Origin of the sequence: Citrobacter sp. Igbk 16 (assembly GCF_028069755.1) — a bacterium.
Taxonomy (GTDB): Bacteria; Pseudomonadota; Gammaproteobacteria; order Enterobacterales; family Enterobacteriaceae; genus Citrobacter.
Genome location: NZ_JANEWJ010000015.1, coordinates 1 through 57,671, shown reverse-complemented (window position 1 = coordinate 57,671; position 57,671 = coordinate 1). Strand labels below are relative to the sequence as shown.

The window sequence follows — 57,671 nt, the reverse complement described above, 5'->3', positions numbered from 1 at the left end:
GAATGGTGGGTTTCTTTTTTACCGGTAGCGCCGTCATCGGCATTTTGGTAAGTCAGTTTCTGGCCGGACGCTCTGACAAAAAAGGCGATCGTAAAAACCTGATCGTTTTTTGCTGCGTACTTGGCATGCTGGCCTGCGTGCTGTTTGCCTGGAACCGAAACTATTATATTTTGCTGTTTGTCGGTGTATTCCTCAGTAGCTTTGGCTCCACCGCCAACCCGCAAATGTTTGCTCTCGCCCGTGAACATGCCGATCGCACTGGCCGGGAAGCCGTCATGTTCAGCTCTATTTTACGTGCTCAGGTTTCACTGGCCTGGGTGATCGGCCCACCGTTGGCTTACGCGCTGGCCATGGGGTTCAGCTTTACGGTGATGTATCTCAGCGCCGCGGTGGCATTTATTATCTGCGGCGTGATGGTCTGGTTTTTCTTACCGTCAATGAACAAAAGCGTACCTCTCGCGACAGGTGCGGTTGAGGCTCCACGCCGTAATCGTCGTGATACGCTGCTGCTTTTTGCTATCTGCACATTAATGTGGGGCACCAACAGCCTCTATATCATTAATATGCCGCTGTTTATCATCAACGAACTGCATCTACCTGAAAAACTCGCCGGTATCATGATGGGCACCGCAGCAGGGTTGGAAATCCCAACCATGCTGATTGCCGGATATTTTGCGAAACGTCTGGGCAAACGTCTGTTGATGAGAATTGCCGCCATCGCCGGGTTCTTTTTTTATGCGGGCATGCTGTTGGCACATTCGCCGGCGGTTTTGCTCGGCTTACAGTTGCTGAACGCGATTTACATCGGCATCCTCGGCGGGATTGGCATGCTTTATTTTCAGGATTTGATGCCGGGACAGGCGGGATCAGCCACAACGCTGTACACCAATACCATCCGCGTAGGCTGGATCATTGCCGGCTCGTTGGCAGGTATTGCTGCAGAAATCTGGAATTACCACGCCGTATTCTGGTTTGCGCTGGTGATGATCGTCGCGACGGTTGTGTGCCTGGTGCGCATCAAAGACGTTTAAGGTGCAGTCAACGCTTCAAGCTCAATAAGGTACAGCATGGCCTGGTGTGTCGTTTTACCGCACATTTCCGCACTGGGTTGCAAACCGGCACACACTTTTGGGCGCAACGGAGACGCAAAAATCTTACAGCGCAGGGATTCATCTAGCTGAACGCATGGCGTATTGGCGGGCTTGCCATCAGGCATGCCAGGGATAGGGCTGGAGATAGAAGGCGCAGTGCAACATGCGCCACAATCCGGACGGCATTCCATACAGTATTCTCTTTAGGGTAAACCATCGGATTGTTCAGGTAGCGAACAGTATACACAAATTCATTCGGCGTACCTCAAGATGGCATGCACACAGCCAACAACGAGGTAACCAGAAGGACGGAGTGTATACCACCTTTTTTGCACCAGCAAAAGTGTGAATTCCGCTTGCCTGAATGCCCCGGCGCGAGTAGTTTGACGCGATATTTTAGACACTCCTCACTACAGGATTTTTTCGATGCCAAGAGCGAACGAAATTAAAAAAGGTATGGTACTGAATTACAACGGCAAGCTGCTGATTGTAAAAGATATCGATATTCAATCACCGTCCGCACGCGGTGCAGCTACGCTGTACAAAATGCGTTTTTCTGATGTCCGTACCGGTCTGAAAGTTGAAGAGCGCTTCAAAGGCGACGATATCGTGGATACCGTCACCCTGAGCCGCCGCGGGGTTGATTTCTCCTACGTCGATGGCAACGAATATGTCTTTATGGATAAAGAAGACTATACCCCGTATACCTTCACTAAAGACCAGATTGAAGAAGAGCTGCTGTTCATCCCGGAAGGCGGGATGCCGGACATGCAGGTACTGACCTGGGACGGCCAATTGCTGGCGCTTGAACTGCCGCAGACCGTAGATCTGGAAATCGTTGAAACCGCACCGGGTATTAAAGGTGCTTCAGCGAGTGCGCGCAACAAGCCAGCAACCCTGAGCACCGGCCTGGTGATCCAGGTTCCTGAGTATCTGAGTGCAGGTGAAAAAATCCGTATTCATATCGAAGAACGCCGCTATATGGGTCGCGCAGACTAATATCTCTGCCACACATTGACGTTCAGGGACAGCACAGGCTGTCCCTTTGTCATTTTCAGCGTTGACTACTGAGATAAAAATCATCCATTAACAGTGATTCCAGATACTGCTCATCTTCCCGTATAAAACCCACAATTACGCTAACCGCCCGCGCATAAAATCCCGCCTCATCACGCTGCTGGCAGCTATCACGAAACAAGGGTACCCAACACATAATGTGATGATGCAAAAAGTAATATTGTGCAGATAGCGTTTCCTCTTTGGCCACCGTCCTCGCCATCAAAGCCAGCTGTATAGCGATATGATCGGAGGGCTCATTTTCCTGCGCAGCCAGCCCATGTTCAACCAACAGTACATTCATTTGTCGACGTTCTTCGGCCGCTGTTGTGTGCGGATAATGTCCCGCATACGGGGAAACACCGCCAGGCGGCGGCAGCAGGAATAATGTTGCAAAATCTGCGGCCAGCTCCAGTTGTCGGCTTTCACGGCGCAGAACCTGCGTCAGGCTACGCTCCAGTTTTTTGACATCCAACGAAAGCCCGGGAATACCCGCCAGCGACGCCAGCCACTGTCGGGTATCCTCGCTTTCAAGACGAGCGAGTTGTTTCTGGTCCAGCTCACGAAACAGCAATTGTGAAAACCACTGATAGACCGCGGCGCGTTGCTGGAAAATAAGGCTATGCTGCATTGTCCCCCTCCTCTTTCACTATCTCCGGCCCACCAAATCCCGTGACCGGTGGAACATGTTGCTGATAGCGTTCGACATCCACCAGCACGGTATGCGCTGAAGGCCCTTGTGCCAGTTGAGACGTACCAATATCCGCGCTCAGGACATTAGGATCGCCATAGGTACATAGCGTCCCGGCTTTGCCTCCTTCCTGTGGGGAATACCATGCCCCTTCATGAATGCGGATCACGCCTGGGGTAAAATCAGGGCTAATCACCACCCCCGCCAGCACCTGACCGCGCGCGTTAAAGACCCGCGCAATATCCCCGGCTTTTAACCCCCGCGCGGCAGCATCTTGCTCACTGATGTAAAGCGGTTCTCTTCCCGCTACCGCATACGTGCTGCGAAACGCATCGCTTGAGCACAACTGGGAGTGCAGGCGTTTATCCGGGTGACAGGATTGCAGGTGCAGTGGATATTTGTCTTTCCTGCCCTGATGACTACGTTCAAACGGCTCCATCCACACCGGATGCCCAGGGCAATCGTCATACTGAAAACCGGCAATCGTTTTGCTGTAAATTTCAATCAGACCTGATGGTGTGCCCAGGGGATTAAGATCGGGCTGGTCGCGAAATTCGCCATGACGCACCCACGGTTGTCCCGCGGGATATTCAACATACCCTTCACCTTTCCAGAAGGTGTCAAAGTCTGGCAACGTAACACCGAGCGAGGCACCCATTTTGACCCCTTCGTCATAGAGCGCTTGTACCCACTGCATTTCATCGCGGTTTTCCCGGTATACCGACTCCTTGTCAAAACGTTTACAGAGTCCGGCAAACACGTCGAAATCATGCCGCGCTTCATATTGCGGTTTGACGACCTGATGCAGCGCCATCAGTCCCTTATTTGAATGGGTACCAAACTGCTCAATATCGTTGCGTTCAAAGCGTGTAGTAACAGGCAGGACAATATCGGCAAAACGACAGGATGCGGTCCATTGGTGATCTAACACCACCACGGTCTCCAGTTTCTTCCACGCCTCGATCATTCGGTTGCGATCCTGCTGGGCGTGGAACGGGTTAGCCGCGCTGAAGATCGCCATTTTGATGTCAGGGTAGATTAACGTCTCACCGTTAAAGGCGATCTTTTTGCCCGGTTCCAGCAGACAATCAACAATACGTGAGGTAGGGATATGCTCAGATACACCGCGAAAATCCGGTTTATACTTCGCTTCTGGCGGATTGTTAATGCTCCCCAGACCAGAAAGTACCGGTCCGGCTGACGTCACCGTCCCTCCGCCGTTATAGTGCCAGCCGAACCCCACACCACCGCCCGGTAACCCAATTTGACCGACCATACTGGCCAGCACCACCAGCATCCAGGGATACTGCTCGCCGTGGTGCATACGCTGTACGCACCAGCCGCCCATAAACTGCGTCCGGCCTTTCACCAGCAGCCGGGCAAAATCACGGATCTGATCCGCCGTCAGCCCACAGATTTCCGCAGCCCACTCGGCGTTTTTCGGTTGCTTGTCTGTTTCTCCCATCAGATAGGGTAAAAACTGCTCGAAGCCGACGGTGTAGTCGTTAATGAATGCCGTGTCGTACAGTTTTTCTTCATACAGGGTATGTGCGAGCGCCAGCAGTAACGCAACATCGGTTTGTGGTCGTAATGCCAGCTGTTCACACCCCAGAAAATTTTGCGATTTGCTACGTACCGGATCAACGCTGATGACGCGCATTTTGCCCTGGGCGACGGCCTCTTTGATCTGCTGCCAGTAGCCAAACGCATCGTGATCGGGAACCAAAAATTCAATCTGCAAGTTCTTAATGGGATCACAGCCCCACAGTACGATGGTATTGCTGTTCTCGATAACCAGCGGCAGCGAGGTTTGCTGCTCATAGACTTCAAGCGAACCAATAACATGCGGCAAAATCACCTGGGCTGCAGCCGCTGAATAGTCGCCTACGGTCGTCACATAGCTACCATGCAGGCCGAGTCCTCTGTCCATTGCACCGCCAGCCTTGTGGTATTTACCCACCATTTGCCAATCTGCGAGCCCGGTAAAGACGCCGGATGAACCGTAGGTTTTTTGCACCCGCTCAAGCTCTTCATAAAACAGGTCCAGCGCCTGATCCCAGCTAACCCGCACAAAACGATTATCTCCCCGCTGGCTACGATCCGACTTCTCACGCTTGCGTAACCAGTCCAGTCGAACCATCGGATAGCGAACCCGTGAAGGGTTGTAGACGATTTCACGTACCGCATTGAGCATATCGCACGGGTATTTATCATGTTTGAACGGACGCGTTTCCGTCCACTCGCCGTTAACCACTTTGGCTTCAAAAGCACCATAATGTGAGCCGGACTGGATCCATTGTTCGGGGTTTTCCCCCGCCGCCCATACTTTTGAGATCAGCGGATTAGGCGCCAGCGCACTGGCCGCGCCAACCGCCAGCATTCCGGTCAGGAAACGGCGGCGGGACGGATTAAAGTCATGAATATCCATATCTTATCCTTATTATTTGTTGGGTTCAGACACATCGCTGGCGTGGGTCTGGAGGTATTTCAGCAACGTACGTTCTTCCACCGGATTGAGTCGATAATACGTCGACATCGCTTTCAGTCCGGCAATCCAGCCGTTGGCGGTGTATCGGGTAGCTGGCGGCGTGCTGTGACAGGCGCTACACGTCGATTGCAGCATCTGATCCGAGTACTCCCACACCGGAGTAATGCTATCGATGAGTCCCTGCGCGGAGGTCCATGCGGTCACGCTCACCTGCTGCCATTCCTGATGTGAACCTGGGTCAGTCTGGGTTTGCAGGACTTTCACATTTTCCATCAGTGAAGCATCAAGGACCGCGGAGAATACGCGTTTGCCCATATACTGGGTGATCACCCGCCCACGCCCCTTGCTTTCACGCCAGCCCGTCACTTCCAACTGGACGTTGCTCCCCTCTTTTTGCAGCACCTTGACCTGGGTCGCCGGAAATAACAGCGCTTTCCCTGCTGGCGCCCCCGCCGTGGCTGTCAGTGTTTTTTCGCTTAACGAAAACAGCGTCGTCGCAGTTGATGGTTTTTCTCCCTGCTGTTGTAGCTGCTTGTAGCGATCGCGAAAGCCACTGCTCATGTCCGGTTTGTGGTGCGCGATCCCTTTGTGGCAGTCAATGCAGTTGCTGTCCTTCGCCGCTGCCGCCGTCATCTGTGCTGCGGCATTGGCGGATTGTTTTCCATGATCCATCGCTTCATAGCTGTGACACGATTTACAGGCTGCCGAATTGTTGGCACTCATCCGTGCCCACTCTCGCTGGGCGAGCTCAGCCCGTTTGGCATTGAACTTTTCCGGGGTATCAATCGAAGGTGAGATAAAGGTGTGGTAGAGATCGTTTAAGGCTTCGGTTTTGCGCACAAGCGTCGGGACGACTCCCGGGGGAATGTGGCAATCCTTACACTCCGCTCGCACACCAGAGGCATTACGAAAATGCACACTGGTCTTATACTCCTCTCCTGGTGTGCGCATCGAGTGGCACGATAAACAAAACTCCGTAGTGCTGGTGTAATGGACTCCTTGCCATGTTCCCCAAATTACAATGGCCATTACGACTGCGCCACCTAACGCACACCAAAGCGCGTTCTTTTTTATCCACGACATACCTGCCTCCATTTTTTTAATAGCGTCACGCTAAGGGATATTAAAAATCAAAAATAGAGACAGCGATTTCAGATTATAGGAACAGCCTTAACTCTATGAGGCGTGTCAAAATAGCAATATGCTGAAACGTGTAATATGGCGTTATTGTTTAAACAAGGAATTTCCTCATGCTGACACTGTCTCTCAATAGGGAAAGTCGCACCCCGCTACAATTGCAGATCTTTCAATTTTACTTTCAGGCAATTCAGCAAGGCGATTTGCTTTGCGGGGATAAACTGCCCTCTATCCGCGAGCAGGCGCAGACGCTAAACGTGGCCAAAATCACGGTGGTGATGGCGTATGAAAAACTGATGGCGGCCGGTTTTATTAAGAGCAGGCAGGGTATCGGCTATGAAGTCACATTTACGGCACCTATGCGTAGTCCCCCGGTACACGTGCCATCTGCGGAAGGCTCACCGCCGATAAAGCCGAAGCCTGCCGGTGTTTCTACCGATGTTTACGCTGAAATGGGGCGTGAGTGCTATTGCCGGATGGGTGTCCCTGACCCCAATGCGTTTCCCTGGTCAAGCTGGCGTAAATGGAATAATGCCCCCAGCGTGCTTAAAGAGCAGCTACTGACCCGATATCATTCACCAAACGGATTATTTTCATTACGTGAGCAAATTGTCAGATACCTTAATTTATCCCGTGGCATTAATACCAGTGCACAAAACATCATCATTACTGATGGAATTCAGGAAGGGTTATCACTGCTCAGTCAAATATTTATTATTCATCATACACTAAGCCAGAATAAAAAATGTCACGTGGTCGCCGAATCACCTTGTTATTCTGGTGCATGGCATCTGTTTAATTATTATGGTGCCGATATTACGTCTATTGCCGTGGATAATCACGGGCTGTGCACCGATAATTTACCCGAGGTTGAAACCCAGCTTTGTTATGTGACACCCGCTCATCAGTATCCAATGGGCAGTGTTCTGTCACTTGAACGACGTAAGTCATTACTCACGTGGGCACAGCGAGTGGGCGCCTGGATTATTGAAGACGATTACGACGCCGTATTTACGTATGGTGAGAATCCCCTTCCGGCACTGAAAGCCATGGATTACCACAACCGGGTTATCTACATGGGGACCTTCTCAAAAACGCTGGGACCGGGGGCACGTCTCGGTTACCTCGTTTGCCCTGATGAACTGCTGCCCGCCGTTCAAAATATGAAAGCGCTGAACAACAATGGTAGCCAGTGGTTATTGCAGCAGTTTTTAGCCGAGTTAATGCAAAACCAGGTGTTTTATACTCATCTCGGCAAGCTAGCCAGCAACTACGCAGCACGCCTCGCATTACTGCGTGATGGCTTATCAGCCCTGTTCCCTGAAGGAAAGATCGATGGTGCCTCGGCAGGGTTACATCTCTCATTACGCATTAACTGGTCGCCTGACGTCATCGCAAAACTACGCCAACGCTGCCTGCAGGCAGGGGTACGCTTTGATACATTACAGGAAATTGAAAACGGTTCAGAAACAGCCTGGAGGCAAAAAAATTCCGATGCGGTGATGTTCTTTGGTTTTGGCGGGTTGCAGGTGCCGCACCTCAGAAAGGTATTAAATGTACTGGAGCAGGAGATGTGTGCGTTATTACAGCAATAACAACGCACCTGAGTATTGCCGGGGGGCGGTACAAGCGCCATCCGGCAATTTATGGTCTCGTGTTGAACGAATTACAGCAGATCGCGAAACTGCGTTTTTTTCAGCGCCAGCTCCACGCCGCGAACTTCTGCCAGCCCTTTCAGGCGACCAATCGCGGAGTAGCCCGGATTCGTTTTCTTGTGCAGATCGTCAAGCATCTGATGTCCATGATCCGGGCGCATTGGGATCGGACGCAAATCACCCGCTTTCTTACGGCGTTGCTCTTCGCTCAAAATGGCTGCCACCACCGATACCATATCCACGTCGCCCTGCAAGTGTGCGCCTTCGTGGAAGGTTTTCGGGTTTTCTTCACGGCAGGTTGAACGCAAGTGTGTGAAGTGAATACGATCGCCAAAGGTCTCAATCATTTTTACCAGATCGTTATCGGCGCGAACGCCGTACGAGCCGGTACACATGGTGAAACCATTATTGATGCTATCTACCGTTTCTTTCAGCCATTGCATATCTTCAATGGTCGACACGATACGTGGCAGACCGAGGATTGGCCGTGGCGGATCATCAGGATGCACTGCCAGACGTACGCCAACTTCCTCAGCAACAGGCACAATCGCCCGCAGGAATACAGCCATGTTATTGCGCAGATCGTCTTTGCTGATCCCATCATATTCCGCCAGGCGCGCGCGGAATTGATCCAGCGTATAGCCTTCTTCGGCACCCGGCAGACCAGCAATAATGTTGCGGGTCAGCTTTTCAATGTCGGCAGCGGTCATTGCATTGAAATAATCCAGCGCCTGACGCTGCTCTTCAGCGGTGTAATCGGCTTCAGCCCCCGGACGTTGCAGAATGTGCAATTCAAAAGCCGCAAACGCAATCTGGTCGAAACGCAGCGCTTTGGACCCATCCGGTAGCTGATATTCAAGGTCGGTACGCGTCCAGTCCAGGATCGGCATGAAGTTGTAGCACACGGTATCAATGCCGCAGGTCGCCAGGTTTCGAATACTTTGCTGGTAGTTTGCAATCCACGTCTGATATTGGCCGGACTGTGTTTTGATGTCTTCGTGGACAGGGATACTTTCCACCACCGACCAGGTCAGCCCTTTTTCGGCCAGAATCGCCTGGCGCTTTTGAATTTCTTTTACGGGCCACACTTCACCGTTTGGAATGTGGTGCAAGGCGGTCACAACACCCGTTGCGCCAGCCTGACGCACATCATCAAGCGATACTGGATCGTTTGGTCCGTACCAACGCCAGGTTTGTTCCATTGCTTTACCTCACAAGTTGTTATACCAAATTAAACGACTTTTATGACGACTACCATACAGGCATCCGGTACATGATCAACACATCGCCCATCATTGATTGATCCAGCTCACATTACCCGGATAAATGAGGCACACCAATTCAATTTGTTGTCATATAACTTTATACTGCCATTGTTAATTAATGGTTAATCAGGTGTATTTAATGAAGACTATTGCCTCAGCATCTCTTGCGGAAAATGTCGTAATGCCTCAGTACGATCGCCAACAGCTAAAAACGCGGATCGTACATTTTGGTTTCGGTGCATTTCATCGTGCCCATCAGGCGTTATTGACCGACCGGGTGCTAAATTCGCAGGGCGGAGACTGGGGGATTTGTGAGATCAGCCTGTTCAGCGGCGACCAACTGATGAGTCAGCTACGCGAGCAGGATCATTTATTTACCGTGCTGGAAAAAGGTGCGGCCGGTAACCAGCCAATTATCGTCGGGGCCGTCAACGAGTGCCTGAATGCAAAACTGGATTCGCTGGCTGCTATTATTGAGAAATTCTGCGAGCCTCAGGTCGCAATTGTCTCGTTAACCATTACGGAAAAAGGCTACTGTATTGATCCTGCCACCGGGTCACTCGATATCACTAACCCGCGTATTATTCACGATCTGCAAGTACCGGATGAACCCCACTCTGCACCGGGTATTATTGTTGAGGCACTGCACCGCCGACGTCAACGTGGGCTGCAACCGTTTACTGTCCTCTCCTGTGATAACATCCCGGACAATGGTCATGTGGTAAAAAACGCCGTACTGGGAATGGCGGAGAAACGCTCGCCTGAGTTGGCTAACTGGATACAGGAGCACGTCAGTTTCCCGGGAACCATGGTAGACCGGATTGTCCCGGCAGCGACTGAAGAATCACTGGATGAAATTGCCCGCGAATTAGGCGTGGCAGACCCTTGCGCAATCAGCTGCGAGCCGTTTATCCAGTGGGTCATTGAAGACCATTTTGTCAGCGGCCGTCCGCAATGGGAAACGGCCGGTGTACAGATGGTTGATGATGTTTTGCCGTGGGAGCAAATGAAACTACGGATGCTGAACGGTAGCCATTCGTTTCTCGCTTACCTCGGCTATCTGGCGGGATTCCAGCATATCAGCGACTGTATGCAGGACCCCGCATTTCGCGAAGCGGCTCACCGCCTGATGCTCAGCGAACAAGCCCCGACGCTGCGCATCACCAATGTCGATTTAGACCAGTATGCCGACAGCCTGCTGGAACGCTTTGCCAATCCGGCGCTAAAACATAAAACCTGGCAAATCGCGATGGATGGCAGCCAAAAATTACCCCAACGAATGCTGGACGGAATTCGCGTTCATTTAGCACGTCAAAGCGAGTGGCCGCTGCTGGCACTCGGCATTGCGGGCTGGATGCGCTACGTAAGCGGAATTGATGATTCAGGTGCAATTATTGATATTCGTGACCCGATGAGTGACAAAATCCGCACTATCGTCGAACAGAGTACGGAATCAGAACGCGTCAGCGCGCTGCTTTCACTGCATGAAATCTTCGCCGCTGACCTCGCACAGAACCCACACTTCGTCGATACCGTGGAACGCGCCTGGCAACGTATCGCCCAATACGGTGCACATCAGGCTGTCATCGAGACGTTAAAAAGTTAACGATTTCTGCCATTAAACAGGACGAAGTTCGTCTTCGTCCTCTCTGCCCTTCTCTTTTCCCCCGTTTTTCGCCAGGATTGTTAAAAGCCATTACGGTAATTTATGATTCTGGAGTAAACGTGACTAAAACCAATCTCATCACGGGTTTTCTCGGCAGTGGCAAAACCACCTCTATTCTTCATCTATTGGCCAACAAAGACCCCGCAGAGAAGTGGGCCGTTCTGGTCAATGAGTTTGGCGAAGTGGGTATCGACGGCGCACTGCTTGCCGACAGCGGCGCATTGCTCAAAGAGATCCCCGGTGGCTGTATGTGCTGCGTTAATGGTTTGCCCATGCAGGTTGGCCTCAATACGCTGTTACGTCAGGGAAAACCGGATCGGCTGCTGATTGAGCCCACCGGTCTCGGGCATCCCAAACAGATTCTGGATTTACTGACCGCGCCGGTTTACGAACCGTGGATCGACTTGCGCGCAACCCTTTGTATCCTGGATCCGCGCCTGTTGCTGGATGAAAAAAGCGTAGCGAATGAGAATTTCCGCGATCAGCTGGCCTCTGCCGATATCATCGTTGCCAATAAATCCGATCGTGCCACGACAGAAAGCGAAACTGCGCTGCAAACCTGGTGGCAGCACTGCGGCGGTAACCGCCAGTTAGTTCATGCCGATCATGGACAAATCGACGGACAATTACTGGATTTTCCCCGGCTGAATCTGACGGAGCTTCCTTCCAGCGCGGCACATACTCACCAGCATGCTGATAAAAAAGGGCTGGCAGCCCTAAGCCTGCCTGCGCAGCAACGCTGGCGTCGCAGTCTGAACAGCGGTCAGGGACATCAGGCCTGCGGCTGGATTTTTGACGCTGATACGGTGTTCGATACCATCGGCCTGTTGGAATGGTCACGTCTCGCCCCTGTTGGGCGTGTGAAGGGAGTGATGCGTATTAAAGAGGGGCTGGTGCGTATCAATCGTCAGGGTGAGGACTGGCATATTGAGACGCAAAACGTCGCTCCTCCTGATAGCCGTATTGAACTCATCTCCGATACCGAGACCGACTGGAATGCATTACAGAGTGCATTGTTGAGGCTTCGTTTAGACGTTGGCGCGTAAGGTTGCCTCCGTTTTATGGCAATGGTAAACGACGATGAAAACCCGATACCCACAAATACTCCTGCTTAATATTGCTGGTCTGGCGCTATTTCTGTCCTGGTACCTTCCACACGGGCATGGGTTCTGGTTTTCTCTTGATTCGGGCATCTTCCACTTCTTCAATCATAAGCTGGTTGAGAGCCCGCTCTTTCTGTGGATTGTCGCTGTCACCAATAACCGGGCATTTGACGGCTGTTCATTATTGGCGATGGGTACATTAATGCTGAGTTTTTGGCTAAAAGAAACGCAGGAAGGTCGTCGCCGTATTGTGGCAATTGGGCTGGTGATGCTGCTAACTGCGGTGATATTAAACCAGTTGGGCCAGGCGCTTATTCCGGTTAAGCGCGCCAGCCCCACTCTCACATTCGATAATATTAATCGCGTCAGCGAGCTGCTGCATATTTCAACAAAAGATGCGTCCAGAGACAGTTTTCCTGGCGATCACGGTATGATGCTGCTTATTTTTTCCGCATTTATGCTGCGTTATTTCGGAAAAGTCGCAGGAATAATCGGCCTTATTATCACTGTGGTTTTTGCCTTTCCACGCGTAATGATCGGCGCGCATTGGCTCACAGATATCGTGGTAGGTTCAATGACCGTCGTATTGATTGGCTTGCCCTGGTGGTTAATGACGCCATTAAGCGATCGCCTGGTTATGCTGTTTGCCCATTATCTTCCCGGTAAAAATAAACAATTTTTAAACAAATAACGCAGAGTAATTAACATCATCAGGGATACTTCTGATTTCCTGATGATATCTGCCGGGAATTTATCATTCTGACTGTCATTCTCCTGTCATATTATTCCTGTTTAAAATGAATGAATTGCGTGTTTTTTACTCTATCTGTTCTTAATTTAGCCAATGCAGTTTATTCACTTTCTGTATCACTTTTTCTTATAAGAAATCACATAAAATCACTCGCAATGACCGGAGCGATCGGGTAACCTCAGACTCGTTTTGCCTCGCGGGATAATTATTCACTATAAGAATAAATTTGTGCGTTCTGCCACAGATTTGACCTTAAAGAATTGTCTCATCATGCGTTGGTAATTAGTCTCGTCACGTTTGGCATTTTTTATAACGATATTTATCGTTAAGGACTTCAAGGGAAAACAAACAAAATGGTCAAATCTCAACCGATTTTGAGATATATCTTGCGGGGGATTCCCGCGATAGCAGTTGCGGTTCTGCTTTCTGCATGTAGCACAACGAACACCGCGAAGAATATGCATTCTGAGACGCATGCTGTGGGTAATGGAGATAACTCTTCACTGCAAGCCTCTCAGGATGAATTTGAAAGTATGGTACGTAATATCGATGTTAAATCACGTATTATGGATCAATACGCTGACTGGAAAGGCGTGCGTTACCGCCTTGGCGGCAGCACTAAAAAAGGTATTGATTGTTCAAGCTTCGTACAGCGTACGTTCCGCGAGCAATTTGGTTTAGAGCTTCCGCGCTCAACCTACGAGCAACAGGAAACGGGCAAATCCGTTTCGCGCACTAATCTGCGCACAGGCGATCTGGTTCTGTTCCGTGCGGGTTCCACCGGCCGTCACGTCGGTATCTATATCGGCAATAACCAGTTTGTACATGCCTCGACCAGCAGTGGCGTTATCATTTCCAGCATGAACGAGCCTTACTGGAAAAAACGTTACAACGAAGCTCGCCGGGTCCTGAGCCGCAGTTAATTTCGTTTGGCAGCTATCCCTTGGCTATCCTGATGAGACTTATCAAAAGCACTGCTTCGGCAGTGCTTTTTGCGTTGCGCTATGTTTAAGAAAAATCTCACTATACGAATCAATCCAGGTTATAGTTTTACAGATCAAGCCGTTTAATAATAAGCAGATACCCCAGGTAAACATAAGGAACTATGTTCAGACGTCCTTCATCTTCCAGTCGAAATGTCCTTTTTACCTGTATTTTTACGGGGGTAGCCGTCGCGGTACTTGTCAGCACCCTGCAGTTTTTTGCCACCTGGCACAAACGAGATGTTAAGTACGAAACGCTTCTTTCCGATATCGAATATTACATCAGCAGTTACCTCTCAGACCTCAAAAGCACAACAGATGCCCTGCAACCGCTGGTCTCATACAATTGCCAACAAGTTGCCGCCAAGCTGACCGCCAGCGCAGCGTTTAACCTCAATGTACGCGCTTTTTTGTTGGTAAAAGAGGGTATTGCTTTCTGCTCCTCCGCAACTGGCGCGATGGATTCGCCTATTCTGTCGCTGATTCCGAAGCTGGATATCCACAAAGATGTCGATGTGGAATTGCTGTCCGGTACCCCGATGATGCCTGACAAACCGGCGATCATGATTTGGCAGCGGAATCCTTCATTTAAGAATAGCGGCGTGTTTTCCTCACTGAATATCAATCTGGCGCCTTACCTGCTCTATACCGCCCGAGAAGATGATTTTGACGGTATTGCGATTATTGTCGGTGATACCGCTATCACGACATTTTCATCCCAACTGATAGACGTCTCCGCACTTCCGGATACCACCTGGCGTCAGACGACGCTGAAAGGGATCCCCATGAAGATTCGGCTATACGCACAAGAGTGGACGTACACTGACGTCTGGTATGCCGTCATGTTGGGATGTATGGCCGGGATCATGACTGGGTTGCTTTTGTGGTACTACATCTACGCCATTCGTTTACGCCCGGGAAAAGATATTCTCAACGCCATCAAACACGATCAGTTTTATGTGGTCTACCAACCGGTCGTTGAAATGGCGACGCTGGAAGTAAAAGGCGTAGAAGTATTGTTACGCTGGCGTCACCCGACAACAGGTGAGATTCCGCCAGATGCGTTTATTCACTACGCTGAATCACAACAAATGATTGTGCCGCTGACGCAGCATCTGTTCAAACTGGTGGCCCGTGATGCCCCTGCATTAAAAAAAGTGTTACCGCAAGGTGCAAAACTCGGGCTCAACATCGCGCCAACGCACCTGCATGGTGAGGGCTTTAAAGATGATATACAGCACCTGAATGCCTCCCTGCCGCCACACCATTTTCAGGTTGTACTGGAAATCACCGAACGCGATATGCTCAATCAGCACGAGGCATCAAAGCTTTTTGAATGGCTACACGCTGCCGGATTCGAAATTGCCATTGATGATTTCGGCACTGGCCACAGCGCACTCATTTATCTGGAACGCTTCACCGTTGACTATCTGAAAATCGACCGAGGATTTATCAACGCCATTGGGACAGAAACGCTAACGTCTCCGGTACTGGATGCGGTGTTGACACTGTCTAAGCGTCTTAATATGCTGACGGTTGCCGAAGGGGTAGAAACGCCTGAGCAAGCCCGATGGCTGCGCGATCGCGGGGTTCATTTCTTCCAGGGATACTGGATCAGCCGCCCATTAATGCTTGATGATTTTGTGCGTTGGATGGCACAACCCGATAAGCCAACGTGGTGATCGCACCAGGCGATTCATATATTTTCACTCGCCACCCCAACCGCTATTTCTCAGGCAAGAGGCCTGTCGGGTTGTGGCAGGACAAGGAAACCTCTGTGATATGATTCCTCGCGTACTGCTTCTGTTTATCGCCCTTATCGGGTTTAGCGTTCATGCCCAATCCATCAAAGAAAGCTACGCCTTTGCCGTGTTGGGCGAACCCAAGTACGCATTTAATTTTAATCACTTTGATTATGTTAACCCTGCGGCCCCCAAAGGCGGGCAACTCACCCTCTCCGCCATCGGTACCTTCGACAACTTCAACCGCTACTCGATGCGCGGCAACCCTGGCGCACGCACCGAAACTCTCTACGATTCACTGTTTACCACTTCGGATGATGAACCCGGCAGCTACTACCCGCTTATCGCTGACAGAGCACGTTACGCCGATGATTACTCATGGGTAGAAATCGCGATTAATCCGCGGGCCCGTTTCCACGATGGTTCCCCCATTACCGCACGCGATGTCGAATTCACCTTCCATAAATTTATGACCGAAGGCGTACCGCAGTTTCGTTTGGTCTACAAAGGAACAACGGTAAAGGCAATTGCCCCGTTAACAGTGCGAATTGAACTCGCCAAACCGGGCAAAGAGGATATGCTCAGCCTGTTTTCCTTACCCGTTATGCCCGAAAAGTACTGGAAAGATCACAAGCTCAGCGACCCCTTGTCATCTCCACCCCTTGCCAGCGGCCCTTATCGCATCAGTCAATGGAAAATGGGACAGTACATTGTTTATTCGCGCGTTAAAGATTATTGGGCGGCAAACCTGCCCGTCAATCGCGGGCGCTGGAACTTTGATACCATCCGCTACGATTACTATTTAGATGATAACGTCGCTTTTGAAGCGTTTAAGGCTGGAGCATTCGACCTGCGACTTGAAAACGATGCAAAAAATTGGGCAACCCGTTATACCGGTAAGAATTTCGCGAATCATTACATTGTCAAAGACGAACAAAAGAATGAGTCCGCACAGGACACACGATGGTTAGCCTTTAACATTCAACGTCCAATGTTTAGTGACCGACGAGTACGGGAAGCGATTACGCTGGCCTTCGATTTTGAATGGATGAATAAGGCCCTGTTTTATAATGCCTGGAGTCGGACAAACAGTTATTTCCAGAACACCGAGTATGCAGCCAGAAGTTATCCCGATGCGGATGAACTGGTGATCCTTGCGCCAATGAAAAAAGATCTGCCACCGGAAGTTTTCAGTCAAATCTATCAACCGCCGATGTCGAAAGGCGATGGCTACGATCGTGAAAACCTGTTGAAAGCCGATACGTTACTCCAACAGGCGGGATGGATACTGAAAGGGCAACAACGGATAAATAGCACCAGCGGTAAACCGCTGACCTTCGAGTTATTACTCCCGGCAGGCAGCAACAGCCAGTGGGTATTGCCATTCCAGCATAACCTACAGCGGTTAGGTATTACGATGAATATCCGCCAGGTCGATAACTCGCAAATCACTAACCGTTTGCGCAGCCGTGACTATGACATGATGCCCAGGCTCTATCGCGCAATGCCGTGGCCAAGCTCAGACCTGCAAATTCTCTGGGCCTCTGAATATATAGATTCCAGTTATAACGCGCCCGGTGTGCAAAGCCCGGTCATTGATAAACTGATTAGCCAGATCATTGCCGCACAAGGGAATAAAGCCAAACTGATCCCGTTGGGGCGGGCACTGGACCGGGTATTAACCTGGAACTACTACATGTTGCCGATGTGGTACATGGCAGAGGATCGTATAGCCTGGTGGGATAAGTTTTCGCATCCGGCTATCCGCCCGATTTATACCATTGGCATCGACAACTGGTGGTATGACGTCAACAAAGCGGCGAAACTTCCCGCAGCCAGAAGACAGGGAGAGTAAATGGGCGCTTATCTGATTCGACGTCTGCTGCTGGTGATCCCCACGCTCTGGGCCATCATTACTATCAACTTTTTTATCGTACAGATTGCACCTGGCGGTCCTGTTGAGCAGGCTGTCGCCGCCATTGAGTTCGGACAAAGCGGTGCGTTGCCCGGTGCGGGCAGTGAAGGTGTGCGTGCCAGCCACGCGCAAACCGGCGTTGGGAATATCAGCGACAGTAACTACCGTGGCGGCCGGGGCCTTGACCCGGAGGTTATTGCGGAAATAACCCGTCGCTACGGATTCGATAAACCCATCCATGAACGCTATTTCAAGATGCTCTGGGACTATATCCGTTTTGATTTTGGCGACAGTCTGTTTCGCAGCGCCTCTGTTCTTACGCTAATCAAAGACAGCCTGCCGGTGTCCGTGACTTTGGGGCTCTGGAGTACACTCATCATCTATCTGGTGTCGATTCCACTTGGTATCCGCAAAGCGGTCCACAACGGTAGTCGTTTTGACGTCTGGAGCAGTGCTTTCATTATTATCGGCTACGCCATCCCCGCATTCCTGTTCGCTATTTTGCTGATCGTCTTTTTTGCCGGGGGCAGCTATTACGACCTGTTCCCGCTACGTGGACTGGTGTCCGCTAATTTTGACGCCCTGCCCTGGTATCAAAAAATTACCGATTATCTGTGGCACATTACCCTGCCAGTGCTGGCAACCGTGGTGGGTGGGTTCGCCGCGCTGACCATGCTGACTAAAAACTCATTTCTGGATGAGGTACGTAAGCAATATGTCGTTACTGCGCGTGCCAAAGGCGTTAGTGAGAAAAATATTCTATGGAAGCATGTGTTCCGCAATGCCATGTTGCTGGTAATCGCAGGATTTCCCGCCACATTTATCAGCATGTTTTTCACCGGTTCGCTGCTGATCGAAGTGATGTTTTCGCTTAATGGTCTGGGATTACTGGGATATGAATCTACCGTATCGCGCGACTACCCGGTGATGTTCGGCACACTCTACATCTTCACCCTGATCGGCCTGTTGCTCAATATCCTCAGTGATATCAGCTATACGTTGGTCGATCCTCGTATTGATTTCGAGGGACGCTAATGTCGCGATTAAGCCCCGTCAATCAGGCCCGCTGGGCGCGTTTTCGTCATAACCGCCGCGGCTACTGGTCATTATGGATTTTTTTGGTGTTGTTTGGCCTGAGCATATGTTCCGAGCTGATCGCGAATGATAAGCCGCTATTGGTTCGCTATGACGGCAGCTGGTATGTCCCTCTGGTTAAAAACTACAGTGAGAGCGATTTCGGCGGCCCATTAGCAACAAAGGCTGATTACCAGGATCCGTGGCTACAACACCGTCTGGAGAGCCAGGGTTGGATACTATGGGCCCCCATCCGGTTCGGCGCTACCAGCATCAACTTTGCCACCGATAAGCCCTTCCCCTCTCCGCCCTCGGCGCAAAACTGGCTGGGTACTGACGCAAATGGTGGTGACGTGCTGGCGCGTATCCTTTACGGCACCCGCATCTCAATTCTGTTTGGCTTGATGCTGACCCTGTGTTCCAGCGTCATGGGGGTGATGGCCGGCGCACTACAGGGATATTATGGCGGTAAGGTAGACCTGTGGGGGCAACGGTTCATCGAAGTGTGGTCTGGTATGCCAACGCTGTTTCTGATTATTTTGTTATCCAGCGTCGTTCAGCCTAACTTCTGGTGGCTATTAGCTATCACCGTGCTGTTTGGCTGGATGAGCCTGGTTGGCGTGGTACGCGCGGAATTTCTGCGCACCCGAAACTTTGATTACATTCGCGCAGCGCAAGCGCTCGGGGTTAGCGATCGCAGTATTATTTTGCGTCATATGTTGCCGAATGCGATGGTTGCCGCCCTGACCTTTTTACCGTTTATTTTATGCGCCTCAATCACCACGCTCACCTCGCTGGATTTTCTCGGGTTCGGATTACCGCTCGGCTCTCCATCACTAGGAGAATTGCTGTTGCAGGGTAAAAATAACCTTCAGGCCCCGTGGCTTGGGATCACCGCGTTTGTCTCCGTTGCCCTCTTATTATCGCTACTGATTTTTATTGGTGAAGCGGTACGCGACGCATTTGATCCCAATAAGGCGATTTAAGATGACACAACCTCTGTTAGCCATTGAGAATTTATCCGTCGGTTTTCGTCAACAAGATACCGTACGCACTGTAGTCAACACACTCTCTTTGCGCCTTGATGCCGGGCAAACACTGGCGCTGGTGGGTGAATCTGGTTCAGGTAAAAGCGTCACCGCGCTTTCGGTGTTGCGTCTGTTGCCCACTCCGCCTGCGGTGTACCTCTCCGGTGATATCCGCTTTCACGGTGAATCATTACTTCACGCTAACGAGCAGACACTTCGCGGTGTACGGGGAAATAAAATCGCCATGATTTTCCAGGAACCCATGGTGTCGTTGAACCCATTGCATAACCTTGAAAAACAGCTCTATGAAGTCCTGTCTCTGCATAGGGGAATGCGTCGGGAAGCCGCACGGGCAGAAATTCTGACCTGTCTGGATCGGGTAGGCATTCGCCATGCAGCGAAACGTCTTACAGATTATCCGCACCAGCTTTCCGGCGGCGAGCGCCAGCGCGTAATGATTGCTATGGCGTTGTTAACCCGCCCGGAGCTGCTCATTGCTGACGAACCCACAACCGCGCTGGATGTCTCTGTGCAGGCGCAAATTCTGCAACTGCTGCGAGAATTGCAGCGTGAGCTGAACATGGGATTGCTGTTCATCACTCATAATCTCAGCATCGTAAGAAAGCTGGCCGATTCCATTGCCGTCATGCAGAACGGTCAATGCGTTGAACAAAATCGTGCCGAGCCACTGCTTGCCGCGCCAACCCATTCCTACACACAGAAACTGTTAAATAGCGAACCCTCCGGCGATCCAGTCCCTTTACCCGCCGGACAACCACCATTACTGGAAGTGAATGGGCTCAGCGTCGCCTTTCCTGTACGTAAGGGTATCCTCAAGCGCGTGGTGGATCATAACGTGGTGGTTAACAACGTCAGTTTTGCCCTCAGGCCCGGTGAAACGCTGGGGCTGGTGGGCGAATCAGGATCCGGGAAAAGTACCACTGGTCTGGCGCTGCTGCGATTAATCACATCGCAAGGCAGTATTGTGTTCGATGGTCTGGCGCTGCATACCTTAAATCGTCGCCAACTGTTGCCAGTACGTCACCGCATTCAGGTTGTCTTTCAGGACCCCAACTCCTCACTGAATCCGCGTTTGAGCGTATTACAAATTATTGAAGAGGGATTGCGCGTTCACCAGCCAACGCTTTCCGCTGAACAGCGTGAAGCGCAGGTAAAAGCAGTGATGGCTGAAGTCGGACTCGATAGCGAGACCCGCCATCGTTATCCTGCAGAGTTTTCCGGTGGTCAACGCCAGCGTATAGCCATTGCCAGGGCATTGATTCTCAAACCCTCGCTGATCATTCTGGATGAGCCGACATCCTCGCTCGACAGAACCGTGCAGGCGCAAATCCTCACACTGTTAAAGTCCTTACAGGAAAAGCATCGTCTGGCCTATATCTTTATCAGCCATGATTTGCATGTTGTACGTGCGTTATGCCATCAGGTTATTGTGTTGCGGCAGGGAGAGGTCGTGGAACAGGGGCAATGCGAGCACGTATTTAACGCGCCACAACAGGCCTATACGCGTCAGCTGCTCGCGCTAAGCTGACGCTCAAAACGGATTGTTGTTTGAAAAAGGTTCTGCGATGGCCACGCCGAAATTTTTCAGCCTGCAGGTCGCGGCAAACTCATCCTGGCGATTCACAAACAGACACGGTTCCCCTTCACATTCCAGTACGGAACAAGGAACTTCAATATCGCTAAGCGCCTGGCTGAGTTTATGCATGACTGACCACGCACTGTCACCATCGGGACTGAGTAATTTTAACGCTACCAGACTATTTTCCGTACTTTGGCCATTTTGCGGAATCGGTTCAACTTTTGAGCCTGCGAAACCCACCGACCAACGATAGCACTGCGGCAGACGATGAACGATTGAGAGTTGTAATGTCATCACTTTCTTTCCCTGGAAGCACAGTCACTTCACAATTATTTTACATCAATATTAACACATCATTGACAATACGTCTTTAGACAGTTGGTAAACGTTTACACCCTGTCCTTAAGCCGCTTTCCGAACTCCATATTTAAATTTATTCAATGGGTACGGCATGTTTCCGCGCTATATGTACGCGTTTCTGCGATCTAACTCAACCTTTTTAACTACAATGATGTGACTTTTTACATAAATTGATTTTACATAAAATAAACATTACTGGGGGGAATGATGGATTTGCGGTTGATATGCATCAACTCCGGAGGCGTTATAGCCCCCAGGTTGTGTATTAGATCACCGTTTTTTGCTGCGACTGGCGTAGAGATAGAAGAGAATTGAGCTGGTGGCGCAAAACGCAATCGACCAAATCATTGGCCAGGCTGAGTTAAAGGTCGCCAGTGACAAGAGCGCGCCAACAACAGCGCCGATACCAAAACGAAACGTCCCCGCCAACGATGAGGCTGTCCCGGCCATGTGCGGAAACTCATCCAGAATGACCGCCATCGCATTTGATGACACCATCGACACGCAACCTACAAACGCCGCAACACCGACAACCAGAGCCCAGAATCCAACGCCGAACAGCGCGCTGAATACCATCCAGCCCGCCATCACAAACTGGATCCACAGCCCGGTACGGAACATATTTAGTGCGCCAACCCGACGAACAAAGCGACTGTTAATGATTGTCATCACAAACAGGAAAACGATGTTCAGTGCAAAGTAATAACCGAAGTGCTGCGCTGAAACATGGTTGATTTCAATGTAGACAAAGGGACCTGCGCTCAGGAAAGAAAACATCCCTGCAAAGCTAAACCCACTGGCCAGCATGTAACTCAGGACGCGCTTGTGGCGAAACAGCGAGGCAAAGTTGCCCAGAGTAGTACGCAAGCGAAACGGCTGACGGCGCTCAACGGGCAAGGTCTCTTTGATCAGCGTAAAGATCATCACCGAGGCCAGAATCGCCGCCACAGCGAGGATCCAGAAGATATAGTGCCAACTCAGCCATACCAGCACCCAACCGCCCACAATAGGTGCCATCAGTGGTGCAATCGTCGTCACCAGCATGACAAATGACATCATGCGCGAGAATTCTTCCTTCGGATAGATGTCGCGCATCAGGGCATTGATGACCACGCTTGCCGCGGCCGCCGCCAGACCGTGGAAGAAACGCATCGTGATCAACTGATCGATAGTTTGCGCCAACGCACAGGCGACCGCTGCCGCCGCAAACACCAGGGTCCCTCCCAGTATCACCGGTTTACGCCCGATGCTGTCGGCCATCGGCCCATAGATCAACTGCCCCACCGCGAACCCCAGAATATAGGTACTGAGGGTCATTTGTGCACTGCCTGCCGGCACGCCAAATTGAGCAGAGATCACCGGCAGTGCCGGAAGATACATATCGATCGACAACGGCATCAACATGGCCAACAAGCCAAGGATAAAAACAATGGCAATTGAAGAGTTCTGCCGGCTGGTCACATTTAGCTCCTGATATTAACGCGGGGTTAAGTTAACGCTGGCGATTTCTTCTTCGGTCAATGGACGGTATTCACCGGGCTCCAGATCCTCATCAAGCTTGATGGCACCGATGCGTTCACGATGCAGTTCCACAACGTGATTCCCGACAGCGGCAAACATGCGTTTAACCTGATGATAGCGCCCTTCACTGATGGTCAAACGTACCTGAGTCGGCGTGATCACTTCCAGCACTGCCGGCTTCGTCAGATCTTTCTCGTTATGCAATTGCACACCACGGGCAAACTGCTCAGCGGTATCGTCTGCCACCGGTGATTCCAGCGTCACCCGATAAGTCTTCTCACAATGGTGACGCGGAGAGGTAATGCGATGCGACCACTGACCGTCGTCGGTCATTAACACCAGTCCGGTGGTGTCGATATCCAGACGTCCTGCCGCATGCAGTTTGTGCGCGACAGGTTCATCGAGAAAATAGAGAACTGTCGGGTGATCCGGGTCATCCGTGGAGCAAACATAGCCCTGAGGCTTATTCAGCATAAAATAGCGTGGACCAGTCTGTTGAACCAGAGAATTGCCGTCATATTCAACGTCATGTTCTGGCAGCAGCTTAAAGGCGCTATTTCTGACGATTTCGCCGTCGACGGTAACACGGTTACCACGGATCTCACGCCCGGCAATAGCGCGGCTGACGCCGAGTTGCTGAGCGATAAATTTATCAAGTCGCATGAGTGTGATTTTGCCTGTAACAATACGGAAATCGGGCGTTATGCCCGAAAAGTGGAGCCGTTTTCCGCTCAGTATAACGAGCTAACAACTTCCCTCAAGGGAAAAAGATTCGTGGCATACTATACGCGAGACTGTTACATATTGTGAGCCCATGATTTTTACTCTTCGTCCTTACCAAAAAGAAGCCGTGGATGCCACGCTCAACCATTTTCGTCATCACCGCACGCCGGCAGTTATCGTCCTCCCCACAGGTGCAGGCAAAAGCCTGGTGATTGCTGAACTGGCGCGGGTTGCACGTGGGCGCGTATTGGTGCTGGCACATGTCAAAGAGCTGGTTGCGCAGAATCATGCCAAGTACTGCGCTCTGGGGTTGGAAGCCGATATCTTTGCCGCCGGGTTAAAGCGCAAAGAGAGCCACGGGAAAGTGGTTTTTGGCAGCGTTCAGTCGGTGGCACGGAATCTGGACGCCTTCCAGGGCGAATTTTCCCTGCTCATCGTCGATGAATGCCATCGCATTGGTGATGATGAAGAGAGCCAGTATCAACAGATCCTGACACACCTGACCCACGTAAATCCTCATCTACGCCTGCTCGGGCTCACCGCCACACCTTTTCGCCTGGGCAAAGGCTGGATTTATCATTTCCATTATCACGGTATGGTACGCGGCGATGAAAAAGCGTTATTTCGCGACTGCATTTATGAATTGCCGCTGCGCTACATGATTAAGCACGGTTATCTGACGCCGCCGGAACGCCTCGATATGCCGGTCGTACAATATGATTTCAGTCGCCTGCAGGCGCAGAGTAATGGCCTGTTCAGTGAAGCAGACCTTAATCGGGAGCTGAAAAAACAACAACGAATAACACCGCATATCATCAGTCAGATTATTGAGTTTGCTCAGACGCGCAAAGGGGTAATGATTTTCGCCGCTACCGTTGAGCACGCCAAAGAGATTGTCGGCCTGCTCCCTGCTGATGATGCGGCGCTTATCACCGGAGAGACACCGGGATCGGAACGTGATGTATTAATCGAAGACTTCAAATCACAGCGCTTTCGCTATCTGGTTAACGTTGCGGTATTAACCACCGGATTTGACGCCCCACATGTTGATCTGATAGCCATCCTGCGCCCAACCGAGTCGGTCAGCTTGTACCAACAAATCGTTGGACGCGGGTTGCGCCTGGCTCCGGGGAAAACGGACTGTCTGATCCTTGATTACGCCGGGAATCCGCACGATCTGTACGCCCCGGAAGTGGGTGCGCCCAAAGGGAAAAGTGACAACATTCCGGTGCAGGTATTCTGCCCTGCCTGCGGATTTGCTAACACTTTCTGGGGGAAAACAACCGCTGATGGCACACTGATCGAACACTTTGGCCGTCGCTGCCAGGGATGGTTTGAAGATGATGACGGTCATCGCGAGCAGTGCGATTTCCGCTTTCGTTTTAAAAACTGCCCACAGTGCAACGCGGAAAATGACATCGCCGCCCGTCGTTGTCGCGAGTGCGACACGGTGCTGGTAGACCCGGATGACATGTTGAAAGCCGCGCTCAGGCTCAAAGATGCGCTGGTTCTGCGCTGTAGCGGCATGGTGTTACAGAACGGCGAGGATGAAAAAGGCGAATGGTTGAAAATCACCTATTACGATGAAGATGGTGCCGACGTCAGCGAGCGTTTTCGCTTACACACGCCCGCACAGCGAACGGCCTTTGAACAGCTGTTTATTCGCCCACATACCCGTACCCCCGGCGTGCCCTTACGCTGGATAACCGCCGCCGATATCCTCAATCAGCAGGCGTTGTTACGTCATCCTGATTTTGTGGTGGCGCGCATGAAAGGCCAGTACTGGCAGGTACGTGAAAAAGTCTTCGACTATGAAGGTCGTTTCCGGCGGGCACATGAATTACGCGGTTAATCGTACTTTTGATTGATGTGCCAGCCGTTTGAGTATAGAATCTCGCCCGCTTTTGCATACGCAAAGCAGATCACTTACCTGTTGCTGGGTCGCCTGTAGCAGGAATTATTAAAGAGAGATTTAAATGTTTACTATCAACGCTGAAGTACGTAAAGAGCAGGGTAAGGGTGCGAGCCGCCGCCTGCGTGCCGCTAACAAGTTCCCGGCAATCATCTACGGTGGCGCAGAAGCCCCGGTTGCTATCGAACTGGATCACGATGCAGTTATGAACATGCAAGCTAAAGCTGAATTTTACAGCGAAGTTCTGACCCTCGTTGTTGACGGTAAAGAAGTTAAAGTTAAAGCTCAGGCTGTACAGCGTCACCCGTTCAAGCCGAAGCTGTCTCACATCGACTTCGTTCGCGCGTAATCGCCAACAAGTTGAAGAAAAACCCCGCCCTGGCGGGGTTTTTTTATGGGCGTTGTTTATCGATGGCGACAAAACCAAAGGCCGGATAAAGCAATTAAGCCGCCATCCGGCATCAACGATATTATTTTCCGCCTGACGTGCGGCGCTGCAGTTGGTCACGCAGGTTCGGCGGCGTACCTTTAATGGTCAACGTGTCTGTCGCCGGGTCCCAGAAAATACGCTCGCCCAATAGCATGGCATCGAAGTTAATCGTCAATCCGCCGCCGCTTCCGGCAAATTTCGTTAACTGACGCAGCGTACTGCGATCTGCCGGGAAGCTTTCTTCCAGCTCATACCCTTTATCCGCGGTAAACTCACTAAAGCTGACTTCACTGACGCCGGAAAGCTCTTTGGATAGCGACTCCAGTTCGATCTCTTCACCTGCCTGCAACTGCTCGTTACAGTAACTGTAGACCTGCTGGCGCACGTTCTGACGCTCAGTCTTATCGAGCTGCGCCTCAGCGGTAAAGTCGTCCACGGCCTGCAGCAGGCCACGGTTTTGCGCTTTGGCATTCAGACCTTCGCTGGCACCGAGGAAATCCATAAAGAAATCGGCAACTTTACGCCCGACCCGCCCTTTCAGGAACGTCAGGTAGCGCGTGGACTCCGGGTTGGTTTCCCACTCGGTTAAATCAATACGCGCGACGATGTCCGCATGATTGATATCCAGATAGTGTGTCGGATTGATATCCAGATTTTCATTGACGCGCATGCTGCTTAAATTATTCAGCACCGCGACCAGAAGATACTCTACCGCCAGATAGCGATAATGGCAGAACAGTACGACACCACCGTCGGCAAAAGGATATTTCGCCAGTTCGTCGCGCAGACGTCCCGTCGCAGCACGACTAAAAGCCAGAAAATCCTCTTCACCCTGGCGCTGTAAGCGCAGCGTTTGCGCCAGCTCGCTCTCTTCGCTAAAGAGGCCATAGGCTTTATTCTTGGCGCTATACACCCGGTGCAACTCAGCCATCATCTCGACAACCGTCGCTGTCGGTTCCAGTAATGAATCGCGCAAGACCAGCTCAAGATTCTGCTCGTCACGTTTGATAAGCTGGTGCAGGGCAATCTGGTTGATATCCAGACTCATGATAAACTCTCCTTTTAGACCGGGCGGTATTCAACCACCTGCCGGGCAGTGACGCAATAGAAGATAAAAAAGCAGAAAAAAAACTGTCTCTACGGTAATATGTTGCCCTTTCATGAACAGACTGATTTCGATTTATGCCACAAATTTCCCGCTATAGTGACGAACACGTTGAACAATTACTGAATGAGATGCTCAACGTACTGGAAAAACATAAGGCACCAACCGATCTTTCCCTGATGGTTTTGGGAAATATGGTGACTAACCTTATCAATACAAGCATCGCACCGGCCCAGCGCCAGGCGATTGCGAACTCTTTTGCCCGCGCATTGCAGTCTTCGGTAAACGACGACCAAGCGCACTAAGAGCCTGCTCCGGGGAAACGAACAACAGTTTATGGTAACTCATCATCAGCGCTACCGTGAGAAAGTCTCCCAGATGGTTAGCTGGGGGCACTGGTTTGCCCTGTTCAATATGTTGTTGGCCATGGTACTCGGTAGCCGTTACCTGTTTGTCGCCGACTGGCCGACAACGCTTGCAGGGCGTGTTTATTCTTACCTGAGCGTTGTCGGGCATTTTAGCTTCCTGGTGTTTGCCACCTATCTGCTAATCCTGTTTCCTCTGACGTTTATCGTCATGTCCCAGAGGCTGATGCGCTTCTTATCAGCCATCCTGGCGACAGCAGGTATGACGCTGTTGTTGATCGACAACGAAGTGTTCACCCGCTTCCACCTGCATCTCAATCCCATCGTCTGGGAGCTGGTCATTAACCCTGACCAGAATGAAGCGGCTCGCGACTGGCAGCTGATGTTTATCAGCGTGCCAATCATTCTGCTAATCGAAATGCTATTTGCGACCTGGAGCTGGCAGAAACTGCGCAGCCTGACGCGTCGCCGCCATTTTGCCAAACCGTTAGCAGCATTCTTTTTCGTTTCATTTATCGCCTCACATGTGGTGTACATCTGGGCTGATGCCAACTTCTATCGCCCGATTACCATGCAGCGTGCAAACCTGCCACTTTCCTATCCTATGACCGCACGTAAGTTTCTGGAAAAACACGGTCTGTTGGATGCGCAAGAGTATCAGCGCCGCCTGATTGAACAGGGTAATCCGGAAGCGGTCTCCGTCCAGTATCCGCTCAGTGAGCTGCGTTACCGTGATATGGGAACGGGTCAGAATGTCCTGCTGATCACCGTTGACGGTCTGAATTACTCGCGCTTTGAACAGCAGATGCCTGCTCTGGCAGAATTTGCCGGGCAGAATATCTCCTTTACGCGTCACATGAGTTCGGGAAATACCGCAGACAACGGGATTTTTGGCCTGTTTTATGGCGTATCTCCAAGCTACATGGACGGCATTTTGTCGACCCGAACGCCTGCCGCGCTAATCTCTGCGTTGAATCAACAAGGTTATCAGTTAGGATTGTTCTCCTCTGATGGCTTCACTAGCCCACTGTATCGCCAGGCATTGCTGTCCGACTTTTCGATGCCAAGCGTGCAAACGCAATCTGATGAACAAACTGCAAGCCAGTGGATCAACTGGCTGGGTCGCTATGCGCAAGATGATAACCGTTGGTTCTCATGGGTTTCCTTTAACGGAACGAACCTTGATGACAGCAACCAGAAGAATTTTGCCAAACGCTACGCCAGCGCGGCGCAAGATGTGGATGCAAACATCAACCGTATACTCAGCGCACTGCGTGATTCCGGGAAACTGAACAATACGGTGGTCATTATTACCGCAGGCCGGGGCGTGCCGCTGACGCAGGAAGAGAATAACTTCGCCTGGTCACGTGGCCATCTACAGGTGCCTCTGGTTATTCACTGGCCGGGAACACCTGCGCAGCGTATTAATAGCCTGACCGATCATACTGACCTGATGACAACACTGATGCAGCGCCTGCTCCACGTCAGTACCCCAGCAAGTGAGTACTCACAGGGACAGGATTTGTTTAATGCAACACGCCGCCATTACTGGGTCACGGCAGCTGACAGCAGCACAATGGCCATTACCACACCAGAGATGACGCTGGTGCTTAATAACAACGGTAATTACCAGACCTATGATTTACGCGGCGAGAAAATTAAAGATCAGAAACCGCAGCTGAGTTTGCTGCTGCAAGTGCTGACGGATGAGAAACGATTTATCGCTAACTGATTAATTATAAATCAGTTAGCAGTCCATCCTCTTGCATTCGTGGTGGAAAGCAGTAGTATTAGCAGCCATAAGTGTCGGCACGTAGCGCAGCCTGGTAGCGCACTGTCATGGGGTGTCAGGGGTCGGAGGTTCAAATCCTCTCGTGCCGACCAAAAATTCCCAAAAAAACCAACCCTTGTGGTTGGTTTTTTTATGCCTGTTTTCTGTACGGGAAAGCAATGGGGAATTATCGGGGAAAAACCCCGGTGCACAGTACGCAACCCAAAAAAAGAAGCCAAGGAATGCTAACCTTCGGAACAAATTCATTGCTTTTTCTCCCGCTTGTCTAACTCATCTTTTACAGCTTGTCCTGTAAGTTCGGAAGCAGTAGAACCTGTAACGGCACTAATAACATCCTTTGTTACTTGATCAGTTACCGGAGACAATGAATCAACAACTTTTCCCCCTAAACTACCTGCTACACCAGGCTTTGTTGAATAAATAAGATTCTGTGCGAACGTCCCTGTAGCTGGCTGGATTTTCAGGCAATACGCACGCTTTCTGGCATACCTGCCTTCGCCATGTTGTTCAGCGCACGTAGCCTCTGCAACCTGACCATCGTAGTCACGCAGTGTCAGTGAACCTTCGAACAGCTGCTTTATCTAATACATAGCTGTATCCGCTGTAGCGCGACGGTTATATTCCGTTGTCCATTTCCACAATGCATTACTTCCACTCAGCCGCTGATTAGCAATGGCGCGATTGCGGTCCTCATACTCACCAGGCCAGTAACCCGCTCCCTTCCGGGGAGGAATGAGGGCGCGGATTTTCTTACGGGCAGTTCATCGTGACATAACCGGGTATCGTAAGCGCCATCGGCAGCGGCCGACCTGATTTTCCGGAGGGTCTGCCGGAATACGCGTTTAATCACCAGAACGGTAGTGATGGCAAGGTCAGAAAATCATGCAGCCACGGTTGATTAGAGCTATAGGTGTGCCAGTGGGTGATTCTGAACTTCTGCTTTGCCACGGGACTGCCTGCGTTGTCAGGGAATGCGTGATCTGATCCTTCAACTCAGCAAAAGTTCGACTTATTCAACAAAACCATTCTGGAGTGTCTCTTTCACCAGCTCAAGCTCTGTCTTATCCGATACACTCAGGAAGTTATTCTCAACGACGTTTATGCAATTTATTTTTCAACCATACTCCAGCACCTAATACTACTCCTGCGATGCTCCCTTTTTTCAATGCGATATATAGTGCCTCTTCCCATGAAAAAAGGAATGCCCCATCCTTGATGAAGAAAATTGTTGACACTCCTAGTTGACATATGAAAAGAACAACAGAAATTAAGGCAGTACAGTACACAACCAGGAAAAGAAGCCAAAAGATACCAACCTTGTTGAAGAGATTCATTGCTTCTTCTCCCGCTTGTCTAACTCATCTTTTACAGCTTTTCCTGTAAGTTCAGAAGCAGTCGAACCTGTAACTGCACCAATAATATCCTTTGTCACTTGATCAGTTACCGGAGACAATGAATCAACATATTTTCCCCCTAAACTACCAGCCGCACTACCAAAGCCAGTGCTTATCACAGAGTTAGTCGGATCTTCCCCTTTAATCACACTGCCAATCGCAGCACCTCCCATATTGATCGCTGCTGATGCCTGCCAACTTTTACCTGTAGTCGCGGCAGCTGTCACACCGGCGAGAATTGCATCAACATAGCTGAAAGGATCATTCCCGCTAAGTTGTACGGTCGTATTCACGCCCACACCGATTGCCGCATTAAGCACCATACCTTCTTTTATTGTGGTGCCAAGGACACTGCTACCAAATAACAATACCGGGTCTCCAATACTGGTGTTGGATTTATGATAACCCCAGGTATTCATGATGGTTTGTGCTTTCTGCGGCGCCTCTGTCTGTGGCGCTGACTTCATATAATCCTGCCCAGTCAGCATTCCTGCGATCAGCTCTTTAGTTACTGCCTCACCATATTTTGCCTGCATGTCAGATGCATATATCTTCAAATAACTTACCAACTCGGTTCGCTCTGCCGTGCTCAATTCCGCTGGTTCTTTATTGAACTTAGCAACCAGTGCATCGCTACGTTTATCGGCATTCTCAAGTTGTAAAAACTCTTTCGCAGTTTGCAGGGATTTATCGCCTTTTAAGACTTTCTCTGCCAAAGCATCACGTTTTTCCGAGGAGGTACTGCTCAGGAAATTATTCTCAACCGCATTTTTCCCGGCCTGCGCCCCGGCAGCCGCCGACGCCGTACTGTCACCCGACAGACCACCGGCCATCCCTGCTGATATCGTTGCCAGCGTGCTGATGGTCTGCTTCTGATCCTCACTCAGTTGCGACAGATCAGTCACATCAGGATACAGCATACCTGCAATCGCCCGGGCCGCAAGTTCACCCGTTGCCGCACCCGCTGCGCCCGCTGCCGCGCTGTTTCCCTGCATCGCCGCCACTGCACCGCCCAGTATCGCGTGGGCAATAACATTTACCGCAGTATTGCCCTCTGGCGATCTCCTTTGTTGGCAGAGTGATTATGCCGGAGGATCTCTAAATGTGAATGGCACGATTATGCGGGATACTTACAACACCATGACGTCTATCCTAAAAAAGACGTACAAAAAAGATACCAATATGACAAGCGCTAACTTGGCCAGTCTCCTCGGTATAAGACAAAACAGGAGGCTTTCAGCCCCCTCTTCTAATGAAATCAGAAAATGGTTACTTACTTTTCAAAACTTCCTTCAAATCCTCATTCAATGCGTCTAACCGGGTAAGTAAAGCATCATTGAATTTGTCCCTTTCCTCGTACACTCTTGCTTCAAGAATGAAACCCAATATCACCATCAGTCCAATCACGGCCAACACCCCAAAGAGTGCCCACACAGGAACAAACATATACCCTCACTAAACTAATCAGATTGATCAGAAGGAAACCAAGTTAGAGAGGAAATTTCAATCGGGGAAAATAGACACTTTTGGACAGTGCCCGGGTATACCCGGAAAAGTCTGAAGATTTTTATCTCACAAATATAAAATTACGACCGGAATGAGGTCTCTTACGGCAAAGCATGAACAAAAGGACATCGGTTTCCTTCCTCAGCATCCTGACTCTTTTCGGGAGCGGGAGAGTTCATATTCTCGTATGTGCCCGCCCCAAAAACCAATCTTCATGATTGATTTTTAATGTCCACCATTCGCCATTTCCTGTTATTCGCCCCCTTTTCCCCACAGGTTTTACTACTTACCCATGGACAAATTGGGGTAAAATTTATCCTCTCATCAGCACATGGAATCTGGACGATTTATGTGCTGAAAACAATAATGATACTAATAAAAACTCAGGAGAAAAGTATGCCTGAAGCAACGCCTTTTCGGGTGCTGATTGTTGATGACCACCCACTCATGCGGCGAGGAATTAGTCAATTATTGCAACTGGATAGCGCATTTGACGTAGTTGCCGAAGCCGGCGACGGTGCAAGCGCTATCGATCTGGCAAACCGTCTGGATCTTGATGTGATCCTGCTCGATCTCAATATGAAAGGCATGAGCGGACTGGATACCCTGAATGCGTTACGCCGCGATGGCGTTACTGCACAAATTATTATTCTGACCGTTTCGGATGCCGCCAGCGATGTGTACGCCCTGATTGATGCCGGCGCGGATGGCTATTTGCTTAAAGACAGCGATCCTGAAGTCCTGCTGGAAGCCATTCGCGCTGGCGCAAAAGGAGGTAAAGCCTTTAGCCAACGCGTCAGCGATTATCTGCGGGAACGGGAACTGTTTGGCGCTGAGGAAGATCCGTTCAGCGTACTCACCGAACGCGAGCTGGATGTGTTACATGAGCTGGCTCAGGGATTATCGAATAAACAGATTGCATCTGTACTGAACATTTCCGAGCAAACGGTGAAAGTGCATATCCGCAACCTGCTGCGTAAACTGAACGTCCGCTCTCGCGTTGCCGCCACCATCCTGTTTTTACAAACACGCGGAATGCAGTAATCAATAAGATGCCGGATGCGACGCCACAGCGTCTTATCCGGCCTACAAGCCCCACACAGGCCCGAAAGCTGCGCGCCATCGGGCAATCTGAACGCTTATTTCTCCTGCGGTGCCAGCTGTTCCATCGCCTGTTTGATGCTGCGCTCAATTACCGTCCGACGGGTATCATTGGCGGGCAATAATTTCAGCATCATCTCCCACGCCGCAACCGCTTCTCCGAAGCGCTGCTGTTCGAAAGCGTTAAAAGCGTACATGCTCAGTACACGCACATTCGCATGTTCGCTCCTGACCAATTGACGTAACAACTCCCCACCGCGACGGTTATCATCAGGATCGGAAGAACGGGTCAACGCTTCCGCATAACCCAGCGCCGCATCGCTGTTTTTCGGATCCAGCCGATAAGCATTGGCATAAGCTTCAGTAGCCGTGCTGGCGTTGCCGAGAACCATGCCTACGCGCCCAAGCATAATCCAGCCTTCAACGTTTCCGGCATCGGTTTGCAGCCGGGTACGTAATCCCAGCGCCAGACGCGCCATATCCTCTTCATTCAGCGGCTCAGCCTTTGGATCTAACGCCCGCTCCAGCAACGCCGGAGCCTGTGCAGTCGCCTGCTGCCAGACCTTAACCTGCTTATAGCTACCGGTTTGGTAATAGCTCACCGCGCCCACCACCAGCGCCACGATAACGCCGGGTATAAAGAGTCCTAATCCACCGCGTTTACCGTCGGGGGTAATCTCATCAGGAAATTCTTCCTGCTTCACTCGTACACGACGGCGTGAGCGGGCAAAAATAATCCAGCCCCCTAAGCCAATTGCCACAACGGGCATCACCCACAGCAGCACAGTCAGCGGCGTCAACGGCGGATCGTAAGTCACGAAATTGCCGTATCGTGCCACCATGTAATCGACAATTTCTTTCTGGCTTTTCCCTTCCTGCATCAGTTCGTAAACCTTCTGACGCAGATCGGTGGCAATCATTGAGTTAGAGTCAGCAATGCTGTTGTTCTGACACTTTGGGCAGCGCAACTGTTCAGTAAGCTGACGGAACTGCTGTTCCTGCGCCTCATCTTTGAACTGCATCACGTCAATAGTGGCCAGCGCCGATCCCGAGATAACCAGCATCAGCAGGCCCAGAAAGAACCTCATTGCGCAGCCTCCTTACTGTATTTATCCCACAATGGTTTGATCTCGCTCTCCCACACCCTGGCGTTTAAATCACCGGCATGGCGATAACGAATAATGCCTTTACCGTCGATAAGGAATGTTTCCGGCGCACCATACACGCCAAGATCCAGCCCGAGCATACCGTCACCGTCAAACAGACTTAAGGCATACGGATTGCCCAGTTCTTTCAGCCAGACGATGGCTTTTTGACGATCGTCTTTATAGTTCAACCCAACGACCCGCACGCCTTGTGCCGACAGCTGGTTCAGATACTGGTGCTCAGCGCGACAGGTCGGACACCAGGTCGCCCACACGTTCAGCAGAACCGGTTTCCCCTGCGTCAACACATCAGCCTGGTAATGCTGGCCCGGATTTTCCAGCGACTCCAGACGGAACGTCGGCACCGGCTTACCGATTAACGCCGATTCCAGATTCGTCGGGTCGTCTCCCTGTGCGTTACGTGCCAGTTGCCACAGCAGCGCCGCTGCAATAATGAGAAAAATAATAAACGGAATTAACAATGCATTGCGCTTCATACAGCCTCCGGCGCGTTTTTTTGCGCAGCAGCACGAGGACGCGTGCGCTGGCGATAGCGTGGATCAAACAGGCAGAACAACCCGCCCAGCGCCATCAGCAACCCTCCGGCCCAAATCCAGCGAATAAACGGTTTATAGTACAGACGCACTGCCCACGCGCCGTTGTCCAGCTCTTCGCCTAATGCAGCGTACAAGTCACGCGTCAGCCCGCCATCGATCGCCGCTTCGGTCATCATTGAACTGGTGCTGTTGTAAAAGCGTTTTTCCGCATGCAGCGTCGCTTCCGGCTTGCCGTCGCGGGTAACACCAATCACGGCCACGCCCCCCCGATAGTTAGGTCCGGTAATATCTTTTACTTCGCGGAAGGTGAACTGATAATCATGAATAGCGACGCTATCGCCCGCCTTCATACGCACATCGCGTTCGACGCTGTAGTTCTGACTAAAGGCAATACCGACGATGGTGACAGCCAGCCCCACGTGACCTGAAACCATGCCCCAGTAGCTCGGCGTCAGCTTCGTGCCGCGCGAAATACGCAGGAACGCTTCGGACATCGCCAGCACAAATATCCAGCATGCCATTGCCATACCCACGACCGTCATGGCAGCGATACGGTCTTCAAACAGCCACGGCAGCAGCACGGACAGTACCAGCGTGGTAACAAACGCGACAATCAGTAGCGTTTTCAGCTTCCGCGGTCGGTCACGTCCCCAGCGTACCAGTGGCCCAATCCCCAGCAATAGCGCAAACGGTGCCATCAGCCAGGTAAACATGGTATTGAAGAATGGCTCGCCAATCGAAATACTGCCCAGCCCCAGCTGTTTGTGCACCAACGGCAACAGCGTGCCGAGGAGCACCACCAGCATCGCTGCAATCAACAGAACATTGTTCCCTAACAACAGCGATTCACGCGACCATAGCGCGTTATTCACCCGCGAGCGAACCTTGTGTCCACGTACCGCAAACAGCAGCAGGGAACCGCCGATAACCAGCACCATAAAGGCAAGAATGAACATCCCGCGCGACGGGTCAGAGGCGAAAGCGTGCACCGACACCAGTACACCCGAACGCACCAGGAACGTCCCGAGCAAGCAAAGCGAGAAGGCGCATATTGACAGCAGCAACGTCCAGGCTTTAAAGCTGGCGCGTTGTTCGGTCACTGACAGCGAGTGCATCAGCGCAGTCCCCACCAGCCACGGCATAAACGAAGCGTTCTCTACCGGGTCCCAGAACCACCAACCGCCCCAGCCCAGTTCGTAGTATGCCCACGCAGAGCCGAGCACAATACCCAGTGTCAAAAACACCCATGCCGCCAGCGTCCACGGACGGGAAAAACGGGCAAAGGTGCTATCCAGACGCCCGCTCATCAGTGCGGCAATGGCAAAAGCAAAAGCCACAGAGAAACCGACATAGCCCATATACAGCAATGGCGGATGGAAGATCAACCCCGGATCCTGCAACAACGGATTAAGGTCACGCCCTTCTATCGGGAAGTCCGGCAGCGTGCGGGAAAACGGGTTGGAGGTAAACAGAATAAACAGCAGGAAGCCGACGCTGACCATGCCCATCACCGCCAGTACGCGGGCGACGATATCCAGCGGCATCCGCTGGCTGAACAGCGCCACGGCAAAGGTCCAGCCGCTCATCAGCAGCACCCACAGCAGCAGCGAGCCTTCATGCGCGCCCCACGTCGCGGCGACGCGATACCAGACCGGAAGTTGCGTGTTGGAGTTGCTGGCGACATAGGTCACGGTAAAGTCATTGACCACAAATGCGTTTACCAGCACCAGAAACGCACCCATCACACAGATAAACAACACCCAGGCAAAGGGGCGCGCAGAGGCCATCATCCGGACATCGCCACGCGCAACACCCCACAGCGGATAAACCGACAGCAATAGTGCAACGCCGAGTGCCAGACACAGTAGCCCATTGCCAATTTCAGGCATCATGACGTTTTATCCTTATAAACACTTTCCGGGCGACGGTGGTTCTCCTGCATCGCTTTTTCAACTTCCGGCGGGGTGTAATTTTCATCATGTTTGGCAAGGACCTCTTTGGCCTGCACATGATTTCCCTGATCCAGTTCTCCTTGAACAACGACCCCCTGCCCTTCACGGAACAGATCCGGCAGGATACCTTCATAGGTCACATCCACCACGCCTTCGGCGTCATAGATGCTGAAGTTAACTTTCAGCGACTGCGGATCGCGCTTCACACTACCCGGCATAACCATTCCGCCAACGCGCAGGCGTTGACCGACTTCCGGCATCTGCTGAGTTTCACGCTTGCCGTAGAGTATTTCTCCCGGCGTATAGAACAAATCGATATTGGAACGCAGTGCGTAGAGCACCAGCGTGATAGTCAATGCCAGGCCCGCCAGCACCGCACAGGCTATCCATAGCCGATTTTTACGTCGAATATTCACGCCGCCTCCCGTTGCACTTGCGCCGCACGCATGCGGGCTTCCCGCGCCCGTTGTTGCGCCACCCCGCGCAAAATCGCGCGATGCTGTAGTGCAGAATGCAGCACCAGCACCACCAGCGGGATAACGCTCATGGCCACAGCCAGCCAGACATACAAGGCGTAACCGCCCATCGCGAAAAAATCACTCCATGATGCAAATGCAGGGGTCATTGGCGGCCTCTTTTTAAGATCAGTTCGCTCACCCATGGGCGGCGTTTTTCCATCATCAAAATCAGGTTACGCATGCGCATCAGCGCCAGCGTGACAAACAGGAGTAGATAGCCGACGATCGCCAGGCGCAGTGGCGTACGCATCGCCGGATCAATACTTTGCTGCATGCGGGTCGACCCCTGGTGCAACGTGTTCCACCACTCGACCGAATAGTGGATAATCGGTAAGTTCACGACACCAATCAGTACCAGAATACCGGCTGCTCGTCCCGCCATGCGACGATCATCAAAGGCATGCCACAGCGCAATGGCGCCAACATAGAGAAACAACAGCACCAGCTCAGAAGTGAGTCGGGCATCCCAGACCCACCAGGTTCCCCACATCGGTTTTCCCCATGCAGAGCCCGTCACCAGTGCAATAAAGGTAAACACTGCGCCAACTGGCGCCATCGCTGCCAGCGCCAGATTGGCCATTTTCATTTGCCAGACCAGGCCGATAAATGCGGCAACCGCCATCGACGCGTAAATGCCCATCGACCAGATTGCCGCCGGGACGTGCAGATAGATGATGCGATAGCTTTGCCCCTGCTGATAATCCGCTGGCGCGAAGCCAAATCCCCAAACCCATCCTGTTACCAGAACCACTGCACTGGCAATCGCCAGCCATGGGATAAACCAGCCACAGATCTGATAGAGACGTGGGGGCATCGCCAGTTGATGAAGTGTTTTCCACATAGTTCAGTCACCAGACTCAATAAATTAGTAAATTTCCGTTTTACCGGAGGGCGGCTTCGCCTTGTCCGGCCTACAACTCATATCTGCGCTATTGCACGCTGATACGTAACGCAGCCGCCGTCGCAAAGGGACTTAACGTGGCACTTCCTACCAGTAGTGCGCCAAGAATCGCCATATACCCTTCAACGGGTAAGTGCATCGAGGCGGCGTCCATCGCAGCGGTCGCAAAAATCAACAATGGAATGGTGAGCGGAAGTACCAGCACGCTCAACAGCACGCCACCGCGTTTTAACCCCACCGTCAGTCCCACGCCAGGTGCGCCGAGAAAACCCAGCGTCGGCGTTCCAAGCAGCAACGTCAGTGCCATAATTTGCCAACCATACATATCCATTCCCAGCAGCAATGCCACCAGCGGCGAGAGGATCAGCAGCGGCAAACCAGTTACAACCCAGTGCGCCATTACCTTCGCCAGCACCACGGCCGGTAGCGGCAATGGCAGCAGCATCAATTGTTCGAGGCTGCCATCCTGTAGGTCATCCCGAAATAAACGTTCCAGCGCCAGTAATGATGCCAGCAATGCGGCAACCCAGATAATGCCCGGTGCAATACGCGCCAGCAGCTGTGGCTCCGGCCCTATGCTGAGCGGGAACAGGGTTATGACGATCAGGAAAAACCATAACGGATTGGCGATCTCTGCACTATGACGGAACGCAACCCGCAGTTCTAAACGGAAGATTTGCCACATCATTGCGCGGCCCTCTCGCTGGTCAGCGCAATACGTCGCACTTTATCGGTCTCAACACCCAGAGGCTGGTGCGTGGTAAGGATCACAATACCCCCCTGCTCTGTATGCTGTGCCATGCGCTGAGTCAGTCGCTCAACGCCGTGCACATCAATTGCCGTAAAGGGTTCATCGAGGATCCACAGTCGCGCGCGGGTCAGCCAGAGGCGAGCCAGCGCCACGCGCCGCTGTTGTCCGGCAGAGAGTTGATTAACAGGAATATCTTCATATCCAGCGAGACCTGCCTGCGCCAGCGCCGCCAGACAATCGCCATCGTGATGGAAAAACCGCAGATTCTCCAACGCCGAAAGCCGGGTTTTTATCCCCGGCTGATGTCCGATCCACAGTAGTTCCTGATGGTAACTGTCCCGCACCTGGTGCAGCGATTTCCCTTGCCAGCAAACCTCTCCGGCGTCAGGACGAGCCAGCCCGGTAAGCAACCGCAACAAGGTGGTTTTCCCTGCGCCATTACTCCCGGTAATTTGTACCCATTCCCCTGCATTGACGCGAAATGACAGATCGCTAAACAGTATTCTGTCATCTCGCTCGCAGAGCAGTTCTCTGGCCTCAAGCATCCTGATTATTTACATCCTGTTAAAAGCCCGGTTTGACTTCGCGCATATCAGGCAGTTTGTGTGCTATCCCTTTATGACAGTCAATACAGGTTTGCCCTTCTTTCACGGCCTGGTCATGCATTTTAGCCGCTACGCCTTTCTGGGCGGTTAAATCCATAAACTCGAAGTTGTGACAGTTCCGACACTCTTGCGAATTATTGTCTTTCATACGCCGCCATTCATTTTGCGCCATCGATAAACGGTGGTCTTCAAATTTTTGCGGTGTATCTATCAACCCCAGTGCTTTCGCGTACAGCTCCTTGCTGGCCTTGATTTTGCGGATCATTTTCGGGCCCCACTCATGAGGGACGTGGCAATCAGGGCAAGTCGCGCGCACACCGCTGCGGTTGTTGTAGTGTACGGTTTCCATATATTCCTGGTATACCGTGTTGCGCATTTCGTGACAGCTAATGCAGAACTCTTCAGTATTGGCCTTTTCCATACCGGTATTAAAGCCGCCCCAGAAAATAATGCCGCCCACAAAGCCGATTAACAACAGCGTGCCGAGCGCCAGACGGCTGGGGCGACGCCACCATTGCCAGACGCGCTTAATCCAGCCTGGTTTACGGTTAGAATTTTCCATAATGACCTCCCGAGCCTATTCCAGTAGGCGTAAATTGTTGCAGCCAGTTTGGACACGGACAGCACGGAACAACCGGAGCGTACTTACAGTACGTGAGGACTGTGAGCACTGCCCTGGTCCGAAATGGCAAATAAAATAGCCTAATGGGACAGGCTCTCATTTCCCGTAACCTTTCGAGGGGGTAAAGGTATTTTCAACAATCGGTGCCGCATCAGCCTGCGGGACATGACACTGCAGGCAGAAGTAACGACGCGGAGCGACTTCAGCCAATACCTTGCCGTTGCTGTCCATAAAGTGCGTCGGGCTGATACGCGGTGCACCGGTGGTGCGGTAGCTTTCAACACCGTGACACTGCAGGCAACGGTTGGTATTGGTCGTCACCTGGTAGCCGTCAACACTGTGCGGAACCATTGGTGGCTGATTCACATAATTCAGCGGCATACGCTCCTGCTCTTTCGGCATGCGAATCGCCCCTTCCTGTGTCCCTGAGACTTCCGGTGACTGGCTCAGATCCACTCCGTTTGCAGCCCAAACGGCCCCACTGACTACCAGGGCCAGCGCGGCTGTCCATTGACTCAGCGCTTTAATCAGGTCATGGCTTTTCATTGTTTAGCTCCCGAACTCCATCGCATTTACACTTCATCCTTTAAGCTGCCTCTTTGTTGGCTGCGCTCCGAAACCCCAGTCACATAGTTACTATGCTCCCGGGGATTTCCTCACTTGCCGCCGCGATGCATCTCAAATGATTTTGTGTATCGTTATTGTAAAAACATCCTCAGAACAGACATCCACACAGCGACCGCAGGCCATGCAATCGCGACTGGTCACCTGCACCGGGCTTTGCTCATCCAGCACCGGCGCACGTAGCACATGCGGTTCCGGGCAAACATGAAAACAATCCATACAGCGGTTACATCTCTTACGTTCTTTTGCCGATACGGTTAATGCACCTTTACTACCCAATACGCCATACAGCGCACCCAGGGGGCAGAGATGCCCGCACCAGCCATGCTCAACAACCAGTAAATCAAATAAAAACAGCGCGAGAATAAGCAACGCCCCGCTGCCAAAGCCCATTACCAGGCTACGTCCCAGCAAAGAGACCGGATTTATCCATTCCCATAGCAGCGTCCCTGTCAGGGCAGAACCGACCAGGATAACCACCAGCAGGACGTACCGTATATGGCGCGGCAAAGTCGCAGACTGATTCAGGTCAAATCTTCTGCGCAGCCAGCTCGCCAAATCAGTAACCGGATTCATCGGGCAGACCCAACTACAAAACAGTCGCTTACCTGCAAGGGCATACAACACCGTAATAATGGCGGCCCCTGTTAACGCGACTGTTGCTGGCAAGTGCCCGCTGGCCAGGCTTTGCAGGGTGATCAGCGGATCGGTTAACGGAATGGTATCCAGCAACAGGCTGCTGCTGTAATTACCATGCAGCACCCACACGCCCAGCCACGGACCGCTGAGAAACATTGCCAGAACCAGGAACTGGCTCAGACGACGCAACACCAGCCAGCGATGGCTCCGCCACCAACCTTTTTTCGTTTGTGCTTCACGCCCCGCATCACGTTTACGATTTGCCATTGTTCCCCTCCAGCCAACCGAAGCGGTAATGGTGTCCCAACTCCCCTTTTGCCAACGACAGTGGCAACACTTTTATTGCCGGCTGTTCCAGTACGCAGACTTTTTCGCATTTACCGCAGCCAGTACAGGCATCGCTATGCACGGTTGGAATAAACCGCGCATGCTTACCGGTACGCATGTTGCGATCCAACTCCAGGGTGATGGCCTCATCGATTTTCGGGCACTCGCGATAGCAAACGTCGCAACGCAATCCCTGATAGTTGAGGCAGTTCTCGTGATCCAACAACACCGCCAGCCCCATGCGTGAATCGTCAATAGACTCAATCTCCCTGTCCAACGCGCCGCTGGGGCAAACTTTGGCGCACGGAATGTCTTCACACATCTCGCAGGGGATGTCGCGAGCGACAAAATAAGGTGTTCCGGCCGCCAGCCCGGAGGCCAGCGTTGCCAGTTTCAGCGTGTCGTACGGGCAAGCCTGGACGCACTGACCACAGCGCACGCAGGCGCTGGCAAATGCGTCCTCACTCAGAGCCCCAGGCGGGCGCAACCGCACGCCTGTTGCGCGTGCAGTTTGCTGTTGCAACCCCAGCGCCACGCCAACGACAGCCAGCCCGCCAGCTGCACGAACCATATCGCGCAGGAAGCGGCGGCGGCCATTTTGGGGTTTTGCTGACCGGGACATAACGCGTTACACCTTCGCCAGTTTCACAGCGCACTTCTTGAAATCCGTCTCTTTAGAGAGCGGATCCGTCGCATCCAGCGTCAGATTGTTCACCAACTGTGCGGCGTCGAAGAACGGCATGTACACCAGCCCCTGCGGCGGACGGTTGCGGCCGCGTGTTTCAACAATCGAAATCACTTCACCACGACGGGAAACCACTTTGACCTTGTCGCCTCGGCGCAGATCGCGCGCTTTCGCGTCCAGCGGATGGATAAACAGTACCGCCTCCGGGAAAGCACGGTGCAGTTCAGGCACACGACGCGTCATACTGCCGGTATGCCAGTGTTCCAGCACACGTCCGGTAGACAGCCACAGGTCATATTCTTTATCCGGCGCTTCAGCCGCCGGTTCAAATGGCAGCGCGAAGATGACGGCTTTCCCATCCGGTTTGCCATAGAACTTGTAGCTTTCTCCAGCCTTCACGTACGGATCGTTGCCTTCGCTATAGCGCCACTGGGTCTCCTTACCGTCAACCACCGGCCAGCGTAACCCGCGCGCCTTGTGGTAATCATCGAACGGTGCGAGATCGTGTCCGTGTCCGCGACCAAACCAGGCATACTCTTCGAACAGACCTTTTTGCAGGTAGAAGCCGAGTTCGCGAGATTCATCGTTGAGTTGATCTTCAGCCAGTTCGCTGACCGGGAATTTCGTGACAGCTGGCGTGGCGAACAGCACGTCATACAACGTCTTACCGCGCAGCTCGGGTTTCTTCGCCAGCAGTTCCTCCGGCCAGACTTCTTCCGTTTTGAATCGGCGGGCGAACTGCACCATTTGCCACAGGTCAGATTTCGCTTCACCCGGTGCTTTAATCTGCTGGCGCCAGAACTGAGTACGGCGCTCGGCGTTACCGTAAGCCCCTTCTTTCTCTACCCACATCGCTGTTGGCAGGATCAGGTCGGCCGCCAGAGCACTGACCGTCGGGTACGGATCGGAAACGATGATAAAGTTGCGAGGATCGCGCCAGCCAGGCATACGCTCTTCGTTGATGTTCGGCCCAGCCTGCATGTTGTTGTTACACATCACCCAGTAGACATTGAGCTTGCCATCTTTCAGTGCACGATCCTGCGCCACAGCATGCAGGCCGATTTTCGCCGGAATGGTCCCCGCCGGAATGTTCCAGTGTTTTTCACAGATATCGCGGTGTTTCTCGTTCGTCACCACCATGTCCGCAGGCAGACGGTGAGAGAAGGTCCCGACTTCACGCGCGGTACCACAAGCGGAAGGCTGACCCGTCAGTGAGAATGGGCCGCAGCCTGGCTGAGAAATTTTACCGGTCAGCAGGTGCAGGTTATAGACCAGATTGTTAGCCCATACGCCACGGGTATGTTGGTTAAAACCCATCGTCCAGTAGGAGATAACTTTCTTCTTCGGATCGGCATACAGCTGTGCCAGCTGTTCCAACTGATCTTTTGGCACGCCGGTCATTTCTGCGGTTTTATCCAGCGTATATTCCGCAACAAACGCTTTGTACTCTTCAAAGCTGATCGGTTCAGAGGCGTCAGAACCTGGGTTTTTCGCCGCTTTTTCCAGCGGATGGGTAGGACGTAAACCGTAGCCGATATCCGTCGCCCCTTTACGCAGGTTAACGTGCTTGCTAAAGAAGTCCTGGTTTATCGCATTGTTTTGAATGATATAGTTTGCGATGTAGTTGAGGATCACCAGGTCGCTTTGCGGCGTAAAGACGATGCCGTTATCCGCCAGCTCAAAGCTACGATGCTGGAAGGTAGAGAGAACGGCGACGTTAACGTTAGGATCGGACAGACGACGGTTGGTAATGCGTGACCACAGGATCGGGTGCATTTCCGCCATGTTTGCGCCCCACAGGACGAAAGCATCTGCATGTTCGATATCGTCATAGCAGCCCATCGGCTCATCCATACCAAAGGTACGCATAAAGCCCACAACGGCTGACGCCATGCAGTGACGCGCGTTCGGATCGATGTTATTCGAACGGAAACCGGCTTTGAACAGTTTTGCGGCAGCGTAGCCTTCCCAGATGGTCCACTGACCGGAGCCAAACATACCAATTGCGTCTGGCCCTTTCTCTTTCAGAGACGCTTTAAACTTCTCTTCCATCACATCAAAGGCCTGGTCCCAGCTAATCGGGGTGAATTCGCCTTCTTTGTGATATTTGCCGTCTTTCATGCGCAGCATCGGCTGCGTTAAACGGTCTTTTCCGTACATGATTTTCGGCAGGAAATAACCTTTGATGCAGTTAAGCCCACGGTTAACTGGCGCATCAGGATCGCCCTGACATGCCACAACACGTCCTTGCTGGGTTCCTACCAATACGCCACAACCCGTACCACAGAATCGGCACGGGGCTTTGTCCCATTTGATCGCTTCTTGCTGACCGACTACCGCGCGGGCAACGCCCGGCACGCTTAACCCGGCAGCCGCCGCAGCGGCCGCAACGGCGTTAGCTTTCATAAAGCTACGACGACTGAGTTTCATGGTGTTTCCTCACCTTGCTCATCCTGCTGGTGATAAACCAGCGACACCGCCAGCACGCCCGCAACGTTGCGCACTGACTCAATTGTTTTCATTAGCGTTTCACTATGCTCAGCTTCTACCACCACAATCAGCTGACCGCTTTCCACATCGCTGAGAGCAACTTCGCAACCCGGAAACGAACGTAACTGCGTGGCGATATCGCTGATGTGCTGACTTTTGGCCTGAACGACCAGGCTGCAGACCTGCCAGTTAGTGTCCATGGTTGTACTCCGCATTAATGGCTGATACCGGACAGATAGCGACACACGCGCCGCATCCGTTACATGCCTGATTGTCGAGCTGTGGCTGATAAATACCGGACAGCGTGGGACGAAAGGTAATGGCCATGGGTTCACAGCTATCCTGACAGCGATGGCATTCAACGGACTGATGCGCGAGACAGTTGTCACCGATCGAAAAATTCAGATCCCATGCCCTGGTGTGGCGCGGAAGAAAAAGTGATTCGGGACAGGCCTCTGCGCAGGCGTAACAAAAGCTGCATTCGCCGTGTTTGAAATTTACGCTTGGATAACCGCCCTGGCCTCGCTGCAGGATGTCGGTTTCACACGCCTGGATGCAGGCGTCACAACGGAGGCAATTGGCCAGAAAGTGAGAGTCTTCCTTGCTCCACGGCGGACGAATCCCCGCGTTGGCTTTACGCCAACTGCCTGTCAACATGCCTCGACGGGATAAATCAACCATGACATTGTCCTTCCATAATGACGCTCTCCCTCGGCGGGTTGAACGACAATAAAAAACGCACTATTTATGAGTAGTTATTTTTAACCGTAAGATATTTCAGGATGTGTTAGAGGTGCATACCCCAATTGGGGTAAATGCTGTTGCCGGATCAAAAGAGTGTTGAGTTGGCGGGAAAAAATGCGCTTTTGCTCACATTTCAATGAGTTATATAGTAAATTATATAACGAAAACACTAAGCAGATAATAATCTCATAATTAAGATAATTCCTGGCATTTATCGCTACTCAAATTCCAAACCATTAATTAATACACTTAAAATATAAGTAAATTTAGATTAATAGACGATGTGAATATGCTAACCTGCACTGGATACGTTCGAAAGACAGAAGAAAGGAAACACTGTGAACAATAAGATGAAGACAATTGTCCCTGCCGCACTCCTCGCCGCCTTCGCCAGCACCTCTGCGTGGGCAACAACCACCGATGCCAGCGCTCAGCCGCTGGAAAAAGTCGCCCCTTATCCTAAAGCGGACAAGGGAATGAAGCGTCAGGTTATTCAGCTTACTCCAGAGAAAGATGAATCTACTCTGAAAGTAGAACTGCTGATCGGACAAACGCTGGAAGTTGATTGCAACAAACATCGTCTTGGTGGAGAACTGGACAGCAAAACGCTGGAAGGTTGGGGCTATGACTACTACGTATTCGACAAAGTCACTTCTCCGGTTTCAACCATGATGGCCTGCCCGGACGGCAAGAAAGAGAAGAAATTCATCACCGCGTATCTGGGTGAAGACGGTATGCTGCGTTACAACAGCAAATTACCGATTGTGGTCTACACCCCAGAAAACGTGGAGGTGAAATACCGCATCTGGAAAGCAGAAGATAAGATTCAGGACGCCGTCGCGCGATAAGTGAGAATGTGCCGGATGGCGGCGTACCGCCTAATCCGGCCTTTTTTTACAGCGCGATATCCGCTACGGCTTTCTGCTCAGGTTGCGGTTGTGCCTGAGGTTTTAGCTGTGGTTTTGGTGCTTCATCAGCGACCTGCGGTTTATCGTACTTCAGACCCAGTACTTCACTGGTGTATTGCAGCTCTTGCTCCGTAGCATCAACGTTGCCATTCAGCTTCGTGCCATAAGACGGAATAATCGTTTTCAGCTTCGCCTGCCATTGTGGGCTGGCAACTTTATCTTTAAACACTTTTTCCATCAGATGCAGCATGATCGGTGCCGCGGTTGATGCCCCCGGTGATGCGCCCAGTAGCGCAGCAATGGTTCCCTCTTTATCGCTGACCACTTCGGTTCCCAGACGCAGAACGCCGCCCTTCTCAGCATCGCTTTTGATGATCTGCACGCGCTGGCCCGCTTGCCACAAACGCCAGTCTTCTTTCTTCGCCTCTGGATAGTACTCCTGCAGAGCAGCAAAACGTTCGTCGTCGCTGAGCATGACCTGGCTTACCAGATATTTGACCAGATCGAAGTTATCCAGACCCACATTCACCATTGGCATAAAGTTGGACGTGGTAGTAGAACTGAGCAGATCCCACAAAGAGCCATTTTTCAGGAATTTGGTGGAGAAGGTCGCGAACGGCCCAAACAGCACCACGCGTTTACCATCCAGAATACGGGTGTCAATGTGCGGTACGGACATCGGCGGCGCGCCGACAGATGCCTGGCCATACACTTTCGCCAGGTGACGATTGACCACATCAGGGTTTTCCGCCACCAGGAACTGACCACCAACCGGGAATCCGGCATAGCCTTTCGCTTCCGGGATATCGGTTTCCTGCAGCAGTTTCAGTGCTGCCCCACCGGCACCAATAAAGACAAACTTCGCCTTAATGGCGTGTTCCGCTTCGTTGTTTTTCAGATCGGCAACCGTGACAGTCCAGCTATTATCCGCGTTACGCTTAAAGCCGCGAACTTCGGTGCTCAGTTGCAGCGCAAAATTAGGTTTTTTCTGCAACGATGCAATCAGCTGGCGCGTAATTTCGCCGTAGTTCACGTCAGTACCGATCTCGGTACGCGTTGCCGCAACTTTCTGTTTTGGATCGCGACCTTCCATAACCAGAGGCGCCCATTCTTTAATCTGCGCGTGATCTTCAGAATAGCGCATACCGCGGAACAGGGTGCTTTGCTGGAGTGCCGTGTAACGGGCACGCAGGAAATTCACGTTCTCGTCGCCCCAGACAAAGCTCATATGGGGAACCGTGGTAATAAACGAGCGGGGTTCATGCATCACGCCATTGTTGACCTGATACGCCCAGAACTGGCGGGAAATCTGGAAGGCTTCGTTAATTTCGACTGCCTTTTCAATACTGATGCTACCGTCAGCCTTTTTAGGCGTGTAGTTCAGTTCCATAAGTGCGGAGTGGCCTGTTCCGGCGTTGTTCCAGCCGTTTGAACTCTCCTGAGCAACGCCATCCAGTCGCTCTACCATGGTCATTGACCATTGCGGCTCCAGTTCCTGTAAATAGGTTCCCAGTGTGGCGCTCATGATGCCGCCGCCAATCAACAGTACATCCGTTTCCTGCTCTTCCGCCGCTTTCGCTTTTGCTGCCATCGAGACAACATTCAGCCCTACGGCCATGGTGAAGAGCATGGCAGTCACTTTTTTCATAATGTTAATGCCTTACTTTTAGTATCGCTTTTTGCTTTTAGTGCAGGTGAAAATCGAGCGGTAACAACGGTAACACTTAAGTAAAAATAATTAAATATTGTTTATAAATTATATTTAAATTTTAAAAATGTTATTAATACGTTGATTATTTATACGGTTATTGACAATCATTTCTGGAAACCTCCCCGTCAGACGGGTACTATGCTGCGCTTTGCTATTCACCGCACGGATGCCTGTCGGTCTGCTGTCATCAGGCCTTTTCTGACCTGAGAGTAACTATGTCTGCAACACACTCTTCCCCTGCCGCGGTGGCAGAACCCACCACCCGCACCGTGTTACGCCAACCCCGCCTGTTGGTTCGTGAAACGCTGGCTGGTGTGGTAACCGCCCTGGCGCTGATCCCGGAAGTGATTTCGTTTTCAGTTATCGCTGGCGTGGACCCTAAAGTCAGCCTGATAGCCTCGGTCGTACTGTGCCTGGCGATGTCCTTTTTAGGTGGGCGTCCGGCAATGGTTACCGCCGCTGCAGGATCGGTTGCATTAGTCATTGGCCCGATGGTGCATCAACACGGCGTGCAATACATCCTGCCTGCGGTAGTGCTGGCCGGGATTATTCAGATCCTGTTTGGTGTGTTAGGCATGGCACGTTTGATGCGGTTCATCCCCACGGCAGTGATGACCGGTTTTGTCAACGCGCTGGGTATTTTGATTTTCTTTGCTCAGGTTCCGCACTTCTGGGGGAAAAGCCCGTTAATCTGGGGGCTGTTCGTCCTGACGCTGCTGATTGTGCTGTGGGTTCCGCGGTTTATTAAAGCAATCCCCGCGCCGCTTATCGCCATCGTGCTGCTGACCGTGTTCACTGTCACCAGCGGGCAACTGTTACCGACCGTCGGTGACGAAGGTTCCATGAGCGGCGGTCTGCCGGGCTTGACGCAGTTACTCGTACCACTCAACCTGCAAACGTTAGCCATTATCTGGCCCTGCGCACTGAGCATCGCTTTTGTTGGGTTGATGGAGTCATTGTTAACTGCCCGACTGGTTGACGACCTGACGGTCACCCCGTCGAATAAAAACCGTGAAAGCACTGGACTGGGCGTAGCCAATATCCTGGCCGGTTTTTATGGCGGCATCGCCGGATGCGCGATGATCGGTCAAACGATTGTCAACGTTGAGATGGGGAAAGCGCGCAGCCGTGTTTCCACGTTCGCCGCCGGGCTGGTCTTGCTGTTGCTCGTCACCGCACTCAGCGAGGTGATGGCGAAGATACCGATGTCAGTACTGGCGGGAATTATGGTGATTGTGGCGGTGAAAACGTTTAGCTGGCACAGCATCCAACCCTCGACGCTGGCCAACATGCCGGTCGCCGAAACGCTGGCAATGTTGGTTACCGTCGCCGCGACAGTCTCTACCGGCAACCTGGCAATTGGCGTGGTTGCCGGCGTGGTCACGATGTTGATACTGCCGCGCATCGTTACAGGGAAACGGGCGTCTACATCAAAAACAGCGTCGCCAGACCGAGAAAAATAAAGAATCCGCCGGTGTCGGTGATAGCGGTAATCATGACGCTGGAGCCGACCGCCGGATCGCGCCCCAGCTTGACCATCGTCATCGGGATGATAACGCCCATCAGCGCCGCCATCAGCAGATTGAGCATCATCGCCAGGGTCATCACGCCGCCCAGTGCCATATCATCGTACAGCCACCAGGTGATGCCGCCCATGATTCCGCCCCAGACAAGGCCGTTGATCAGCGCAACCCCCATCTCACGCAGGATCAGAAACGTCAGGTTGCCGGGCTGAATATTCTGTAACGCCAGCGCCCTGACGATCATGGTGATGGTCTGATTACCTGTATTACCACCAATCCCTGCCACAATGGGCATCAGCGAGGCCAGTGCCACCAGTTGTGAAATGGTGTGCTCGAAACCGTCGATTACCCGCGAGGCGATAAAGGCGGTACAGAGATTAATTGCCAGCCACGCCCAACGGGTTTTTACCGCTTTAGTGACCGGAGCGAATACGTCCTCTTCGGCACTTAAGCCCCCCATTCGACGCAGATCGGTATCGGTTTCTTCATAAACCACATCGACGATCTCATCGATGGTTAAGCGTCCCATCAGTTTGCCAGAGGGATCAACCACCGCAGCACTGACCAGGTTATCACGTTCAAACGTACGCGCAGCGTTCTCGGCGATATCTTCCGGAGAAAATGTCAGCGGATCATCCTCCATCACTTCGCTGACTTTACGCTGCACGTCATTAAGCAGAATACAGGTTAGCGTCAGTTCGCCCACCAGGACTTTATTGCGATCGGTTACGAAGAGTTTATCGGTGTTCTCCGGCATTTTTCCCAGCCGCCGCAAGTACCGCTGCACCACTTCCAGCGTCACGTCCGGACGTACGGTGATGACTTCGAACTCCATGATCGCACCGACGCGATTCTTCTCGTAGTGCAGCACCTGACGTACGCGCGCCCGCTCTTCAGCAGGCAGTGATACCAGCAGTCGACCGGTAAGGTTACGGGGTAAATGCTGTACCAGATAAATCTGTTCGTCGATGTCGAGATATTGCAGCGCATCCAGTAGCTCGCGGTCGCTCATCTCGTCGATCAGGTCATCCCACACATTTTCTGATGCTTCAAGCAGGACGTTGCCGCGTTTTTCACTTTCGACCAGTCGCCACAGGGCGTGACGCTCTTCGGAGGGCAGTGCTTCGAGGGTATCGGCCAGATCGGGTGGCGGCAGATGCGCCACCAGTGCCCCTACCTCAGCAATATCGTCGGCTAACGTACCGACGTCATATTGCTCAGCCAGGGTAAGCTTACCCAATAATGTTGAAATGATGGCTTTATCAGTGGTCAGTAGCCAGATAAGACGAGCACGTTCCTCGTCACGTAGCCTGGCGCTGTTTTTGTTTATTACGGACATCAATCATAAATCCATGATATGAAATATCATCAATCATGATGCCGAATTATGTAAATAACAATAAACGAGGCCGCCGGCTGGATAAAAAACCGACGGCATGCAGAGTCACAGGCCCGTTCAGCGTCGCGCCATCGGGCAAAAACGCCCGGGATCAGGCGGTGCGAGCGACCGCGTCGCGCGAAGCCGCATCACGTTCATCGCCCAGCAGTTCGCTCAATTGCCCATTACGCATTTCCAGCAAACGGTCTGCATGAATAAAGTAATGATCGTCATGGCTAATGGCGAAAATGGTTTTGCCCATCTCCTGCATCAGCGGCAACAACACCTGATAAAACTCCCGGCGGAAATGCGGATCCTGATCGGCGGCCCATTCATCCAGCAGAATAATGTCGCGCTCCTCCGCTAAGGCCAGCAACAGCGCCACGCGTTTTTTCTGCCCTTTCGACAGCTTGAGATTGAGAATGCGCCCGTCGTTCAGCTCCAGCTTGTGCGCCATTTGCAGATGTTCCAGCCACTTCGCGACCAGAGCAGGAGAAGCGTCTCTGCCTTCGGGTCCCAGCAATTTGTCAAACAGCCAGACGTCGGTAAACACCGCAGAGAACAGCTTACGGTAGTCCTCCGGTTTTTCGACAGCAACCGCCTTGCCATCGAGTAAAATCTCACCAGACTGCGGCTGGTACAACCCGGTCAGCAACATCGCCAGCGTGGATTTACCGCTGCCGTTACCGCCAATCAGGAAGATCAGTTCACCACGACGAATGGTCAGATTTACAGGCCCAACGGAGAACGCACTATCCTGATAGTGGAAAACCACGTCACGCAACTCCAGCATTTGCCAGTTCGGAAATGCGGTTGGCCGCGGGAATTCTGCCTTGAAGGGGGCCAGGGAGAACTTATTCAGCTTGTTAAACGCCACCTGAGCCGTCAGCAGCGTCGGCAGCGCGCCAACGGCGGAGAGCAACGGCGTGCGCAGGAATAGCAACGTCAGAGAATAGGTTGCCGCCACCGCGGTATCCGCCCAGCCCAGACTGTTGGCCATCCAGAATACCAGGCCAATGGCGCCCAGCATCATGATGTTCGACCAGTTGACCGCGCTCAGGTGGAAGGTATCAGCACGAATAATATGGTGGCGGTATTCTTTGGCATCCGGGACGTACAGCTGGTTAAAGATATGCTCTGCACGCTCACGGTTGAGCGTCAGCTCTTTGCGCCCTTCCAGCACCGTCTGGTAGTCGTTGTACAGCTTGTCTTCGGTTTCACGCAGGGTAGCCATGTGTTTATACACCCGCGCCACCAGCACAAATCCGCCCCAGATGGTGATTGCCATCCAGATTGCCGTCACCAGCAGCATTTTCGTCGACAACATGGCCAGATACGCCGCCGACCCCACGGTCAAAATAATCCCCTGTACCAGCTCAGGCAGGCGCACAAAGGCAATGGTAATGTTACGGATATCGCTGGTTAAACCGGCCAGTAACGAGGCGCTACCGATTTGCTCGATACGCTCGACGTGGGTGTCCAGAATACGTTTGATAAATTCGCTACGCAGACGGTAGACAAAGTGGTGTCCCAGCGTGGTGAGCGCCAGCTGTGAACCGAGGGTGACGACCATCAGTAACATCAGCAGGCCAAGAAACTCCGGTAGCACCATCAGCGTGGTGTCGACCGTTTCAATCAGGCGCTGATTGATAAACGCAATCAGCCCAATCCCCAGCGCGGCACTGGCAAGGCTGAGCGCCATGACGCTGATAAATGGCCAGCGATACTGCCGCCAGACAAGAAGTAAAAGTTCCATGCAAACAACCCGGACAAGTAATAACAGCCCGCAGTTTAAACATCTCTTCGCTCACAGCAATAATAATTCTTATTTTTATTCTTTTTTACCTGCCTGGCGAAACGTCAGGTTGTAACGACAATCCCCCGTCAATGGATGATACCCAGTTTTGAGAGGCTGGACGCCGTGATAAAACAGCCGCGAGTTTCCCCCCCATACCACCACATCACCATGCTCCAGCAATACTCGCTTTAAGGGATCGTTGCGCCGTAAGCCACCAAACTGAAAAATTGCCGGCAGGCCCAGCGAAACAGAGACGATAGGCGCTCGCAGGTCAGGTTCATCTTTATCCTGATGTAAAGACAGTTTTGCCCCCGGCGTATAGCGATTAATAAGGCAAGCATCCGGTTGAAAATCAGGATAGCCTGCGGCCGTTGCCGCCTGATGGCACAGCTCAGCAAAGACCTCGGGTAATGGCGGCCAGTGAGCGCCAGTTAAGGGATCGACCGGTGAATAGAGGTAGCCATGTTGATCCGTTGTCCAGCCCAGATGGCCGCAATTCGTCATGGCTACCGACATCGTATAGCCGCCTGGAGTGACCATCTGGCGAAACGGCGACTGCCTGGCTGTCGCCGCGATTGCCCGCAGTAAAGCGGGTGCGGATTCAAATGCAAAACGCCGCAAAATCACCGCACCTGACGCCAGCGGCTCGTGCCAGGGTTTCTCATCGGCAAAGAGATCGAGCATTATGTTTCCTCGCGGGTGGCTTCACGTTGCAACAGTTGCGCTTTGCGCGTTATTCCCCAACGATAGCCAGAAAGCGCACCGTCACCGCGGATTACACGGTGACACGGGATCACAATAGCCAGTTTGTTCGCCGCGCAGGCGCTGGCGACGGCACGCACCGCCTTCGGCTTGCCGATAGTGCTGGCCAGTCGCTGATAACTCACTGTCTCACCACAAGGGATTGCCCGCAGCGCTTGCCATACCTGTTGCTGAAAGGCGGTTCCCTGAATATCCAACGGCAGTGACAGTGCAGTATTGCGCGTATTAATCACGGCGATCACCTCACGCACATGTTGTTGAAACTCCGCATTGGCGGGCTCGTCACGTGCTGTCGGAAACAGTTCATGCAATTCTGCTATCAGCGTAGCATCGTCGTCGCCCAGCAAGATCGCGCAGATCCCCCGTTCACTTTCCGCGACCAGGCAGCGACCCAGAGCGCAATCTGCGAGGGTATAGCGCACAGAAACATTACCGCCGCCTTGACGAAATTGCCTGGCGGTCATGCCTAACGCCTGATCCGCTTTGCGGTAATAGCTGCTGCTGTCGGGGAATCCGGCGTCAAGAATCGCCTGCGTGACCGGTGCGCCTTTTGCCAGCGCCTCACGCAGGCGACGGGCACGCCATGACTGTTGCCAGGCCTTTGGGGTCATTCCGGTGGTTGCTTTGAACAGGCGATGCAGGTGAAACGGACTCATCGCAACATGCTGCGCAAGAGCTTCCAGTGTGAGGGGGGACTCCTGCTCCAGTAACTGACAGGCGTGGGCTATTTTGTTCAGCCGCTGCTGTTGTGCGCTGTCTTTGTCCGGCTGGCAGCGTTTGCAGGGGCGAAACCCTGCCGCCTGTGCCTGCTCTGCATCCGCGAAGAAACTGACATTTTTGCGCAGCGCATGTTTTGCCCGACAGGACGGCCGACAGAAAATGCCGGTCGTCTGAACAGCAAAAACAAACTGACCGTCAGCACCCGCGTCACGGTCCAGCACAGACTGCCAGCGTTCATCATCAGTTATGTGTAAGAGATTTGTCATGATGGACTCCTTTGTTAAGCATAGCGCTTAGCCTCAGTGTGTCCGCATTGCGGGTTATAAAAACCCGCAATCTTGCTTTTTAATTTTTTTCGCTGACCAGGAAGCTTTTAAATTGCGGCGACATCCAGGTTTTAAACCCGTCGCCTTCTTTAACAATCATATACACCGCCAACCCTTCGCGACGCACGACTTCTTTGGCCTTTTCCGGGCCAAGCACCATTAGCCCGGTATCCCACCCGTCAGCCTCCAGCGCCGTGGGTGCAATCACCGTCACAGAGACCAGATTGTGTTCAATAGGACGACCGGTTTGCGGATCGATGACATGGGACAGACGTTTTCCGTCCAGTTCGTAATAGTTACGATAGCTACCGGAGGTGCTGATGCCATGTCCATTGATATCGACAATCGCCTGTACCGCGTTTTCACGATCGGTTGGTTTCTGTATTGCTACACGCCACGGTTGCCCCTCGGCATTCATTCCACGGCTGTTCAGAGCACCACCAACAGAAACCAGATAGCGGGCGATCCCTTCCTGTTCCATCAATCGCGCCAGATGGTCAGCCGCAAACCCTTCCCCCACGGTGGAGAGATCAACATACAGCGCCGGCAGATCTTTCTGCAGATAATTCTGGTGCGCCTCATTAACCACCTTCAGATGTGCAAGCCCGGTTTGCGCTTTTGCCGCATCAATTCTTGCCTGCGTAGGTGTATGCAGCGGTTGCTGCTGTGGACCAAAGCCCCACAGATTCACCAACGGACCGACGGTGATGTCCATCGCACCGTCAGTTTTTGCGCCAATACGTAACGCCGATGTCACAATATCCGCCAGCGCATCATTCACCGGCCACGGTGACAGGCTTTTTGACTGGTTAAAACGCATCAGCGCAGAATCGTTCTTGTAGGTAGAAAGCAGTTGATCATCAGCATCAAGCTGAGTCTGGATCTTCGCCTGCAACTCCCCGGCGCGTTTGTCATCCAGGCCAACTACACTGACCCGCCAGAAGGTGCCCATGGTTTTACCTTCCAGGACTGTCGCGGTTGAGGACGGGGTCTGATTTGATTTCGGGGCCTCATCGCACCCGACAAAAAAGAGTGTTACAGCCAGGAGCGCTGCACGGCAAAAAATCATATCCATACGTGATTACCCTTATGAAAACGGGCGCAAGAGTACACCAAAAAAGAGTGTTTGTACGTCAGAAAAACGGCATTAAAAAAGGCCCCGTAGGGCCTTTGATAGAAATAAATGCAGATTAGAACTGGTAAACCAGACCCAGTGCTACGATATCATCGGTAGAGATACCTGCATTACGGGTAAAGTTGTTGTCATCCAGCAGGTTGATTTTGTAATCAACATAGGTAGACATGTTTTTGTTGAAGTAGTAGGTCGCGCCAACATCAACATATTTCAGGATATCCTGGTCGCCGTAGCCGCTGTCCAGATCTTTACCTTTGGACTGCAGGTAAGCCACAGACGGACGCAGACCGAAGTCGAACTGGTACTGAGCAACAGCTTCGAAGTTCTGCGCTTTGTTTGCCCAGCCCAGTTTGCCTGCACGCGTTGCGTTGTAGGTCTGGGTGTACTGTGCTGCCAGGTAGACGTTGTTCGCGTCGTATTTCAGACCGCCAGTGTAGGTTTCAGCACGATCGCCGGTACCGAAGTTCAGCTTGTTCTGCTCATCAGTACGTTTGGAGCTGGTAACTGCGGTACCCAGGGAGAAGCCTGCGCCGATATCATAAGTGATAGATCCGCCAACGCCGTCACCGTTCTGATTCAGTGCGTCACGACCGTTGCCAGTCACACCGGTCCCTTCACCTTCCGGACTACCGTTTTTACCCTGGTACTGCAGGGCAAAGTTCAGACCATCAACCAGACCGAAGAAATCAGTGTTACGGTAGGTTGCAAAGCCGTTACCACGCTGCTGCATGAAGTTGTCAGAACCGTAGGTATCGCCGCCGAATTCCGGCAGGACGTCGGTCCAGGACGTGACGTCATAAACCACGCCGTAGTTACGACCATAGTCGAAAGAACCTGCATCAGCGAATTTCAGACCGGCAAACGCGACACGCGTCCAGGCGTTGTTTTCGTTTTCAGAGGAGTTACCCATGATCTGGTATTCCCACTGGCCGTAACCGGTCAGCTGGTCGTTTACCTGGGTTTCACCTTTGAAGCCGATACGCATATAGGTCTGATCGCCATCTTTAGTAGAGTCATCAGAGAAATAGTGCAGACCGTCGACTTTACCGTACAGATCTAATTTGTTGCCGTCTTTGTTGTAAATTTCAGCCGCATTTGCTGCGCCTGCTACCAGCAGAGCCGGTACCAGGAGGGACAGTACTTTAACTTTCATGTTATTAACCCTCTGTTATATGCCTTTATTGCTTTTTTATGCCACTGCTCACTGGCTAACCCTCATTAACCAGTCGGCAACTTCATTCTCCGCAAAAACACAGAATAATCCAACACGAATATGATACTAATACTTTAAAGATGTTTCATTTATCAATGGAGATGTTTCAAAATATTAACAAAAGGGAACTTTTTTTAATTAAGAAAATGGGGCAAATAAGCACGAATAGTCAAGAATCATTAT

51 protein-coding genes, 1 tRNA gene and 2 pseudogenes (1 of these 54 running past the window's edge) are annotated in these 57,671 nt (G+C 52.1%); 20 read left to right on the top strand and 34 right to left on the bottom strand.

Annotation, left to right across the window (positions count from 1 at the left end; all coding sequences use genetic code 11):
* A protein-coding gene (gene setB / locus NNO03_RS11980) for a sugar efflux transporter SetB (RefSeq protein WP_271449612.1) crosses the window boundary here: on the top strand, positions 1-1,031 show its 3' portion. The gene continues 151 nt to the left of window position 1, outside the view; 1,031 of the gene's 1,182 nt are visible here — the last part of the coding sequence; its start codon lies beyond the left edge, outside the window; its stop codon occupies positions 1,029-1,031.
* On the opposite strand, the gene NNO03_RS11975 is transcribed toward setB, so the two are convergent.
* The gene (locus NNO03_RS11975) at positions 1,028-1,282 is read right to left on the bottom strand and encodes a YkgJ family cysteine cluster protein (protein WP_005129254.1); all 255 of its coding nucleotides are present in this window, start codon (positions 1,280-1,282) and stop codon (positions 1,028-1,030) included. The two genes, setB and NNO03_RS11975, sit on opposite strands and share 4 nt — an antisense overlap.
* Before the next feature lie 235 nt (positions 1,283-1,517).
* Here NNO03_RS11975 and yeiP point away from each other — a divergent pair, with 235 nt between their 5' ends.
* Positions 1,518-2,090 (top strand): elongation factor P-like protein YeiP, encoded by a 573-nt coding sequence (gene yeiP, locus NNO03_RS11970; protein WP_271440077.1) that lies wholly within the window; start codon positions 1,518-1,520, stop codon positions 2,088-2,090.
* 55 nt (positions 2,091-2,145) lie between these two features.
* Here yeiP and torD read toward each other — a convergent pair whose 3' ends face one another.
* From torD to torC, 3 genes are read right to left on the bottom strand one after another with little or no spacing between them, the layout of a single operon-like run.
* A complete protein-coding gene (torD, locus tag NNO03_RS11965) occupies positions 2,146-2,778 on the bottom strand; it encodes a molecular chaperone TorD (protein WP_271449611.1) in 633 nt (210 codons plus the stop codon).
* Positions 2,768-5,266, bottom strand: coding sequence for a trimethylamine-N-oxide reductase TorA (torA, locus tag NNO03_RS11960; protein ID WP_271449610.1), 2,499 nt, complete (start codon positions 5,264-5,266; stop codon positions 2,768-2,770). Before torA ends, torD begins: the two co-directional genes overlap by 11 nt.
* A 12-nt stretch (positions 5,267-5,278) precedes the next feature.
* Positions 5,279-6,409, bottom strand: a complete 1,131-nt coding sequence (torC, locus tag NNO03_RS11955) for a pentaheme c-type cytochrome TorC (protein ID WP_271449609.1) — start codon at positions 6,407-6,409, stop codon at positions 5,279-5,281.
* A gap of 167 nt (positions 6,410-6,576) precedes the next feature.
* On the opposite strand from torC, the gene NNO03_RS11950 reads away from it, so the two are divergent.
* Positions 6,577-8,058, top strand: a complete 1,482-nt coding sequence (locus NNO03_RS11950; protein ID WP_271440081.1) for a PLP-dependent aminotransferase family protein — start codon at positions 6,577-6,579, stop codon at positions 8,056-8,058.
* A 71-nt stretch (positions 8,059-8,129) separates the two neighbouring features.
* Here the strand turns inward: NNO03_RS11950 and uxuA are convergent, their stop codons facing one another.
* Positions 8,130-9,320 (bottom strand): mannonate dehydratase, encoded by a 1,191-nt coding sequence (gene uxuA, locus NNO03_RS11945; RefSeq protein ID WP_271449608.1) that lies wholly within the window; start codon positions 9,318-9,320, stop codon positions 8,130-8,132.
* Between the two features lie 202 nt (positions 9,321-9,522).
* On the opposite strand from uxuA, the gene NNO03_RS11940 reads away from it, so the two are divergent.
* The 9 genes from NNO03_RS11940 to yejF all read left to right on the top strand — a co-directional run bounded on the left by NNO03_RS11940 (position 9,523) and on the right by yejF (position 21,194).
* The gene (locus tag NNO03_RS11940) at positions 9,523-10,989 is read left to right on the top strand and encodes a mannitol dehydrogenase family protein (protein ID WP_271449607.1); all 1,467 of its coding nucleotides are present in this window, start codon (positions 9,523-9,525) and stop codon (positions 10,987-10,989) included.
* 119 nt (positions 10,990-11,108) lie between these two features.
* Positions 11,109-12,095 (top strand): GTP-binding protein, encoded by a 987-nt coding sequence (locus tag NNO03_RS11935; protein WP_271449606.1) that lies wholly within the window; start codon positions 11,109-11,111, stop codon positions 12,093-12,095.
* A 34-nt stretch (positions 12,096-12,129) separates the two neighbouring features.
* Positions 12,130-12,843: a phosphatase PAP2 family protein gene (locus tag NNO03_RS11930; RefSeq protein ID WP_271440085.1), complete on the top strand. Its 714-nt coding sequence runs from the start codon at positions 12,130-12,132 to the stop codon at positions 12,841-12,843.
* A 413-nt stretch (positions 12,844-13,256) separates the two neighbouring features.
* Positions 13,257-13,826: a bifunctional murein DD-endopeptidase/murein LD-carboxypeptidase gene (gene mepS / locus NNO03_RS11925; protein WP_121584825.1), complete on the top strand. Its 570-nt coding sequence runs from the start codon at positions 13,257-13,259 to the stop codon at positions 13,824-13,826.
* Between the two features lie 182 nt (positions 13,827-14,008).
* Entirely contained in the window at positions 14,009-15,568 is a 1,560-nt protein-coding gene (locus NNO03_RS11920) for a cyclic di-GMP phosphodiesterase (protein WP_271449605.1), read from the top strand.
* Positions 15,569-15,668: 100 nt separating this feature from the next.
* Complete coding sequence (locus tag NNO03_RS11915) at positions 15,669-17,483, top strand: extracellular solute-binding protein (RefSeq protein ID WP_271449604.1); 1,815 nt, start codon at positions 15,669-15,671, stop codon at positions 17,481-17,483.
* Positions 17,484-18,578: a microcin C ABC transporter permease YejB gene (locus NNO03_RS11910; RefSeq protein ID WP_040230596.1), complete on the top strand. Its 1,095-nt coding sequence runs from the start codon at positions 17,484-17,486 to the stop codon at positions 18,576-18,578.
* On the top strand, positions 18,578-19,603 hold the full coding sequence (locus tag NNO03_RS11905) for an ABC transporter permease (protein WP_271440088.1): 1,026 nt from the start codon (positions 18,578-18,580) through the stop codon (positions 19,601-19,603). The genes NNO03_RS11910 and NNO03_RS11905 overlap by 1 nt, the downstream gene beginning before the upstream one ends.
* Before the next feature lies 1 nt (position 19,604).
* Positions 19,605-21,194 carry a microcin C ABC transporter ATP-binding protein YejF gene (gene yejF, locus NNO03_RS11900; RefSeq protein WP_271449603.1) on the top strand — a complete coding sequence of 530 codons (1,590 nt, stop codon included), beginning with the start codon at positions 19,605-19,607 and terminating at the stop codon, positions 21,192-21,194.
* Positions 21,195-21,197: 3 nt separating this feature from the next.
* Here the strand turns inward: yejF and NNO03_RS11895 are convergent, their stop codons facing one another.
* The 3 genes from NNO03_RS11895 to rsuA form a co-directional block, all read right to left on the bottom strand.
* Positions 21,198-21,542, bottom strand: a complete 345-nt coding sequence (locus NNO03_RS11895; protein WP_137384093.1) for a YejG family protein — start codon at positions 21,540-21,542, stop codon at positions 21,198-21,200.
* 333 nt (positions 21,543-21,875) lie between these two features.
* Complete coding sequence (locus NNO03_RS11890) at positions 21,876-23,066, bottom strand: Bcr/CflA family multidrug efflux MFS transporter (protein ID WP_271449602.1); 1,191 nt, start codon at positions 23,064-23,066, stop codon at positions 21,876-21,878.
* Positions 23,067-23,081: 15 nt separating this feature from the next.
* A complete protein-coding gene (rsuA, locus tag NNO03_RS11885; RefSeq protein WP_137384095.1) occupies positions 23,082-23,789 on the bottom strand; it encodes a 16S rRNA pseudouridine(516) synthase RsuA in 708 nt (235 codons plus the stop codon).
* A gap of 151 nt (positions 23,790-23,940) precedes the next feature.
* On the opposite strand from rsuA, the gene NNO03_RS11880 reads away from it, so the two are divergent.
* Both NNO03_RS11880 and rplY read left to right on the top strand, forming a co-directional pair.
* Positions 23,941-25,701, top strand: coding sequence for a DEAD/DEAH box helicase (locus NNO03_RS11880; protein ID WP_271449601.1), 1,761 nt, complete (start codon positions 23,941-23,943; stop codon positions 25,699-25,701).
* 124 nt (positions 25,702-25,825) lie between these two features.
* The gene (rplY, locus tag NNO03_RS11875) at positions 25,826-26,110 is read left to right on the top strand and encodes a 50S ribosomal protein L25 (RefSeq protein ID WP_137384097.1); all 285 of its coding nucleotides are present in this window, start codon (positions 25,826-25,828) and stop codon (positions 26,108-26,110) included.
* A gap of 121 nt (positions 26,111-26,231) precedes the next feature.
* On the opposite strand, the gene yejK is transcribed toward rplY, so the two are convergent.
* A complete protein-coding gene (gene yejK / locus NNO03_RS11870; protein WP_271440092.1) occupies positions 26,232-27,239 on the bottom strand; it encodes a nucleoid-associated protein YejK in 1,008 nt (335 codons plus the stop codon).
* Positions 27,240-27,373: 134 nt separating this feature from the next.
* Here yejK and NNO03_RS11865 point away from each other — a divergent pair, with 134 nt between their 5' ends.
* The 3 genes from NNO03_RS11865 to NNO03_RS11855 all read left to right on the top strand — a co-directional run bounded on the left by NNO03_RS11865 (position 27,374) and on the right by NNO03_RS11855 (position 29,545).
* The gene (locus NNO03_RS11865) at positions 27,374-27,601 is read left to right on the top strand and encodes a YejL family protein (protein WP_003027506.1); all 228 of its coding nucleotides are present in this window, start codon (positions 27,374-27,376) and stop codon (positions 27,599-27,601) included.
* A gap of 31 nt (positions 27,602-27,632) precedes the next feature.
* Positions 27,633-29,393, top strand: a complete 1,761-nt coding sequence (yejM, locus tag NNO03_RS11860) for an LPS biosynthesis-modulating metalloenzyme YejM (protein WP_271449600.1) — start codon at positions 27,633-27,635, stop codon at positions 29,391-29,393.
* Positions 29,394-29,468: 75 nt separating this feature from the next.
* Positions 29,469-29,545, top strand: a tRNA-Pro gene (locus NNO03_RS11855).
* A 368-nt stretch (positions 29,546-29,913) separates the two neighbouring features.
* Here the strand turns inward: NNO03_RS11855 and NNO03_RS11850 are convergent.
* The 3 genes and pseudogenes from NNO03_RS11850 to NNO03_RS11840 all read right to left on the bottom strand — a co-directional run bounded on the left by NNO03_RS11850 (position 29,914) and on the right by NNO03_RS11840 (position 31,842).
* Positions 29,914-30,445: pseudogene (locus NNO03_RS11850) on the bottom strand (transposase).
* Positions 30,446-30,541: 96 nt separating this feature from the next.
* The gene (locus NNO03_RS11845) at positions 30,542-30,787 is read right to left on the bottom strand and encodes a hypothetical protein (protein ID WP_267455941.1); all 246 of its coding nucleotides are present in this window, start codon (positions 30,785-30,787) and stop codon (positions 30,542-30,544) included.
* Positions 30,784-31,842 carry a VENN motif pre-toxin domain-containing protein gene (locus NNO03_RS11840; protein ID WP_271449637.1) on the bottom strand — a complete coding sequence of 353 codons (1,059 nt, stop codon included), beginning with the start codon at positions 31,840-31,842 and terminating at the stop codon, positions 30,784-30,786. Before NNO03_RS11840 ends, NNO03_RS11845 begins: the two co-directional genes overlap by 4 nt.
* Positions 31,843-32,749: 907 nt before the next feature.
* Between NNO03_RS11840 and narP the strand changes: the two genes are divergently transcribed.
* Entirely contained in the window at positions 32,750-33,397 is a 648-nt protein-coding gene (gene narP / locus NNO03_RS11835) for a nitrate/nitrite response regulator protein NarP (protein ID WP_271440094.1), read from the top strand.
* A 95-nt stretch (positions 33,398-33,492) separates the two neighbouring features.
* Here the strand turns inward: narP and NNO03_RS11830 are convergent, their stop codons facing one another.
* The 15 genes from NNO03_RS11830 to napF form a co-directional block, all read right to left on the bottom strand.
* Positions 33,493-34,542 (bottom strand): cytochrome c-type biogenesis protein CcmH, encoded by a 1,050-nt coding sequence (locus tag NNO03_RS11830; protein ID WP_271449599.1) that lies wholly within the window; start codon positions 34,540-34,542, stop codon positions 33,493-33,495.
* On the bottom strand, positions 34,539-35,096 hold the full coding sequence (gene dsbE / locus NNO03_RS11825; protein ID WP_005129316.1) for a thiol:disulfide interchange protein DsbE: 558 nt from the start codon (positions 35,094-35,096) through the stop codon (positions 34,539-34,541). Before dsbE ends, NNO03_RS11830 begins: the two co-directional genes overlap by 4 nt.
* A complete protein-coding gene (locus NNO03_RS11820) occupies positions 35,093-37,048 on the bottom strand; it encodes a heme lyase CcmF/NrfE family subunit (protein ID WP_271440096.1) in 1,956 nt (651 codons plus the stop codon). Before NNO03_RS11820 ends, dsbE begins: the two co-directional genes overlap by 4 nt.
* A complete protein-coding gene (gene ccmE / locus NNO03_RS11815) occupies positions 37,045-37,524 on the bottom strand; it encodes a cytochrome c maturation protein CcmE (RefSeq protein ID WP_005129319.1) in 480 nt (159 codons plus the stop codon). The genes NNO03_RS11820 and ccmE overlap by 4 nt, the downstream gene beginning before the upstream one ends.
* Positions 37,521-37,733, bottom strand: coding sequence for a heme exporter protein CcmD (ccmD, locus tag NNO03_RS11810; protein WP_020996676.1), 213 nt, complete (start codon positions 37,731-37,733; stop codon positions 37,521-37,523). Before ccmD ends, ccmE begins: the two co-directional genes overlap by 4 nt.
* Positions 37,730-38,467, bottom strand: coding sequence for a heme ABC transporter permease (locus NNO03_RS11805; protein WP_202038239.1), 738 nt, complete (start codon positions 38,465-38,467; stop codon positions 37,730-37,732). Before NNO03_RS11805 ends, ccmD begins: the two co-directional genes overlap by 4 nt.
* 88 nt (positions 38,468-38,555) lie before the next feature.
* Positions 38,556-39,215, bottom strand: coding sequence for a heme exporter protein CcmB (gene ccmB / locus NNO03_RS11800; protein ID WP_005129323.1), 660 nt, complete (start codon positions 39,213-39,215; stop codon positions 38,556-38,558).
* Positions 39,212-39,829, bottom strand: coding sequence for a cytochrome c biogenesis heme-transporting ATPase CcmA (ccmA, locus tag NNO03_RS11795; protein ID WP_086523394.1), 618 nt, complete (start codon positions 39,827-39,829; stop codon positions 39,212-39,214). Before ccmA ends, ccmB begins: the two co-directional genes overlap by 4 nt.
* A gap of 13 nt (positions 39,830-39,842) precedes the next feature.
* Positions 39,843-40,445 carry a cytochrome c-type protein NapC gene (gene napC / locus NNO03_RS11790; RefSeq protein ID WP_005129332.1) on the bottom strand — a complete coding sequence of 201 codons (603 nt, stop codon included), beginning with the start codon at positions 40,443-40,445 and terminating at the stop codon, positions 39,843-39,845.
* A 156-nt stretch (positions 40,446-40,601) separates the two neighbouring features.
* Positions 40,602-41,051 (bottom strand): nitrate reductase cytochrome c-type subunit, encoded by a 450-nt coding sequence (gene napB / locus NNO03_RS11785; RefSeq protein ID WP_048212558.1) that lies wholly within the window; start codon positions 41,049-41,051, stop codon positions 40,602-40,604.
* A 132-nt stretch (positions 41,052-41,183) separates the two neighbouring features.
* Positions 41,184-42,035, bottom strand: a complete 852-nt coding sequence (gene napH, locus NNO03_RS11780) for a quinol dehydrogenase ferredoxin subunit NapH (RefSeq protein ID WP_271449598.1) — start codon at positions 42,033-42,035, stop codon at positions 41,184-41,186.
* Entirely contained in the window at positions 42,022-42,717 is a 696-nt protein-coding gene (gene napG / locus NNO03_RS11775; RefSeq protein ID WP_137384108.1) for a ferredoxin-type protein NapG, read from the bottom strand. The genes napH and napG overlap by 14 nt, the downstream gene beginning before the upstream one ends.
* A gap of 6 nt (positions 42,718-42,723) precedes the next feature.
* Positions 42,724-45,210 (bottom strand): nitrate reductase catalytic subunit NapA, encoded by a 2,487-nt coding sequence (napA, locus tag NNO03_RS11770; RefSeq protein WP_271449597.1) that lies wholly within the window; start codon positions 45,208-45,210, stop codon positions 42,724-42,726.
* Complete coding sequence (napD, locus tag NNO03_RS11765) at positions 45,207-45,470, bottom strand: chaperone NapD (protein ID WP_048211123.1); 264 nt, start codon at positions 45,468-45,470, stop codon at positions 45,207-45,209. Before napD ends, napA begins: the two co-directional genes overlap by 4 nt.
* On the bottom strand, positions 45,460-45,951 hold the full coding sequence (gene napF / locus NNO03_RS11760) for a ferredoxin-type protein NapF (RefSeq protein WP_202038234.1): 492 nt from the start codon (positions 45,949-45,951) through the stop codon (positions 45,460-45,462). Before napF ends, napD begins: the two co-directional genes overlap by 11 nt.
* Before the next feature lie 413 nt (positions 45,952-46,364).
* On the opposite strand from napF, the gene eco reads away from it, so the two are divergent.
* Positions 46,365-46,862 (top strand): serine protease inhibitor ecotin, encoded by a 498-nt coding sequence (gene eco, locus NNO03_RS11755; protein ID WP_271449636.1) that lies wholly within the window; start codon positions 46,365-46,367, stop codon positions 46,860-46,862.
* Between the two features lie 46 nt (positions 46,863-46,908).
* Here eco and mqo read toward each other — a convergent pair whose 3' ends face one another.
* Positions 46,909-48,570 carry a malate dehydrogenase (quinone) gene (gene mqo, locus NNO03_RS11750; RefSeq protein ID WP_271449596.1) on the bottom strand — a complete coding sequence of 554 codons (1,662 nt, stop codon included), beginning with the start codon at positions 48,568-48,570 and terminating at the stop codon, positions 46,909-46,911.
* 278 nt (positions 48,571-48,848) lie between these two features.
* Between mqo and NNO03_RS11745 the strand changes: the two genes are divergently transcribed.
* A complete protein-coding gene (locus NNO03_RS11745; RefSeq protein WP_271449595.1) occupies positions 48,849-50,096 on the top strand; it encodes a SulP family inorganic anion transporter in 1,248 nt (415 codons plus the stop codon).
* Here NNO03_RS11745 and mgtE read toward each other — a convergent pair.
* From mgtE to NNO03_RS11715, 6 genes and pseudogenes are all read right to left on the bottom strand, one after another.
* A complete protein-coding gene (gene mgtE / locus NNO03_RS11740) occupies positions 50,059-51,495 on the bottom strand; it encodes a magnesium transporter (RefSeq protein WP_271449594.1) in 1,437 nt (478 codons plus the stop codon). The genes NNO03_RS11745 and mgtE overlap by 38 nt on opposite strands.
* A gap of 151 nt (positions 51,496-51,646) precedes the next feature.
* Positions 51,647-53,290, bottom strand: coding sequence for a multidrug ABC transporter permease/ATP-binding protein (locus tag NNO03_RS11735; protein WP_271449593.1), 1,644 nt, complete (start codon positions 53,288-53,290; stop codon positions 51,647-51,649).
* A 35-nt stretch (positions 53,291-53,325) separates the two neighbouring features.
* Positions 53,326-54,016 (bottom strand): annotated as a pseudogene (gene alkB, locus NNO03_RS11730) (DNA oxidative demethylase AlkB).
* Positions 54,016-55,080 carry a bifunctional DNA-binding transcriptional regulator/O6-methylguanine-DNA methyltransferase Ada gene (ada, locus tag NNO03_RS11725; protein ID WP_271449592.1) on the bottom strand — a complete coding sequence of 355 codons (1,065 nt, stop codon included), beginning with the start codon at positions 55,078-55,080 and terminating at the stop codon, positions 54,016-54,018. Before ada ends, alkB begins: the two are co-directional and overlap by 1 nt.
* Positions 55,081-55,159: 79 nt before the next feature.
* A complete protein-coding gene (gene apbE, locus NNO03_RS11720) occupies positions 55,160-56,215 on the bottom strand; it encodes an FAD:protein FMN transferase ApbE (RefSeq protein WP_271449591.1) in 1,056 nt (351 codons plus the stop codon).
* A gap of 115 nt (positions 56,216-56,330) precedes the next feature.
* The gene (locus NNO03_RS11715; RefSeq protein ID WP_271449590.1) at positions 56,331-57,428 is read right to left on the bottom strand and encodes a porin OmpC; all 1,098 of its coding nucleotides are present in this window, start codon (positions 57,426-57,428) and stop codon (positions 56,331-56,333) included.
* Positions 57,429-57,671 lie beyond the last annotated feature (243 nt).

What these genes read in the sequence shown, in the direction of transcription:
- yeiP (WP_271440077.1), top strand. Translation starts at nt 1,518, where the DNA reads ATGCCAAGAGCGAACGAAATTAAAAAAGGTATGGTACTGAATTACAAC.
- NNO03_RS11940 (WP_271449607.1), top strand. Translation starts at nt 9,523, where the DNA reads ATGAAGACTATTGCCTCAGCATCTCTTGCGGAAAATGTCGTAATGCCT.
- NNO03_RS11865 (WP_003027506.1), top strand. Translation starts at nt 27,374, where the DNA reads ATGCCACAAATTTCCCGCTATAGTGACGAACACGTTGAACAATTACTG.
- mqo (WP_271449596.1), bottom strand. Translation starts at nt 48,570, where the DNA reads ATGAAAAAAGTGACTGCCATGCTCTTCACCATGGCCGTAGGGCTGAAT.
- NNO03_RS11975 (WP_005129254.1), bottom strand. Translation starts at nt 1,282, where the DNA reads ATGGAATGCCGTCCGGATTGTGGCGCATGTTGCACTGCGCCTTCTATC.
- NNO03_RS11930 (WP_271440085.1), top strand. Translation starts at nt 12,130, where the DNA reads ATGAAAACCCGATACCCACAAATACTCCTGCTTAATATTGCTGGTCTG.
- eco (WP_271449636.1), top strand. Translation starts at nt 46,365, where the DNA reads ATGAAGACAATTGTCCCTGCCGCACTCCTCGCCGCCTTCGCCAGCACC.
- NNO03_RS11830 (WP_271449599.1), bottom strand. Translation starts at nt 34,542, where the DNA reads ATGAGGTTCTTTCTGGGCCTGCTGATGCTGGTTATCTCGGGATCGGCG.
- NNO03_RS11820 (WP_271440096.1), bottom strand. Translation starts at nt 37,048, where the DNA reads ATGATGCCTGAAATTGGCAATGGGCTACTGTGTCTGGCACTCGGCGTT.
- NNO03_RS11845 (WP_267455941.1), bottom strand. Translation starts at nt 30,787, where the DNA reads ATGAATCTCTTCAACAAGGTTGGTATCTTTTGGCTTCTTTTCCTGGTT.
- napG (WP_137384108.1), bottom strand. Translation starts at nt 42,717, where the DNA reads ATGTCCCGGTCAGCAAAACCCCAAAATGGCCGCCGCCGCTTCCTGCGC.
- napD (WP_048211123.1), bottom strand. Translation starts at nt 45,470, where the DNA reads ATGGACACTAACTGGCAGGTCTGCAGCCTGGTCGTTCAGGCCAAAAGT.
- rplY (WP_137384097.1), top strand. Translation starts at nt 25,826, where the DNA reads ATGTTTACTATCAACGCTGAAGTACGTAAAGAGCAGGGTAAGGGTGCG.
- apbE (WP_271449591.1), bottom strand. Translation starts at nt 56,215, where the DNA reads ATGGATATGATTTTTTGCCGTGCAGCGCTCCTGGCTGTAACACTCTTT.
- yejK (WP_271440092.1), bottom strand. Translation starts at nt 27,239, where the DNA reads ATGAGTCTGGATATCAACCAGATTGCCCTGCACCAGCTTATCAAACGT.
- ada (WP_271449592.1), bottom strand. Translation starts at nt 55,080, where the DNA reads ATGACAAATCTCTTACACATAACTGATGATGAACGCTGGCAGTCTGTG.
- NNO03_RS11950 (WP_271440081.1), top strand. Translation starts at nt 6,577, where the DNA reads ATGCTGACACTGTCTCTCAATAGGGAAAGTCGCACCCCGCTACAATTG.
- narP (WP_271440094.1), top strand. Translation starts at nt 32,750, where the DNA reads ATGCCTGAAGCAACGCCTTTTCGGGTGCTGATTGTTGATGACCACCCA.
- yejM (WP_271449600.1), top strand. Translation starts at nt 27,633, where the DNA reads ATGGTAACTCATCATCAGCGCTACCGTGAGAAAGTCTCCCAGATGGTT.
- napA (WP_271449597.1), bottom strand. Translation starts at nt 45,210, where the DNA reads ATGAAACTCAGTCGTCGTAGCTTTATGAAAGCTAACGCCGTTGCGGCC.
- yejF (WP_271449603.1), top strand. Translation starts at nt 19,605, where the DNA reads ATGACACAACCTCTGTTAGCCATTGAGAATTTATCCGTCGGTTTTCGT.
- NNO03_RS11905 (WP_271440088.1), top strand. Translation starts at nt 18,578, where the DNA reads ATGTCGCGATTAAGCCCCGTCAATCAGGCCCGCTGGGCGCGTTTTCGT.
- mgtE (WP_271449594.1), bottom strand. Translation starts at nt 51,495, where the DNA reads ATGTCCGTAATAAACAAAAACAGCGCCAGGCTACGTGACGAGGAACGT.
- rsuA (WP_137384095.1), bottom strand. Translation starts at nt 23,789, where the DNA reads ATGCGACTTGATAAATTTATCGCTCAGCAACTCGGCGTCAGCCGCGCT.
- NNO03_RS11920 (WP_271449605.1), top strand. Translation starts at nt 14,009, where the DNA reads ATGTTCAGACGTCCTTCATCTTCCAGTCGAAATGTCCTTTTTACCTGT.
- ccmB (WP_005129323.1), bottom strand. Translation starts at nt 39,215, where the DNA reads ATGATGTGGCAAATCTTCCGTTTAGAACTGCGGGTTGCGTTCCGTCAT.
- torD (WP_271449611.1), bottom strand. Translation starts at nt 2,778, where the DNA reads ATGCAGCATAGCCTTATTTTCCAGCAACGCGCCGCGGTCTATCAGTGG.
- napB (WP_048212558.1), bottom strand. Translation starts at nt 41,051, where the DNA reads ATGAAAAGCCATGACCTGATTAAAGCGCTGAGTCAATGGACAGCCGCG.
- NNO03_RS11910 (WP_040230596.1), top strand. Translation starts at nt 17,484, where the DNA reads ATGGGCGCTTATCTGATTCGACGTCTGCTGCTGGTGATCCCCACGCTC.
- napF (WP_202038234.1), bottom strand. Translation starts at nt 45,951, where the DNA reads ATGGTTGATTTATCCCGTCGAGGCATGTTGACAGGCAGTTGGCGTAAA.
- torC (WP_271449609.1), bottom strand. Translation starts at nt 6,409, where the DNA reads ATGTCGTGGATAAAAAAGAACGCGCTTTGGTGTGCGTTAGGTGGCGCA.
- NNO03_RS11880 (WP_271449601.1), top strand. Translation starts at nt 23,941, where the DNA reads ATGATTTTTACTCTTCGTCCTTACCAAAAAGAAGCCGTGGATGCCACG.
- napC (WP_005129332.1), bottom strand. Translation starts at nt 40,445, where the DNA reads ATGGAAAATTCTAACCGTAAACCAGGCTGGATTAAGCGCGTCTGGCAA.
- NNO03_RS11840 (WP_271449637.1), bottom strand. Translation starts at nt 31,842, where the DNA reads ATGCAGGGAAACAGCGCGGCAGCGGGCGCAGCGGGTGCGGCAACGGGT.
- mepS (WP_121584825.1), top strand. Translation starts at nt 13,257, where the DNA reads ATGGTCAAATCTCAACCGATTTTGAGATATATCTTGCGGGGGATTCCC.
- dsbE (WP_005129316.1), bottom strand. Translation starts at nt 35,096, where the DNA reads ATGAAGCGCAATGCATTGTTAATTCCGTTTATTATTTTTCTCATTATT.
- torA (WP_271449610.1), bottom strand. Translation starts at nt 5,266, where the DNA reads ATGGATATTCATGACTTTAATCCGTCCCGCCGCCGTTTCCTGACCGGA.
- NNO03_RS11715 (WP_271449590.1), bottom strand. Translation starts at nt 57,428, where the DNA reads ATGAAAGTTAAAGTACTGTCCCTCCTGGTACCGGCTCTGCTGGTAGCA.
- NNO03_RS11745 (WP_271449595.1), top strand. Translation starts at nt 48,849, where the DNA reads ATGTCTGCAACACACTCTTCCCCTGCCGCGGTGGCAGAACCCACCACC.
- NNO03_RS11915 (WP_271449604.1), top strand. Translation starts at nt 15,669, where the DNA reads ATGATTCCTCGCGTACTGCTTCTGTTTATCGCCCTTATCGGGTTTAGC.
- napH (WP_271449598.1), bottom strand. Translation starts at nt 42,035, where the DNA reads ATGGCAAATCGTAAACGTGATGCGGGGCGTGAAGCACAAACGAAAAAA.
- uxuA (WP_271449608.1), bottom strand. Translation starts at nt 9,320, where the DNA reads ATGGAACAAACCTGGCGTTGGTACGGACCAAACGATCCAGTATCGCTT.
- ccmD (WP_020996676.1), bottom strand. Translation starts at nt 37,733, where the DNA reads ATGACCCCTGCATTTGCATCATGGAGTGATTTTTTCGCGATGGGCGGT.
- NNO03_RS11735 (WP_271449593.1), bottom strand. Translation starts at nt 53,290, where the DNA reads ATGGAACTTTTACTTCTTGTCTGGCGGCAGTATCGCTGGCCATTTATC.
- NNO03_RS11805 (WP_202038239.1), bottom strand. Translation starts at nt 38,467, where the DNA reads ATGTGGAAAACACTTCATCAACTGGCGATGCCCCCACGTCTCTATCAG.